This window comes from Gordonia sp. LUNF6, assembly GCF_047041125.1.
Classification (GTDB): Bacteria; Actinomycetota; Actinomycetes; order Mycobacteriales; family Mycobacteriaceae; genus Gordonia; species Gordonia sihwensis.
The window spans coordinates 797229-853438 of the sequence record NZ_CP178181.1 but is presented as its reverse complement, the minus strand read 5'-3'; the positions used below and the strand labels follow the sequence as shown (position 1 = coordinate 853438).

The window sequence follows — 56210 nt, the reverse complement described above, 5'->3', positions numbered from 1 at the left end:
GAATCCGCTGGTGGTGAACCACCACCCGACCTGCGGGAAGGCGAAGTTGGTGATATCCATCGTGAACAGGACGAAGGCCGTCCCCAGATAACCGAGACCGAGAAGCGCGACCACCAGCACCACGTCGATGACGGCGGCGATCAGCCTGGTCACGATCCCCGCGGTCCGCGGCCGCGCGTCGCGCGGCTCAGTCATCGTCGGACTTCCGGCGGAAGACCCGGTTCACGAAGCCCTCCACGGCGTCGTCGGCGCGTTCGCTGCTGGTCCGGACGTCGGAGATCATCTCGGTCGTCACGGTGGAACTGGCGTCGCGCACGATCGACGAGAGATCCACGCCGTTGATCACCCGGTTGCCGACCACGACCAGATCGACGCCCGCGAGGACGGCGTCGAGATCGATGCGCCGGACCGCCTTGTCGAGGTCGACTCCGTCGACCACCGCGTCGATGTCGAGTCTGGCCAGAACCGGGTTGAGATCGAGCCGGTCGAGGATCGGCGTCAGGTCGATGCCGTCGAGCACCTTCTGCAGATCGATGGTGTCGATCACCGCGTTGAGGTCCAGTCGTTCCACGACGGCCTGCAGATTCACTTCGCCGAGCACCCGGTCGAGGTCGACGGCCGCGAGCAGCACCTCGGTCAGGTCGATCTCTTCGGTGAGGAATGCGATCGCCTCGGACAGCACGCCGCGGATCACTGCACGCGGAACATCGAGCACGCGGTTCACGGCACCCGAGACCAGATCGGTTATCACTCGACGATTATGGCTGAATGCGAAACGTCCCGGTGCGGCAATGCAGCCGTACCGGGACGTTTCGTCGTCCGACTCTCAGGTCCGTCCGGACCGGAGTCCGATCAGAGTGCGTCGAAGAGCTCGCGCGCCAGTGCGGCGGTCTCGCTCGGGGTCTTGCCGACCTTGACGCCGGCGGCCTCGAGGGCCTCCTTCTTGGCCTGCGCGGTGCCGGAACTGCCAGAGACGATGGCGCCTGCGTGGCCCATGGTCTTGCCCTCCGGCGCGGTGAAGCCCGCGACGTAGCCGACGACCGGCTTGGTGACGTTGGCCTTGATGTAGTCGGCCGCACGCTCCTCGGCGTCGCCGCCGATCTCGCCGATCATGACGATGAGCTTGGTCTCCGGATCCTTCTCGAAGGCCTCGATCGCGTCGATGTGGGTGGTGCCGATGACCGGGTCTCCGCCGATGCCGATGGCGGTCGAGAAGCCGAGGTCGCGCAGCTCGTACATCATCTGGTAGGTCAGGGTGCCCGACTTCGACACGAGGCCGATCGGGCCCTTGCCGGTGATGTTGTTCGGGGTGATGCCGACCAGCGCCTCGCCCGGCGTGATGATGCCGGGGCAGTTCGGGCCGATGATGCGGGTCTTGGCGCCCTTGTCGACGTTGTACGCCCAGGCGTAGGCCGAATCCTGGACCGGGATGCCCTCGGTGATGACCACGAGCAGCGGGATCTCGGCATCGATGGCCTCGATGATGGCGTCCTTCGAGAAGGCGGGCGGCACGAAGGCGATCGAGGTGTCGGCCCCGGTCTTCTCCATGGCCTCGGCGACCGATGCGAACACCGGCAGTTCGACGGTGTTACCGTCGGCGTCCACGTGCGAGACGGTGGTGCCTGCCTTGCGGGCATTGACACCGCCGACGACGTTGGTGCCGGCCTTCAGCATCAGCGCGGTGTGCTTGGTGCCCTCGCCGCCGGTGATGCCCTGGACGATGACCTTGTTGTTCTTGTTCAGGTAGATCGACATGAGTCTTCTTCGTCTCCTACTGGTTCGCCAGCTCAGCGGCCTTGTCGGCACCCGAGTCCATGGTGTCCGCCAGGGTCACCAGCGGGTGGTTGGCCTCGGCCAGGATCTTGCGACCCTCCTCGACCTTGTTGCCGTCGAGACGGACCACCAGCGGCTTGCTGGCGGCGTCGCCCAGCTTGGCGAGCGCGCCGACGATGCCGTTGGCGACCGCGTCACAGGCGGTGATGCCGCCGAAGACGTTCACGAAGACGCTCTTGACCTGCTCGTCGCCGAGAATGACGTCCAGACCGGCCGCCATCACCTCGGCGGACGCACCGCCGCCGATGTCGAGGAAGTTGGCCGGCTTCACGCCGCCGTGGTTCTCACCGGCGTAGGCGACCACGTCGAGGGTCGACATGACCAGACCCGCACCGTTGCCGATGACGCCGACCTGACCGTCGAGCTTGACGTAGTTGAGGTCGTTCTCCTTGGCCTTGAGCTCGAGCGGATCGGTGGCGTCCTTGTCCGCGAACTCGGCGTGGCCCGGCTGCCGGAACTCGGCGTTGCCGTCCAGCGTCACCTTGCCGTCGAGCGCCAGGATCTGATCGTCCGGCGTGCGCACCAACGGGTTGACCTCGACGAGCAGTGCGTCTTCGGCGACGAAGACCTCCCACAGCTTCTGAATGGTCACGGCGGCCGCGTCGAGGACCTCGGCGGGCAGATGGCCCTTCTCGGCGATCTCGCGCGCGAACGCCAGGTCGACGCCCTTGACCGCGTCGACGGCGATGCGAGCCAGCCGGTCCGGCTTGGTTGCGGCGACCTCTTCGATCTCCATGCCGCCCTCGACCGAGCACATGGCCAGGTAGGTGCGGTTGGCGCGATCGAGCAGGAAGGAGATGTAGTACTCCTCGGCGATGTCACTGGCCTCGGCAACGAGGAGCTTCTTGACAACGTGGCCCTTGATATCGAGCCCGAGGATGTTTTCAGCGTGCGTCTGTGCGTCATCAGGGGTTGCGGCGTACTTGACGCCACCGGCCTTACCGCGGCCGCCGACCTTGACCTGCGCCTTGATCATCACGGGCTTGCCGATTTCCTCGGCGATCGCCCGCGCATCGGCGGCAGTGTCAGTCACCCGACCTGGTGTGGTGGGTACCCCATGCTTGGCGAACAGTTCCTTCGCCTGGTATTCGAAGAGATCCATTCAGCTCACCATCTGAAGTAATGTTTCGCCCGCTCCGGTGTAACGCGGGCCATAGGCGACTCTAAACCCCCGGCGCCGTCGCATTCGAACGCGACCCCAACCTTGTGCCGCATCTCACGCGCTACTGACCAGTAACCCCTTATGCACCGCAATTGTGGCCGCTGAGCAGCCAGAATGAGGACGTCATAGAGAGAGGCGGTGGACTTAGCGCCGACCGTTCGTTACCGTCGTCAGGGTTGGTAACAACTAGGTCACGACATGCGAGCCGCTGCCTCGAGCGGCAGCGCTGAGGATTTGAGGTGAACGACTTGGCAGCACGGAGCCTTCTCGACCGTGACGGCGCAACAGCCGGCCAAGCCGACCCCACTCCTCTCGACACCCCCAGCACTCACGACTTCCCGCTCCCTTCGCGCTCGCTGCGCATCGGCCTCGGCGGGTCCGCGCTGAACCAGGACACCGTCAGCACCACCGAGATCCTTCTCACCGACGGCGCAGCGGTCGACGACACCGCTGCCGACACCACCGCCACTGCGGTGGCCGCGCAGCCCGAGACAGGCAAGCCGAAGCACCGCCTCCGCGCCCCCTCGTCGGCCCTGCGTGCTCGTACCGCCCTATTCGCCATCGCCGCGGGCGCCACCGCGATCGCCGTCACCGGCTCCGGATCCGACGGCCAGGCGAGCCCACTCGCCCAGGCCCCCGCCGACCCCGCGCCGGTCGACGGCTCGAACGTCGTCCCGGTGGCGAACACCTCCGCGAGCGACACCGGCCCCGGAGCCGTTCCGGCCGCCTCGCAGGCCGATATGAGCGATTTCGGCGATCAGCTCTCGCAGGGCGTGAAGATCGCCAAGGAGCAGGCGGCCGCCATCGCCGCGAAGCAGAAGCCCCTCGTGGTCTCCCCGATCCCGATGGGCGTCTACAACCTCACGTCGGCCTTCGCGCCCCGCTGGGGCACCTTCCACGGCGGCATCGACATGGCCGCACCGCTCGGTACGCCCATCCATGCCGCCACCGACGGCGTGGTGATCGACGCCGGACCGGCCTCCGGGTTCGGCAACTGGGTGCGGCTCAAGGCGCCGGACGGCACCATCACCGTCTACGGCCATATGGCCTCCTCCGGTGTGCTGGTCCACAAGGGCCAGCAGGTCACCGCCGGCGACACCATCGCGCTGGTGGGCTCCGAGGGGTTCTCCACCGGACCGCACTGCCACTTCGAGGTGTGGATCAAGGGCCCGAGCGGCGCCTACGTGAAGATCGATCCCGCCATCTGGCTCGCCAAGAAGGGCGTCCGCCTCTCCGCACTCACCGGCTAGTCAGACACCGACGGGTTCGGTTCGCCGAGCCGCACCGGCCCACCGACCTTGCCGAGCAGCACCAGCTCCCCAGGCCGGTCGAGTAGCACCAGCCCCCCCAGGCTTGCCGAGCAGCACCAGCCCCCCAGGCTGGTCGAGTAGCACGCGAACGTAGTGAGCGAGCGTATCGAGACGTCTGCTCTGCCCACCACCCCCGCCCTACAGCTTCTCCCCCGGCAGTCCGCCGACGGTCATCAACGTCACGCGGCCCACTTTCCCGCCGAAGTCGAACGTGATGCGCTCGGTGACACCGCTCCCCTCCTTCGCCACGGCCTTCCCCATCCCGTACTGCGGATGGTTCATCCGGTCGCCGATCTCGTAGTGGACGTTCTTGTTCCGCCCACGGGTCGGGTCGGACGAGTACGACGACCGTCCGCGCAGCCCCGAGCCGAAACCCGACTCGGAACCGTTGGACGATCCTCCGCCGGCTGAACCGAATCCGAAGCTGCCGCCGCGAGAGCCGAACTCTCGCATGCCACGCTTCGGCTCGGTACGCCGCCAGTCGATCAAGTGCTGCGGAACCTCTTGCAGGAACCGCGATTCCGGATTCGACACCGGCTGTCCCCACGATGCGCGCGACATCGCACGGGTCAGATAGAGACGCTGACGGGCTCGAGTGATCCCGACATACGCCAGCCGTCGCTCCTCGCTGAGTTCGGCCGGATCGCCGAGAGCCCTCATATGCGGGAAGTGCCCGTCCTCCCAGCCGGTGACGAAGACGACAGGGAATTCCAGCCCCTTGGCGGTGTGCAGCGTCATCAGGGTGACGACGCCCTCTCCCTCGTCGGGCACCTGGTCGGCATCGGCCACTAGGGCCACCTTCTCCAGGAACGCCGCGAGCGAGCCGGGCTCGGGTTCACCGTCGCCAACGATCTCGCCGGCCGCGTCCGTGTCGGGGTCGGTCGGCTCGTCGGCCCGCTGCGCGGCTTCCATGCTGAAATCTCGGGCGACGGCGATCAGTTCGTTGAGGTTGTCCATCCGTGCGGCGTCCTGCGGGTCGTTGGACGCCTCCAACTCGGCACGGTAGCCACTGCGATCGACGATCGCGTCGACCAGTTCGCCGATGTCGCCGCCCTCCGTGGTCGCGTCGGCGACGGCGTCGTCGACCGATTCGCCGCCGACGGCGCCGAAGGCCATCAGGAAGTCGCTGCGCAGTCCTTCGATGAGGTCGACGAACAGGGTGATCTGCTTGACCGCGCGTGTATTGAGCAATGGGACGCGGTTCTCGGTCGCCTCCACCAGCGCCTGGTAGAAGCTGATGCCGAGATTCTCCGCATGGACGGCGACGCACGCCTCGGCACGATCGCCGATCCCGCGCCGCGGTGTGTTGAGGATCCGGCGCAGGCTGACCGAGTCGTCGGGGTTCGCCACCACGCGCAGGTAAGCGATCACGTCGCGCACTTCCTTGCGCTCGTAGAACTTGGTGCCGCCGACCACCTTGTAGGGGATTCCGTGGCGGACGAAGACCTCCTCCAGCGACCGCGACCCGGTGTTGGTGCGATAGAACACCGCGACGTCGGCGTACGTGTGGCTCGCCGAACCCCCGATCGAGTAATCGACGAGTTCCTCTATCTCCTTCGCGATGAACGCGGCCTCGTCGCGGTCGGAGTCGGCGACGTAACCGACGATCAGGTCGCCGTCGCCCGAATCGGTCCACAACTTCTTCTCACGGCGTCCCGCGTTGCGTGAGATGACGGCGTTGGCCGCCGACAGGATGGTCTGGGTGGAGCGATAGTTCTGTTCGAGCAGAATCGTCTCGGCGTCCGGGTAGTCGCGCTCGAACTCCTCGATGTTGCGGATCGTCGCGCCGCGGAAGGCGTAGATCGACTGGTCGGCGTCGCCGACCACGCACAGCTCCGACGGCTCCAGGCCGCTCGGGGTCGTCTGCTCGCCGACGAGCTCCCGCACCAGCACGTACTGTGCGTGGTTGGTGTCCTGGTACTCGTCGATCAGCACGTGCCGGAAGCGGCGCCGGTAGTACTCGGCGACATTCGGGTGCCGCTGCAGCAACGACACCGTCTCGCCGATCAGATCGTCGAAGTCGAAGGCGTTCGCCGCCGCCAGCCGACGCTGGTACTCGGCGTAGATCTGGGCGACGGTGCCCGCCGCCAGATCACTCTGGCCGTCGGCCGCCGCCTCCGCCGCGGCGTCGTCGGGATCCTTCAGTTCGTTCTTGAAGTTGGAGATCAACGTGCCCACACCGCGCGGGCTGAACTTCTTGGGATCCAGGTCGAGGTCGCGGACCACCATGCCGAGCAGTCTGCGCGAGTCGTCGGCGTCGTAGATGGAGAAGTTCGAATTGCGATCACCGAGCAGGCTCGACTGCGCCCGCAGAATCCGAACGCAGGTGGAGTGGAAGGTCGAGACCCACATGTAGGCAGCGCGCGGTCCGACCAGGTCGATTACCCGCTCGCGCATCTCGGCTGCGGCCTTGTTCGTGAACGTGATCGCGAGGATCTGTCCCGGCGTCACGTTCCGTTCGGCGAGCAGGAAGGCGATGCGCCGGGTCAGCACGGCCGTCTTACCCGATCCCGCTCCCGCGACGATCAGCAGCGGCGACCCGGTGTGCAGCACCGCATCTCGCTGCTGGGGGTTCAGTCCGTCGAGGAGTTCGCGTCCCCGGTCGCTCAGCTGGGTCTCGTCGATGGCGGCAGGTGAAGAGTTCATGGCCTCTTCAGGCTACCTTCGGCCCCCGACAGTCCTCGCCGTCACGCCTGTCCCCCGACCATCGGTCACGGCGCCGCCTCGGCCATCACCGGCGCCCCCACCCTGCCGTCCCCGGTGTGCAGGCGCAGCCCCGGCGTCACCGGCCGGATCCGGAGTTCGGTGCCGTGCCCGTCGAGCTGGACGTAGGCCGCGTGCAGTCCCGACCGCACCGGGACCTCGACGGGGTCGCCTCCTTCGAGACGGAGTTCCACGGTGCCGGCTCGGTCGGCGCAGTAGCTGAAACCGACGGTCCACTGCCAGTCGATCAGCGGGCCGCTCAGCGGCAGCCTGGTGAGGTCGTCGATGCCGGGCTTGGCGCAGCTGCCCCGGCTCGGCTCGAAGGTTCGCACCGGCGACACCGCTCCCGCGACCAGGCGACCCTCCGGATTGAGGACCTTCAACTCATCGGTGACCTTCCCGAAGCCGGGACGCTCGCGCAGGCGGCCGAAGACATGGCTGATCATGTTGTTCGGATAAGCGACCGGCAGCAGCACCTCGAGCGGCACCGGCTGATCGAACATCGTCTTGCCGTCCATCGACGCCAGCGACGCACGCGCGGTGCGCAGATAGTCGCCGGTCGGATCGTCACGCCAGGACTGCCCGAAGGACATCGTGGCCGTGACCGCCGAGACCAGGAAGGCCACACCCGCCACCGCGGCCGCGACCGCCATCCGCCGGTCGGGCTGTGAGGGTCCCGCGGTGTGGGCACCGATCGACGGCGCCGCGGCGATCAGGGCCAACGCGATCGCCAGCACCAGCGCGGTGTCGGGCAGGTACCGCATGGTCTGCGCCAGCTCGAGCGCGGTGTTGCCGCTCGACCGGTTCCACATCACCGGAATCTGGGCCGCCACCGCGTACAGCAGTGCGAAGAACCAGATCAGCGCCACGCCGCGTCTGCGGCGCACGGTGATCGCGATCGCCGCCGCCAGCACCACCCACCCGAGGACGATCATCCACACGCTCGGGAATCCCATCGGCGGCGACGGCGTCCACCGCTCCCACACCCACGGACCGCCGGTGAACGAGGGCACGATCGCGTTGTTGATGCTGCGCCACACCAGATGGGCCGTCTGCCCGATGGAGTGGACGCCGGCCGTGGCCGTCGACGTCGCGAGAAAGACCGCGGCCCACACCACGAACACGCCGCCGAGGATCAGCCACAGCGGACGAGCCCGAAGAAAGGCCTGGCTCAGCGGTGACGATCGGTAGTCGGCCTCATCGTCCCAGCGGGCCGATGAGCGACTGCGGAGCGCGAGAACCGCCGCGACGAAGGCGACGGGCAGGATGAACAGTGACTTCTCGAAGAACAGCAGACCGACCACGAAGGCGGCCACCGCGCCGATCAGCAGACGCCGGCTGCGCACCGGGTCCGGGCGGTCGCGGACCAGCGCTACCGCGTTGCCGACCACGACTGCCATCGCGGCCTGCATCGGCAGGGTGTTCAGACCGGCCGCCCACCAGACGTAGGCACTGACGGTCATCGGAACGAACAGATAGAAGCACAGGGCGGCCAGCGCCCAGCCCCCCGCCCGCGGCGCGAGGATGCGGATCATCCGCCACACCGCCAGTGAGGCGACCGCCTGCAGGACCACCAGCGTCAGCGCGGGCAGCCACCACTGCACGGGGGCCAGTGCCGTGGTGAGCCCGGCGACCAGGAACGCGGCGGGCATGAAGTGGCCGTCGTGGCTGTAACCCAGGAAATCCCACGACAGAATCGGGTACGTGGACGCCCGCCCCATGAGGATGAGGTCGTCCCAGTAGAAGTTTCCCCAGATCACCAGCACCGCGCGCACGACGAGCTGCACCATGATCAGCGCCAGTGCCAGTGCTCCGACTCTTCTCGCGGCGGTCGTTCTCGCGGTGGTCATCGCGGCGGTGGTCATCACTGCATTGTTCACTACGCGCCGCCACGCCTGCGAACCCTGCGTGGCAAAATCGGAAGACGTGAGTGACCAGGATGATCAGCAGACCAATGACGGCGCGGCCCACGGAAACGACGGCGGCGGACGGTTCGCGCTGGATCTGGAAGCGCTGGGGCTGAGCGACGATGTCACCGCCCTGCCCGACGACATCGAGGAACTCCGAGTCGAGATCGACCGCATGGACGCCGTCATCCTCGCCGCCATTCAGCGGCGCAGCGCCGTGTCGAAGAAGATCGGCGCGCACCGCATGGCTACGGGTGGACCGCGCCTGGTGCACAGCCGCGAGATGAAGGTCCTCGACCGCTTCTCCGCGCTGGGGTCCGAGGGACACACCCTCGCGATGCTGCTCCTGAGACTGGGCCGCGGACCGCTGGGGCGTTAGCGACCTCCCTGCCTTCCGGCGGCCTCAGGACGGCCGGCCGCGTTCGGTGCGGTACCAGCGCACCAGTGCGTCGGTCGACGAGTCCGGCAGCGGCGCAGGCGCGGCGTCGTCGCTGATCACGCCGAGCAGATCGACGGCCTGCTTCTTCCCGAGTTCCACACCCCACTGGTCGAAGGGGTTGATCCCCCAGATCATCGCCTTCACGAAGGTCTCGTGCTCGTAGAGTGCGATCAGTTGTCCGAGGACCGAGGGCGTGAGCTTGGGCGCCAGAATCGACGTCGACGGGCGGTTTCCGGGCATCACCTTGTGCGGCACCAGCTTCGGCGGCACCCCCTCGGCGGCGATGTCGTCGGCGGTCTTGCCGAAGGCGAGCACCTGCGTCTGTGCGAAGAAGTTGCTCATCAGGATGTCGTGCATCGAGCGTCCGTCGGCCGCGGGCAGATCGTCGAGCGGTTGCGCGAACCCGATGAAATCGGCCGGGATCAGCCAGGTCCCCTGATGCAGGAGCTGGTAGAAGGCGTGCTGCCCGTTGGTCCCCGGCTCACCCCAGTAGATCGAGCCGGTCGGCGAGGTGACGTGATGTCCGGCGGCGGTGACCGACTTCCCGTTCGACTCCATCGTCAGCTGCTGCAGGTATGCCGGAAACCGAGCCATGTCGTCGGAGTACGGCAGCACGGCCTGCGACTGCGCATCCCAGAAGTTGGAGTACCACAGACCCACCAGCGCGAGGATCGCCGGCGCGTTCCGCTCCAGCGGCGCGGTCCGGAAGTGCTCGTCCATCGCGTGGAAACCGGCGAGGAATTCGCCGAACAGCTCACGGCCGATGGCGATCATCAACGACAGCCCGATCGCCGAGTCGATCGAGTAGCGGCCGCCCACCCAGTTCCAGAATCCGAACATGTTGGCGGTGTCGATACCGAACTTCGCGACCTCGTCGGTGTTGGTGCTGACGGCGACGAAATGCTTGGCGACCGCGTCCGAGTCGGCCCCGTCGACCCCGAGCTCACGCAGCAGCCACCGTTTCGCCGCGGTCGCGTTGGTGATGGTCTCGAGGGTGGTGAAGGTCTTCGACGAGACGACGAACAGCGTGGTCTGGGGGTCGAGTCCCTCGAGCACCGACACCAGATCGGACGGGTCGCTGTTGGAGACGAAGTGCCCGGCGATCCCCGGATGACGGTAGTGGCGGAGCGCCTCGTACGCCATGACCGGACCGAGGTCGCTGCCCCCGATACCGATGTTGACCACGTCGGTGATCGGCTTGCCCGTGTAGCCGGTCCACTCGCCGTTGCGCACCCGGTCGGTGAACTCGCCCATCGCATCGAGGACCGCGTGCACGTCGGCCACCACGTCCTGGCCGTCGACCACGAGTTCGGCGTCGCGCGGGAGCCGCAACGCGATGTGCAGCGCGGCACGGTCTTCCGAGGTGTTCAGATGCGCCCCGGCGAACATGGCATCGCGCTGCTCTTCCACACCGGCCTCACGGGCGAGTGCCGCGAGCAGTTCCACGGTCTCCCGGGTGATCAGGTTCTTGGAGAAGTCGATGTGCAGATCGGCGGCGTCGACCGTCAGATCACGTCCGCGATCAGGATCCATCACGAAGAGTTCACGCAGGTGCAGCGAGTACACATGCTGCTGGTGAGCAGCCAGAGCGTGCCACGAGACAGTCGATGTGATGTCGAAATCGTCCGTCCCGTCGAGCCGTCCACGCAGATTCGTCATCATTGTCCCCACATTATTCGGTCGAACGAGTTCCTGGCGAGGTGTGGCTCAGATCAGCCTCGCCGAGAGCGACTCCGGCAGGTAGCGCAGCGCCCACGAGATCGGCGTCCACGGCCACGCCGGAACCGCCGCGCGGGCGCGTTCGGATTCGATCGCCGCGACCATCGCCTTCACCCCGCGCTCGGTGTCGGTCATCATCGAGGTCTTCACTCCGCGGTTGATGTCCGTCTCGATGTAACCCGGAAGCAGCACCGTCACCGTGATCGGGCTTCCCGCGAGTTCGGCTCTGAGCCCCTGTCCGAGGGCCGAGACTCCTGCCTTCGAGGCCGAGTACGCGGTCTGAGCCTTCGGCAGGCCCCGGACCGCACTCATCGAACTCACCAGGACGAGGTGTCCTGCGTTCTGCCTGCGGAAGATCTCCATCGCCGCTTCGGCTTGCGCGAGCGCACCGACGAGATTGGTCTGAACGGTCTCCATGTTGGCCGCGGCGTGTCCGGTTCCGATCGGAGCACCCTTGCCGAGCCCGGCGTTCACGATCACCCGGTCGACACCGCCGAGGTCCTCCGACAGCGCCTCGAAGGCCACTGGGACCGCATCCGCGTCGGTCACGTCGAGTTGCCTGACTGCCACCCGGCGCGCGGATGATTCGAGTTGCCCGGCAAGCGATTCCAGCCGATCGATCCGTCGCGCCGCGAGTCCCAGACTGCGGCCGCGGGCCGCGAACTCGCGGGCCATCCCCTCTCCGAGACCTGAACTCGCACCGGTGATGATGATCTTCTCGCGAACCATGCAGCCGAATCTACCGGCCGTGACGAGGGTCGGCACCGCGGCGTGATCGGCCGGACGCGCCGTTGCGCGGCGAACCGACGAGATGAGACAATCAACGTCACTCTAGTAACTTCCATCACAATTTCACCTTGCGTAACAGGAGTGAGCCCATGCCTCCCTTCCGCCGCCTCCTTCCCTTCCGCAGCCTCCTCCGCTTCCGCAGCCTCACTGTGTCGGCCGCGACGGCTGCGACGATCACCGCGGCCGTCCTCGTGACGGTTCCGGGAGCCGGAGACGCCGCCGCGGCACCCTGCGGCACCCAGGGCAACGGGTCGAGCCTGCCCTTCTTCGACACCGGATCGCTGGGCTCATCAGGATCGCCGGGCTCATCTGGCTCGCTGGGTTCGTCGGGATCCGGTTCGGGTGCCGCGCAAGGTCCGCAGGGCCCACTCCCGCACTTCGACAACGGAATCACCCGCACCGTCGCGTGGACCACCGGACCCCGCAGCGCGAATCGGACCTTCACCCGCTTCGGCATCTCGGGCACCGATCTGGGCATCGCCTGGGACAACGGCGCGGGCCAGACCCTCCTGGCCTTCGGCGACACATTCGGTGACTGCACAGCACCGGGCAGGCAGTGGCGGCACAACGTTCTGCTCCGCACCACCGACGACGACCTGACGAACGGACTCACCGTGCCGGACGGCGTTCCGGGCGACGTCCACTCCGGCGCTTCGGTGGCCGCGGACGCGCCGGCCTTCGCCCGTCAGATGATCGACGCGATCGGCTGGAGCGGCGTCGAGGTCACCACCATCCCCACATCTGCGATCGCCATCGACGGCAAGCAGTACCTGAACTACATGTCGGTCCGGAAGTGGGGACTCCCCGGCCAGTGGGACACCAATTTCTCCGCGACCGCCGTCTCCTCCGACAATGGACAGACCTGGACCACGCCACCTGCGACCATCCGCGTGAACGCCGGCGTCTCGCTGCCCATCCCGGAGGGATGGCCGTCTGTTCACGCCAACGACAGCAAGTTCCAGCAGGCCGCCTACGTGAAGGGGCACGGCGACGATGACGGCTGGGTGTATCAGTTCGGCACCCCGAACGGCCGGTTCGGTGGCGCCTACCTCGCCCGATTCCGGCCGTCGGACGTCCTCGACCTGAGCCGCTATCACTACTGGACCGGCAGTGGCTGGTCCGACTCCATCGACGACATCCCCGGCGGCTCCGCCGGGAGGGTCCTTCCCGCACCGGTCACCGAACTGTCGGTGGCGTGGAGTCCGTTCCTGAACAAGTACGTGATGCTGCACAGTCCCACCACCGGGGTCCAGATGCGGACCGCCGACCATCCCGAAGGACCGTGGAGCGCACCCAGGCTGCTCGTCCCCGGGACGCTGGGCTTCTACGCTCCGATGATGCTCCCCCAGTCGCCCGCGCTCACCGGCACCGGACCCGACCTCTACTTCCACGGCAGCCGATGGGACGACTACAACGTCGCGTTGGTGCGAACTCGCCTGTCACGGTGATATCGCCCATTTCACTCGGGTCAGCGGCACCCGTGCCGTATCGCGGTACGAGCACCGAACCCGCCTGTTACCAAAGAGAGGCACGGTAAGCACTCCAGCCACAGATGAGGAACCATGCGCCGTCTGAGACTCCGAACGCTCCAGATGCTCACCGCCTGTGTCATCACGGCCGCAGCCGCGGCGGCGGCACTGTCGGTGACCGCACCCGCCGACGCTCGCGCCTGCAGCAACAGCGGCCCGGTGGTCCCGATTCCCGTGATCGGCAAGTTCCTGCCCCGCGGCGGTGCCCCGGCCGGTCCGCAGAAGGCCATGCCCGCCTACGACGACGGGACCACCGCGACCGTCGCGTGGGTCACCGGTCCCCGCAGCCCCAATAGGACCTTCGGACGGTTCGGCGTCTCCGGCACCGATGTCGGAGTCGCCTGGGACAACGGCCGCGGGCAGACGCTCCTCGCTTTCGGCGACACCTTCGGCAACTGCCTCACCGGCGATCAGCAGTGGCGCCACAACGCGCTGTTGCGGTCGTCCGACCGGAACCTGTCCGACGCGCTGCGCCTCGACGGCAGCGGCTACGCCGGCCAGATGTTCGGCGCGCTCGGGTTCGACGGCATCGAGAAGACCACGATTCCGACCGCCGGCATCTCGATCGGCGGCCGACAGTACGTCAACTACATGTCGGTCCGAGCCTGGGGCCCGCCCAGTGTCTGGTACACGAACTACTCGGCGACGGCGGTCTCGAACGACAACGGCCGCACCTGGTCCACCCCGCAGAACACCATCCGCGTCAATGCCGGAGTCACGGTGCCCACCGGAGCGGGCTCGCCGTCGATCCGGGCCGGTGACGCGCACTTCCAGCAGAGCGCCTACGTGAAGGGGCGCGGCGCCGACGCCGGCTGGATCTACCAGTACGGCACCCCGAACGGCCGCTTCGGTTCCGCGTACGTCGCTCGCTTCCGGCCCTCCGACATCCTCGACCTCGGCAGGTATCAGTACTGGACCGGGCGCGTCTGGGCGCCGTCGCCCGACGCCGCGCGACCGGTGGTGCGCGGACCGGTCACTGAACTGTCGGTGGCCTGGAGTCCCTTCCTGAACAAGTACGTGATGCTCGACAGCCCGCGCGGCGTGCTGATGCGCACGGCACCGTCTCCGCAGGGCCCGTGGAGCGGCCCGCGCCGGATCGCTCCGGCGAGCCTGGATCTGTACGCGCCGATGATGCTCCCGAACTCACCCGCCCTGCGCGGCACCGGTCCCGATCTCTACTTCAACGCGAGCCGCTGGGACGACTACAACGTGCTCCTAGTGCGTACGCGGGTGTAGGAGCGGCGGTCGACGGCCCGGAGCGCAGCGGCCACCCGCGTCGATCGCCTACTTCAGCAGCCGCGACATCCGGCGGTCGGCCAGCACCTTGCCGCCCGTCTGACACGTCGGGCAGTACTGGAACGAGCGGTCGGCGAAGGACACCTCACGGACGGTGTCGCCGCACACCGGACAGGGCAGGCCGGTGCGCGCGTGGACCCGAAGCCCGGTGCGCTTCTCCGACTTGAGGCGGGCCACCTCCTGTCCTTCGAGCCGTTCGATCGCATCGTGCAGCACCGAGCGGACGGCCCGGTACAGGTCGTCGATCTGCTTGTCCGAGAGGCTCTTCGACGTGGCGAAGGGCGACAGCCGAGCGGTGTGCAGGATCTCGTCCGAGTAGGCGTTGCCCACGCCGGCGACGACCCGCTGATCGGTCAGCAGGTTCTTGATCCGCGCGCTGCTGCCGGCGAGGATTGCGGCGAACTGGTCGCGGTCCAGCGCCAGAACGTCGGGCCCGAGGCCGGCGATCCGTTCCACTTCTGCGGTGTCGCGGACGATCCAGGCCGCCAGCCGCTTCTGCGTCCCGGCCTCGGTGACGTCGAATCCCTCACCGGGCAGCCCGCAGTGAACGCGCAGCGCGATGGGGCCCTTGCCTCCCGGTTTCGGCGGAGTCTGCGAGAGCGAGTCGCTCCAACGCACCCACCCGGCACGGGACAGGTGGATCACCAGGTCGATCTCGTCGTCGACCGCGGCACCGCCGTCCGCGGGCCCGGGCGCGGTCCGGATCACCAGGTACTTCCCGATACGGTCGACGCTCGACACGATGCGGCCCGTCAGCGCCGTGTACGGCGGATCGGCGGTCTTGAGCACGGCGAGCGAGGCGACGTCGACCCGCCGGATCGGCAGGCCGGCGGCCCGCGAGTCGAGGTACGTCGCGATGGCGGTCACTTCGGGAAGCTCCGGCATGCCCCCAGTGTGCGCCACGGGTCGGACTTTCTCACGTGAGCCGGACCGACCCGACCGGAAATCCGCCGGGTGCTCCAGCCTGCGCCCGTGTGTTCTAGTTAGAGAATGCGCCCGTCCCCTCCCGCGATGTCCGACGCCGAACTCGCCGCCGCTATCGCCGAAGGCGCGGGCGAGATCCTCCTGGGCATCCGCCACCGGGATCTGCTCACCGGCCCCCTGGTCGGCGATGTGGGAGACGCACTGGCGCAAGCATGGATCTCCACCGTCCTGCGCAGGCACCGAGGACGGGACGCCGTGCTCTCGGAGGAGGCCGAGGACGTCGGCGACCGCTCGCGCGCCGGGCGGGTGTGGATCATCGATCCGCTCGACGGCACGAGCGAGTTCGCGATGGGTACATCGGACTGGGCGGTGCACGTTGCGCTCGCGGTGGACGGCACGCCGGCCGCGGCCGCGGTGTCGCTCCCGGCGAAGAACGAGGTGTTCCGCAGCGACGACGTACCGGCCACTCACGGGCCGCTCACGGGCCGACTCGCGGTGTCGCGGTACGGACACTCGTATCATTCCGCGGCGGTCGCCGATCGGCTCGGCATGGACGCGATCCGCATCGGTTCGGCGGGCGCCAAGGCGATGGCCGTGGTCCGCGGCGATGTCGACGCCTACGTGCACTCCGGCGGCCAGTACGAGTGGGACAACTGCGCGCCGGTCGGCGTCGCGCTGGCGGCGGGACTGCATTGCAGCCGGCTCGACGGACGGCCGATCGTCTACAACAACCCGCAGCCGTACATGCCCGACTTCGTCATCTGCCGCACGGAGATCGCCGACGCCGTTCTCGAGGCGGTCGCGACACCCTGGTGAGAGGGCCGCTCAGCGAGCCTTCTGCAACAGGTAGATGTCCATGATCCAGCCGAGCCGTTCACGCGCTCGCGCCCGCTTCTCCTCGATCTCCGCGGTCACGTCCGCCACCCGGCCGCTCACCAGGATCTCGTGTTCGGTGCCCAGGTAGGCGCCCCAGTACACCAGGTCGTCGGGTGCGGCCGTCTCGCGGAAGGCGAGGTCGGAATCGAGCATGACGATCTGATTGGCGTCGGCACCCGCGGGCGTGGCCGAGAGCCGGCGGCCCGTGGTGGTCAGGATCGGTTCGCCGATGCCGTGCGCGACGATCCCGTGCGCGGCGGTCAGCGCCGACGCGCTCGTCACACCGGCGATCACCTCGACCTCGACGGAGACGTCGTCGCGCGCGGCGAGCTGGTCCAGGATGCGGAGTGTGGAGTCGTACAGCGCGGGATCGCCCCACACCAGGAAACCGCCGGTCTCGCCGGGACGCAGATGCTCGGAGACCGCGGCTCGCACCGCGTCGACGCGCGCGGCGTGCCAGCGCCGGACCTCGGCCTCATAATCGTCGGGACGACGATCGCGCGGCGGGTCGGCGATCGCCACCACGCGATGTCCGGGCGCACCGTGCTCGGTCAGGAACTGCTCCCGGAGGGCGGTCAGTTCGCTTGTGCGAGAGCCCTTGTCGAGCAGGAAGAAGACGTCCGTGGCGCCGATAGCGTCCACCGCCTCCAGTGTGATCTGGCGCGGCGACCCCGGTCCGATCCCGATGACGCGCAGCAACACGGCGTTCAGAGCCGCACCTTCTTCAAGCCGTGGATGCGCGCGGTGAGGTCGAGCACCGTTTGACGCGGAACCAGACGCCGCAGTGCGAAGACGATCGGCGCCCGATTGCCGCGGGCGTACAGCGGTCGCGGGTGCTCCGCGAGCGCGGCTTCGACGATCTCCTGCGCCATCGACGCCGCCGAGATCCCCTTCGCCTCATTGCGGCGCGTCGCCGCCGCGAGGGTCTCGTACTCCTCCCGGTACACCGAGTCGGGTTTGATGTGGATGGTGCGCCGCTCGCCGATCCCCGTCGCGATGGTGCCGGGTTCGACGGTGGTGACGCGGATTCCGTACGGCGCCACCTCGCGGCGCAGCGCCATCGCGTAGCCCTTGAGCGCCGACTTGGTGGCCGCGTAGTTGGTGCGGAACGCGACCGGGAAGCTCGAGAGCATCGACCCCACCATCACGATGGTCCCGGTGCGACGATGGCGCATACGCGGCAGCACCGCCTTCGTCAGCGCGACCGGCCCGAAGACGTTGACCTTGAACAGGTGCTCGACGGCGTCCATCGGCGTGTCCTCGAAGGCACCCGCGGCACTCTCTCCCGCGTTGTTGATGAGGATGTCGAGATCGCCGACAGCCTCGGCGCACTCGGTGGCCGACGCGTAGTCCTCGTTGTCGAGGCGCAGGTACGTGACGCCCGGGATCGGGTTGCGCACCGAGTCCGGGTTGCGGCTGGTGCCGTACACCTTGTGTCCGAGCGCCACGAACTGTCGCGCCACGGCCTCCCCGATTCCGCTGCTCGCTCCGGTGACCAGCACAGTCCGCTGCCCGGTGATCGATTTGGTCATGGCACCTACGGTAGCCGGGACAGCGGGCCGCGGGGCGAACGACCGGTCCGGACACCGGCGATGTGGAGTGAGCGTCGCGGGTGCGGAGGAGCAGAGGCGCTCGGCGTCGCAGCCGAGCCGGTGACGTAGACTTCTCCTCGTCGGCGACCGCGTCCCCATCTCGGCCGCCGACCGGGCCGGCGGCGAACCGATGACGCTCACCGCGGTCCCCGCTCTCGTAGCTCAGGGGATAGAGCACCGCTCTCCTAAAGCGGGTGTCGTAGGTTCGAATCCTACCGGGAGCACGCAGTGTCCAGAGTGCTGTGTCTAGAGTCGTGAGCGAAGCACCCGCAGTGCTGTTCAGCTCAGGAGGATCTCTCAGTGATGACGTCGCGAATCCGCGCACTCACCCTCGGACTGGCCGTCGCGGTCACCGCCGCGCTGTCGGTTCCGGCCCCCGCTCACGCCGACACGCGCGACGACGCACGGCAGGCGATCAACCAACTCTCGGTCACCATGGAGGACTCCCTCGGTGAGCAGCAGGGCGATCTGGTCCGGACCGGCGACGGTTACCGGCAGCTGTACGAGAACGGCGTTATCGTGTGGACCGCGGAGTCGGGCGCGCAGAACGTCTTCTCCGACCCCGAACGCACAATGCGTGAGGACGGTCATGAGCCGTTGAACGGCGTCGTGATGGTGAAGCCGTTCGTCGGCGCCACGTACGTCGACGTTCCGGCATCTGCCGTCCACCCCGTCGCCGAAGCAGACGACTCCACCGACGGCATCTCCGCCTGGTGGTGGATGCTCCTGCTGCTGATCCCGCTCGTCGGCCTGATGCTGGCGTGGCTGCGCGGCCTGAACTCCTACAACTACAAGACCTACACCCCGGCGACCGGACCGGGATTCCCTCCGGTCACCGACGAGCGCGCGGACCGGCTGCGGGCCTTGGCGGACGGCCGGGAGACGAGCGCCGCGGACGCGATCGCGAGGGCCGAGGCGGCCGCCGCAGCGGCGAAGGCCGCCGAGGTGCCCGTGCGGCCGGGCGCGCGAGTCCCTTCCCAGGGCGGAGAGGTGCCGCTGCCGATCGGGGCGTCGCGCCCGCTGCCGAACGATCCGATGCAAGCACCCGACGGGTACCCGATCAAGGCGATCGTCGAAGCGGGCCTGTACTACCGGCCGGGCGACGCCGAGTATGCGTCAGTGACACCCGACCTCTGGTTCGCCACTGCCCCGACCGCAGATAAAGGCGGCTTCGCGCCGGCTGGGGACTGACACCGTCGATCCGGGCCGCGCCCCCGAGGACGCACCACCACACGGCGGCTCTCCACACGGCGGCGGAACCGCCGATTTGTGCCACCGGCCGGCACTGCGGCACAGGAACTGTCCGACGATCACACGAAGTGCGGCACGACCCCGCTTCATAGTCGGCACATCGCGTTATGTTTCACGCGCTGACATCCGTCGGCGCGCCCGCCTGTCGGGCACACCTCGCCGTCTACCCGATCAGGTCGCCGAGGTTCCTCCCACCCGATCGGCCACATCACCAGAGAGCCCCGAAACATGCGCAAACTCCCACTCGTCACGGCGGTGGCCGCCGCTGCCGCCGCCGGAATCCTCGTCCCCTCCGGCGCTGCCGAGGCCGCACCATCGGCCGACACCCAGGTGACCTTCGTCGTGGCCGGCCAGGGCGGCGATCTGTCGATCACCGCGGGGCCGCTCGGCGCCATCGTCCCGAACGCGAACGGCACCCTGGCGACCGGGGGCCTCCCGACGGCCTCGGTGACCGACAATCGCAATGGCTCTCCCCGCTCCTGGGAGACCACGGCATCCTCCACCGACTTCACCGGTCAGGGCGTCACGATTCCCGCCTCCGACGTGAAGTACGAGGCGAACGCGATCATCGGCAAGGTCGGCGGCGGCGACGTCACCGGGCAGGGAGAGAAGAGCCTCGGATCCCCCGCTACCGTCGTCACCCGGACCGGCCTCACCTGGCCGCTCGAGATCATCACCTGGAGTCCGGCTCTGACGGTCGACTTCCCCACCGGCGGTCTGCCGATTGGGAGCTATTCCGGCACCGTGACCGTCTCCGTCGCCTGACCCCGACAGGCTAGAACCTCGTGGCCGGGACACGCACCGCGCGTGTCCCGGCCACCGCACTCGAAAGCCCAGCATGCGCCCCACCTCCTCCCTCCGTGCACTTCTCGCGACGCTGACAGCGGCCCTCCTGACCGGTGTCGTCCTCCTCACCGGTCCCGCCGTCGCCGGTGCCGCGCCCGGATCGTCGACGGCACCGGCCGACCGCGGAACGCCGGACGGTTCCATCGGTATCCGACTGCTCGACGTCCCCGCGAAGTCGAAGGACGATCCTCGGGCGCAGCTCTACATCATCGACAACCTGAACCCCGGCACCACGATCACACGCCATGTCCAGGTGACGAACGGCACCGACACCGCGATGAAGATCGCCGTCTACCCGGGACCGGCCGGCATCGTCGACGGCAGCTTCGTCCCGGGCGAGCCGGGGACGAAGAACCTCCTGACGTCGTGGACGAGCGTCGACAAGCCGAATCTGAACCTCGCGCCGGGACAGAAGGCCAGAGTCGCGGTGACGATCGCCGTACCCAAGGACGCGCCGGAGATGGAGCAGTACGGCGTCATTTGGGCGTCCACGGTGCCGAACCAGAACAAGGAGACCGGCATCGGCCTCGCATCCCGTGTCGGCGTCCGCATGTACCTCTCCACCGGACCCGGCAACGGCCCGCCGTCGGACTTCGCGATCGAGAAGCTCGAGGGACGTCGCGGTGCGGACAACGGCGCCGAAGTGACCGCCCACGTCACGAATACCGGAGGGCGCGCCGTCGACGTCACCGGCACCCTGAAGCTGAGTGAGGGACCCGGAGGGCTCTCCGCCAAGGCGGTCTCGTCGAAGGGCATGACCATCGCTCCGGGTGAGTCGGCCGACGTCGTGTTCGCAGTCCCGAACAGCGCACAGCTCCCGGACGGCCCGTGGAAGGCCGAGGTGCAGTTGGAGAGCGGGGTGCACACGCACGACTCGACCGCATCGATCAGCTTCGACCAGTCGGATCAGACCGAAGGATCGTCGAACACCGCGCTGATCGTCACGATCGTCGTCATCGCCGCCGCAGCACTGGCGGGCATCGCCGCGTGGCTGCTCCGACGACGCCGGGGATCGTCGTCCGGGCCGGGAGAGTCCGTGTGAACAGCGCACTGAGGGCCGCGCTCGGCACCGTCGCCCTCGCGACTGCCGGAGTGTTGGCTGTCGGCGTCTGCCCCGCCTCGGCCACACCCTCTGAATCGACCACGTCGACGACGTCGCCGGCCGATTCCGCGGATGCGCAGTTCTCCGAGTCGCCGGCTCCGGACACGACGGCCGTGGTTCCGACCGCGGAGCCGACTGTCACGCCTACCGCGGAGACCACTGAGCCCATCACCGAGACCACCCCCGAGGCCGCCACCAGCCGTCCCCCGTCGTCGGTGTCCCCGGCGACCTCGACGACTTCCTCGAACCCGTCCACCGAGGACGTGAAACACGGACGCGCCGCCGTCGCGCCGTCGGCGGCATCGGATCTGTCGGTCTCGGCGGGCTCCTACGGGACCATCGTGCCGTACGCCACCAGCGCCACCGGCATCCTGCCCGCCGTCACGGTGAGTACGTGGCAGGGACAGGGCTGGTCCGCGAGCGCGTCTTCGACGGACTTCACCTGCCCGAACGGCGCAGTGATTCCTAAATCGCAGGTCACCTACAGTGCGACGGCGCCCGCCGGCGTCGCGGGCACCGCGACCGGCCCGCAGACGCTCGCGTCGCCGAAGACCGTGTTCACCAGCGGCGGATCTGGGCTGAACGGTGTTCTCAACACCGGCACCTGGACTCCGGCGCTCACCGTCGCCTACCCGAACGGCGCCTCGATGTGCACCTACACGGGAACGATCACCGTGTCGGCGTACTGATCGGTCGGCTCCGCTCTGCCGGGCTCAGCCGAACAATTCGTTGAACTTGACGAGCGACTTCTCGATGTCGCCCTTGACCGCCATCGCCGCGGCCTTGCCCGCCGGTCCGATCAGCGGCAGACCGCCGAGGTCGATGAGGAACGTGACCCGGGAGCCGTCGCCCTCCGGCTTCACGAGCAGGTTGATCTTGGCCTTCACTCCGCCCTTGCCGTTACCCTTGAGCACGACCTCGCCGGGCCGGTCGAGCTTCTCGATCTCCCACGCGAACCGCACGCGCGCCCCCTTGACGGAGACCACCGACGAGACCGCGGTGCCCTTCTTGAGGTCGTCGGGGGCGGGCAGCGGGCTGCGCCAGCCGTCGTGGAGGACCAGCCAGTCGTCGTACCGGGCGAGATCGGCGGCACACTTGAAGGCGTCTTCCGGGGAGAGCGCGACATGAATGGAGTCACTGGTCTTTGCCATGAGTACAGAGACTAACCGCCACCGCGCGTCACAGGTAGATCCGGACCACGCCGGGACGGCACCCGAGCCGACGATCCTCGCGGCGGCGCGGTCGCTCCTGAACCGTGTCCTGGTGGGGCACGGCGTGTCGGTGCGAATCACCGAAGTGGAGGCCTACAACGGGCCCGACGACCCCGCTTCGCACGCGTTCACCCGGACGCCGCGGTCGGAGATCATGTACGGTCCGCCGAACCGCCTGTACGTGTATCAGATCCACACCCACCACTGCGCGAACGTGGTCACCAGTCCGGAGGGGCAGGGCTCGGCGGTGCTGATCCGAGCCGGCGCGGTGATCGACGGAGTGCAGGCGGCCCGCGACCGCCGCGGAGGCGTCGCCGATCATCTCCTCGCACGCGGCCCGGGCAATCTCACCCGCGCACTCGGAATCACCAAAGCCGACCTCGACACCGATCTGCTCGATCCGGTCGGCGTGCACCTGCTGCCCGCCGACCCGGCGTCGGATCCGACCGCCGGCGGGCACGTGATCGCCGGGCCGCGCGTGGGCGTCCGGCTCGCCGCCGACCGACCGTGGCGGTTCTGGATCGACGGCGAGCCGTCGGTGTCGGCGTACCGGCGGCATCCACGGGCCTGACCGACCCCCGGGAGTTGCCTACTGGGCCGGGCCTTCGCCCTTCGGCGGTTCGGCCTGTTCGGCCTGGGGCTGCTCGGCCGGGGCGTGCTCGGCTCTGCGGTCCTCGGGCTTCGACTGCTCGGCACCGACCGCCTTGCGCGCGGCGTCCTGAGCCTTGTCGACCTGCGAGGCGTACTTGTTGCCGGTGGCCTTGTCGATGAGGTCGCCGCCCTTCTCGATGAGATCGGGGTTCGACTTCAGCGCGTCCTTGGCCTTGTCCACGAGTCCTTTGAGATCCATGTGCCGATGGTACGTCGACTCAGTCGGGCGCGCGTCACACCGGCGGTCCAGTCACACCAGCGGTTCAGCGGTGCGCGACCGCCGATTCAGCACGCCGTCGAGCACGCGTGTGGAGACCTCCACCGCGACGATGCCCACGACCGCACACACTCCCGCGACCGCCATCATCGGACCGTTCGACGAGTCGAGGTGGAACCACCGCTGGCTCAGCGGAAGCATGAAGATCAGCACGTACATCCCGACCGAGACCGCGAGCAGCAGGATCTTCCACCAGTTGTAGGGACGCGCGACCACCACGAGCACGTACACCGCGACCGCGATCATGGTCGCGAGCGCGGCCGTGGCAGCCTGCGTCTGGACCGCGCCGACGGTCTGCGTGGCGTTGGCGACGGCGGCGATCCCGTCGGAGGGCCGGGTCGCCGCGTTCGCGACGTACCCGCCCAGGGCCGCGGAGTAGTCGCGGTTCACCAGCAGGAAGCAGACGAATGTGGACAGGCCCACGATGATGCCGTTCGGCACCGCCTGCGTCAGCACCCGGCGGACGAAGCCCGGCTGAGCGCGCTCGTTGTTCGGCGCCAGCGAGAGGATGAAGGCAGGCACCCCGATGGTGAACCAGGCCGAGATGGTGACATGGATCGGCTGGAACGGGTAGCTGATCGACGCCCAGCCCATCACCTTGGCGAGCAGCCCCGCGCCGCCGATGAGCAGCGCCAGCAGCACCGCGTACACCGTCTTGGTGAGGAACAGGTTCGACACACGCTCGATGTTGCCGATCACTCGGCGGCCCTCGCCGACCACGTAGGGCAGCGTCGCGAACTTGTTGTCCAGCAGGACGATCTGCGCCACCGAACGCGCGGCCGACGAACCCGAACCCATCGCGACGCCGATGTCGGAGTCCTTGAGCGCGAGCACGTCGTTGACGCCGTCGCCGGTCATCGCGACGGTGTGGTCCTTGGACTGCAGGGCCTTGACCATCGCGCGTTTCTGGTCCGGGCGCACCCGGCCGAAGGCATCGTGGTCGGCGATCACACCGGCCAGTTCGGCGTCGTCGGTCGGCAACTCGCGAGCGTCGACGGCGGTCTCGGGCGAGCCGAGTCCCAGCGACTCCCCGACGGCGCCCACCGATCGGGCGTTGTCGCCGGAGATGATCTTGACCGCGACATTCTGCGACTCGAAGTACTCGATGGTGTCGCGGGCGTCGGGTCGCACACGCTGCTCCAACACCACCAGGGCGGTGGGCACGAGCGTTCCGGGCACCGCCGTGTCGGCCGTCGGCTCGGTATCGACCGGAACATCGGTGGTCGCGACCAGCAGCACCCGCAATCCGGTCGATCCGAGGTCGGACGCCAGCCGGGCCGTGTCGCTGTCGGGGTCGAGCAATACGTCGGGTGCGCCGATCAGCCAGTTCCCCACCGAGACGCCGGACGCGTCGATGAACGACATGCCCGAGAACTTGTTGGCCGAACTGAACGGCAGCACCGCGGAGGTCGACCACTCGGGAGCGTCCGGGAACGCCTCCTGGATCGCCGCGATGCTGGCGTTGGGCCGCGGATCGTGCGCGGCGATCGCCGCGAGGGCCGCTTCCACATCCCCCTGCTTCACCGCGCCCGGACCCGAGCCGGGTGCCACGATCCGCACCTCCGACAGCCGCATGCCGTTCTCGGTCAGCGTGCCGGTCTTGTCGGTGCACACCACATCGACGCGCGCCAGACCTTCGATGGCCGGGAGTTCGTTCACCAGGCACTGCCGCTGCCCCAGGCGGACCACACCGACCGCGAAGGCGATCGACGTCATCAGCACGAGGCCTTCGGGCACCATCGGAACCAGCGCGGCGACCATGCCCAGCAGTGCGGTGCGCAGCCCGTTCTGGCTGATGAACAGCTGGTTGATGATCGTCAGGATGCCCGCCGGGATCAGCAGCCAGGTGATCACCCGGAGGATCTGATCGATTCCCGAACGCAGCTCCGACGACACGAGCGAGAACTTCGAGGCCTCCGCGGCGAGCTTGTTGGCGTACGAATCAGCGCCGACCTTGGTGGCGCGATACGCACCCGAGCCGGCCACCACGAAGCTGCCGGACATGATCTCGTCGCCGAGAGACTTATCGACGGCGTCCGCCTCGCCGGTGAGCAGCGACTCGTCCATGTCGAGCGACTCCGACTCGATGGTCTCGCCGTCGACGATCACCTGATCGCCGGGACCGAGTTCGATGACGTCGCCCAGCACCACCTGATCCGAGGGGATCTCGGCGGCGATTCCGTTGCGCCGGACCACCGGTCTGGTCTGTCCGACGATCGCCAGCCGGTCGAGGGTGCGCTTGGCGCGGACCTCCTGAATGATGCCGATGCCGCTGTTGGCGACGATCAGCAGCCCGAACAGTCCGTTGATGAACGAGCCGGTGGCGGCGACGATCAGGAACAGCACCCCGAGGATTGCGTTGATCCTGGTGAACACGTTGGCCCGGACGATGTCGGCGACCGAGCGGCCCGACTTGTCGGAGGTGACGTTGACCTGCCCCGCCGCGACGCGTGCGGCCACCTGCTCGTCGGTGAGCCCCGGATCGCGCTCGGTGGTCGTCGATGTGGTCATGCGGATCGCTCCCACCAGGTCGGATCGGAAAAGGCTGTGCCGCTGCGGCTGTGCGCGACCAGCGTGGCGCCGGGCCGCGGCACGCAGATGTCGACGCCCACCCGGTCCGCCTCGGTCGTGAGTCTGCCGACGGGGTCGGCCCACGAGTGCCGCGCGAGATTGAACGTACCCCAGTGGATCGGGACGAAGAGCGCGTCGCGCTCGTCGCCGTTCAGCAGTCGATGGACCACGAGTGCCTCTTCCGGGTCGACGTGGACGTCCGGCCACACGGGATCGTAGGCGCCGACGGCCACGAGGCTGAGATCGAACGGGCCGAGCGCCGCGCCGGTGTCGGCGTAGCTCTCCGTGAATCCGGTGTCGCCCGAGAAGAAGAAGCGGTGCTGCGGTCCCACGGCCGCCCAGCTGACCCACTGGGTCAGGTTGCGGGAGAGTCCACGGCCCGAGAAGTGCCGGGCGGGCACCGCGTGGAAGCTGATCGTGGTGCCGCGGACCGTCAGATCCACCTGTTCGAACCAGTCGGCCTGCCGAATGCGCGCGGCATCGACGCCCCATGAGATCAGATGCGCCGCGACACCGATCGGCACGACGAAGATCGCGTTCGGCTGTGTCAGCGCGATGGTCAGCACCGTCGGGGTGTCCAGATGGTCGTAGTGATCGTGGCTGATCAGCACGACGTCGAGCGGGGGCAGCTCGCCGGCCGTCAGGGGCGCCCGGTGCATGCGCCGGGGACCGATGCTCTGCGAGGGCGAGCAACGGTCGGACAGCACCGGATCGGTGACGATCCGCACGCCGTCGAGTTCGACGGCCATGCTCGCATGGCCCAGCCAGGTGGCCGACAGCGCACCGGGTTCGCCGGAGAACTCGGGACGCAGAACCGGGACGCGGTGGCCGGGCCTCCCCCGACGCCGCATCATGTCGATCATCACCGACATGTCCGGGCCCTGGACCTGAGCGGCGGCCTCGCGGTTGGCGAAGACTCCGTCCGTCGCGAACCGCGAAGCCGCGGTCATCGGTGCGATCTGTTCGCGGCTCGCGCCCACCGCGTGCACGGGCGGCAAGATCCGTGCCGTCCGCGCGAGTCTCGCCTGTACTGCCGAAGCGCTTTCGGCGACGGTGTTTCCCAGTGTCCTCACGCTTGTCTAGCGTAATCGTTGTCGAAACCGCCGGAGTTCTACACAAGGAGTGCCGCGCCATGCCGCCCACGCGAAGCCCGTACGTCACCGATCCCGCGGACTACTGGGGCGGGATCGACGACGCGGTGCGCCGCGCCGGACTCGACTCCCCTGTGCTCGCACTCGATCTCGGGGCACTCGAACACAACATCGCCGATCTGCGCGCCCGCGCCGGGGGCGTCCCGATCCGGGTGGCCAGCAAGTCGCTGCGTGTGCGCTCGGTCATCGACGACGTCCTCGGGCGCGACGGATTCGCCGGCGTCCTGGCCTACGACGTCGCCGAAGCGCACTGGCTGGCCACCGAATCCGGGATCACCGACGTACTCCTCGGGTACCCGACGGTCAGACGGGGCGCCCTGGAACGGCTGCTGGCCGACGAGACGGCGTGCAAGCGGGTGACCCTGCTCATCGACGACCCGGCTCAACTCGACATCGTCGACGACGTCGCCGCCGCAGGGCGGCGACCGGAGGTCCGGATCGCGATCGACCTCGACGCCTCCCTGCGCGCCGCCGCCGGCCACGTCCACGTCGGGGTCCGCCGCTCCCCCGTTCACACCGTGGAGCAGGCACGCTCCCTGGCGCGCACGGTCGTCGCGCGCGACGGGTTCCGTCTGGTGGGCGCGATGTCGTACGAAGCGCAGGTCGCGGGGGTCGGAAACGAGGTCGCGGGCAAGCTCCTGACCAACACCGCGGTGCAGACCATGCAGGCGGTGTCGATGCTGGAACTGCGGCGCCGCCGCGGAAAGGCGATCGCGGCGCTGCGCGAGGTGGCCGACCTGGAGTTCGTCAACGCCGGCGGCACCGGATCGCTGGAGGAGACGGCCAAGGACCGGGCGATCACCGACATCGCCGCGGGCAGCGGCTTCTTCGGCGGACATCTCTTCGACACGTACAGGCACTTCCGTCCGGCGCCCGCGCTGTCCTTCGGACTCGACGTTCTGCGCCGTCCCGACGACGAAATCGTGACATGTGCCGGGGGTGGATGGATCGCCTCCGGCCCCCCGGGACCCGACCGTCTCCCCAAGCCGGTCTGGCCCGCCGGCCTGCAGTTCATCGGCACCGAGGCCGCGGGCGAGGTGCAGACTCCGCTGCGCGGTTCGGCCGCACGGTCGCTGACGGTCGGCGATAGGGTGTGGTTCCGGCACACCAAGTCGGGTGAAGTGTGCGAGAGGTCGGAGTCGGTGGCCCTCATCGAACGAGACTCCGCCGGGCGTGCGGACGTCGTCGAGGTGGTTCCGACCTACCGTGGAGAAGGGAAGTGTTTCTTGTGAGCCGAGCGGCATCGGGTACGTGGACGAACTGGGGCGGGACCGCGCACTGCGCCCCCAGCAGGCTCGTCGTCCCGCAGAGCGTCGACGAACTGGCCGCCGCCGTCCGGGCCGCGGCCGAACGCGGTGAGACGGTGAAGCCGGTCGGCGCAGGCCACAGTTTCTCGGAGATCGCCGTCGCACCGGGCATCCAGATCGGCATGTCGGGATTCCAGGGCGTTCGCGCCGTCGACGCCGACCGCAAACGCATCACCCTCGGAGCCGGCACCCATCTGCACCAGATTCCGGCGATGCTCGAGCCGCTGGGTCTGGCGATGACCAATCTCGGCGACATCGACCGGCAGACGGTCTCCGGCGCCACGTCCACCGGCACACACGGCACGGGCGGGGCGTTCGGAGGCACCTCGACGCAGATCCGCGGCGTCACGCTGGTCGACGGAACCGGGCAGGTCCGCACCGTCGGCGAGGACGACCCCGACCTGAAGGCCGCAGCTCTCGGCCTCGGCGCACTCGGCGTGCTGACCGATGTCACGCTCCAGCTGGTGGACGCCTTCGCGATCGAAGCGGTGGAGGCACCCGCCGACGCGGACGAGACCATCGACGGCTTCCTCGATCGAGTCGCCTCCGTGGATCACTACGAGTTCTACTGGTTCCCGCACACCACCCGCACCCTCACCAAGACCAACACCCGGCTGCCCGCGGGCACCCCCGCGAACGGACCGTCCAAGATACGCCGCTACATCGACGACGAACTGCTCTCGAACGGGATGTTCCGGGTGCTGTGCACGCTCAGCGCCACCCAACCGCGCGTGGTCCCCGCGATCAATCAGGTGTCGGGGCGGGCGCTGTCGGCGCGCACATACACCGACCGCTCCGACAAGATCTTCATCTCCGCACGCAACGTTCGGTTCCGCGAGATGGAGTACGCGATCCCCCTCGAAGCGGTACCGGAGGCGCTGCGCGAACTGCGTGCCACCATCAACCGGCGCAGGCACAAGGTGAGCTTCCCGGTCGAGGTGCGCGCGGCCGCGGCCGACGACCTGATGCTCTCGACGGCGAGCGGCCGTGCATCGGGTTACATCGCGGTACACCGCTATCACCGCGACGACGTGCGCGACTCCGAGGCCTACTTCCGCGACGTCGAGGACATCATGGTCGCGCACGGCGGCCGGCCGCACTGGGGCAAGATGCACACCCGCGACGCGGAGTACCTCCGCAGTGTGTATCCCGAGTTCGACGACTTCCTCGCCGTCCGGAATCACTTCGATCCGAACCGCACCTTCGCGAACCCCTATCTGCGGCAGACCCTCGGCGACTGATCAGCGCCCCTGAAACTCAGCGTCCCCGAAAAACCGGGGCACGCTTCTCCGCCCGCGCGGCACGGGCCTCCTGAACGTCCTCGCTGAGCCACGCCGCGCGCATGGCGGCCGCTCGTTCCTCGGGCGCGTCGTCTCGCGCTCCGTCTCCGGTGAGCACGAGCTTGTAGTGCCGCAGGGTGAGCGGCGCGTACTCGGCGATCTCGGCGGCCCACTTCTGGGCGACGGCCAGATCACCGAACCTGTTGGCGAAGCCGAGCGTGAGGGCACGGTCCGACGAGAGCGGCTCGCAGCCGAGCAGCATCCCGCGCGCCTGGCCCGCACCCACCAGCGACACGAGCCTCCTGATGGTCCACTCGTCGACGGCGACGCCGATCTTTGCCGCCGGAATCCCCGCGAACGCCACATCGGCCATCACCCGGAGATCGGCCGCCATCGCCAGCTGCAATCCGGCTCCGAGCGCGGCGCCGTTCAGTGCGGCGATGACGGGGACGGGAGTCGATTCGATCTGCTCGATGAGTGCGACGAGCCGGTCCAGGAACGACTGGTCGTAGACGGGACCGGAGAGGTCGGCGCCAGCACTGAAGACATTGCCCCGACCGGTGAGCACGATGGCGCGGGCGCCGCCGTCGACCGCGGCCGTGAACGCCTCCGAGAGGCCCTGGACCATGTCCTGATCGAGGGCGTTCCGCTTCTCCTCGCGGGCGAGTTCGATGGTCGTCACGGATCCCACGGTGCTGCTCACAATCATGCGGGCATGCTATCCACCGCGCTTCAGCGGTGCCCTCCGGGCCCGACTTGATACTGAACCATTGACAATTTGTTGTGTTTTCCCAACACTGTGTTCTGTGAGTCCGATCAGGCGGGGACCCAAGCTCCCCATCTACAACCGCATCGCCGTTCTGCGCGCGGAGCGGAAGATGTCACGGGCGCAGTTGGCCGAACTGGTCGACATCAATGTTCAGTCGGTCGGCGCGCTGGAACGTGGCGACAACTATCCGAGCCTCGACCTGGCGTTCCGGATCTGCGACGTCTTCGGCCTGCCGGTCGAAGCGGTCTTCAGCCGGACCGAGTTCACCGCCATGTCGACGGAACTGTACGGGGGACCCGACCATGCATGACCCGAACTACGTGTTTCCAGACTCCGCCATCCCCGAATGGGTGCGGCGGTACAGCCGGTCGGCGGCGCGACGCCACGACACCTTCGTCCGAACCACCGGCACGTGGCTGCCCGGCCTTCGCAACCGCCGCGGCCGACGATTGCTGTCGTCGGTCCTGCTGATCCTGCTCTGCGTGGTGGTGATCTCCTCGATCGCATCGTTCTGGGCGCCGCTGTGGTCGGCCGTGCCCTTCGCCATCGGCCTGGTGACCTCCCTCGTGGTGCTGATGATGCTGCGAGTGGTCACCGAATCCATCGCGGGCGCACCCGCCGACACCCTCGACGAGTTGCAGCTGACTCAGCGCAACGCCGCCCGCGCGCTCAGCTACAACCTGCTCCTGCCGCCGATGATGGTCGTCTACGCCATCCTCATCGTCCTCGGCTACCGCGACTACGTCTCCGGTGAGACCGTCATGTCGATCGCGTGGCTGCTGATCGCGTCCGTGTACGCGCTCTCCTGCGTTCCGGACGTCCTCATGTCCTGGTGGATGCAGGACCCCGAACCCGAACACTCCAGCGACGAGATCTAGGAGATCCCCGTGCCACAAGCACTGAACATCAATCACCTCGCCAAGTCGTACGGCTCCGTGCGGGCGCTCGACGATGTCACCTTCTCCGTGGCGCCGGGCGAGATCTTCGGATTCGTCGGCAGCAACGGGGCAGGCAAGTCGACCACGATGCGCATCGTGCTCGGCGTGCTGGCCGCCGATTCCGGCGACGTGCGGCTCGGCGACGCGCCCATCGACTTCGACGGCCGCAAGCGGATCGGGTACATGCCCGAGGAGCGCGGTCTCTACCCGAAGATGAAGGTCGGCGATCAGCTCGCCTACCTCGCACGGCTGCACGGATTGTCGAAGTCCGAGGCCGCCGACGCGACCGAGAAGTGGACTCGCAGGCTGGGCATCCACGGTCGGCTCGGCGACCAGGTCAACGACCTCTCGCTCGGCAACCAACAGCGCGTGCAGCTGGCCGCCGCACTGGTGCACGACCCCGATTTGCTGGTGCTCGACGAGCCCTTCTCCGGGCTCGATCCGGTGGCCGTCGACGTGATGAGCGAAGTCCTCACCGACAAGGCCGCGCAGGGCATCCCGGTCATCTTCTCCTCGCACCAGCTCGACCTGGTGGAGCGTCTCTGCGACCGAGTCGGCGTCATCTCCGGCGGGGTGATGAAGGCACTCGGCACCGTCGACGACCTCCGTGCCCGCGACGGCCTTCGCTTGGAGGTGCGCGGCCCACGGTCGGAGACCCGCTGGGCCGACGGCCTGCCGGGCGTCACCGATGTGGAGTACCGCGACGCTTCGGCCGTGCTGCACATCGACCACGGAACCGACGACCAGCAGATTCTCACCGCCGCGATGGCCGCCGGCCCAGTGCACCGGTTCGCCACCACCGCCCCTTCCCTGACCGAGCTGTTCCGAGAGTTGGTGTGACGAAATGAATTCCACGTTGAACAACATCAAGCTCGTCGCCGGGCGCGAGATCAACACCCGCGCGCGCGAGAAGTCGTTCATCATCTCGACCGGCGTGATGATGGCGGTGATCATCATCGGCGCCATCGTCTGGTCCGCACTGTCCGGCGGCGACAGCGTCGACAAGGTCGGGATCGTCGGCGCAGACGCCGGACTGTCGGCGACCATCGAGTCCGGCGGAGACGCCGCCGGACAGCGGATCGAGACCGAAGTGCTGCCGAACGCCGACGCGGCGCGGTCGGCCGTCGGCGACGGGGATCTGGCCGCGGCTCTCATCGTCACCGGACCCGGTGCCTACACCGCCGTCAGCAAGAACGGCATGGATCCGACGATCGAGGGCGTCCTGCGCGGTGCCGTCGCCCAGCGAGATCTGTCGGAGGCGCTGTCCGCCCGCGGCGTCGACGCCGCCTCGCTGCCGCAGCCTCGTTTCACGCTGGACCGGACGCAGGCCGAGAAGCCCGACGAGGCGCAGCGTGTGACCGTCGCCCTGATCGGATCGATCCTGCTGATCATGACGATCATGATGGGCGGGCTGATGGTGGCAGTGGGCGTGGTGGAGGAGAAGTCGTCGCGCATCGTCGAACTGCTGCTGTCGGCCGTGCGTCCGCTCCAGCTGCTCTGGGGCAAGATCCTCGGTATCGGCGCCATCTCTCTGGCACAGGTGGTGCTGATCGGAGCGACCGCGCTCATCGCGGGCCGCGCCACCGGGCTCCTCACCCTGACCGGCACCGCGACCACCGTCTTCGCCGCCGTGATCGCGTGGTTCCTGCTCGGATTCCTCTTCTTCGCCGCGCTCTATGCGGCCACCGGCGCGATGGTGAGCCGGCAGGAGGAATTGAACTCCAGTTCGGCACCGCTGACGATCCTCGTGCTCGCCGCACTGTACTCCGGCACCTTCGGCATCCAGGCACTCGATTCCACGCTGATTCAGACGCTCAGTTGGATCCCGCCGTTCAGCGCAGTGCTGATGCCCATCCGCATCGCGACCGGAGACACCGATCCGGGGCAGGTGATCGGCACCTTCGCCATCATGGTCGCCGCCTGCCTGCTCGCCGTCTGGGTCGCATCGCGGATCTACACGCGGTCGATCCTGCGCACCGGCAGTCGCATCAAATGGGGTGAGGTGGCCGCGATGGTGTCGGGCCGGAAGTGAGCCGAGGCTGCGCGCCCGGCTTGAGCAGCAGAGGTTGCCAGAGGTTTTGTCAGAGGGCGGCGGTAGAGTTCGAACATAGAAACACACCAGAAGTGTTCTCGGGCACTGTGCAGGTGGAGGGGTGGGTTCGATGGGCGCGTCAGAAGTGCTGCTGCCGGACGACCCGGCCGCCCTCGCCCGCCTGTTGGAGGCTGCGGCGACCAAGTTCGCGTCCCTGCCGCTGTCCGCGGTGGCCGAAGACACCCTGCTGGAAACCGTCGAGACCCTCGAGCGCACGCATCGTCGTCTCGACGGTGTCGACGCGGCAGTGTTGGTGGAGGTCTCCGACCGGGCCGTGTATCGCAAAGCCGGGTACCTGTCGGTGCATCAGTATCTGGCGCAGGGGTTGCGGCTCGGTGACGGTGCCGCCCGATCCCGACGCGTCAGCGCCGCCGGCATCGGACGATTCACCGACCTACAAGGCCAAACCCGCCCACCGGTACTGCCGGCGACCGCGGTCGCGGTGGGTGAGGGTGCGATCGGTGCCGACCACGTCCGGGAGATCGACGCCGTCATGGACAAGATCCCCACCGCCATCGACGCCGACACCCGAGCACGCGCCGAGGCACAGCTGGCCTGGGTCGCCCGCGAGTTGAGTCCGGCCGGTGTCCGCACCGCCGGCATCCGACTGCTCGCACACCTGGACCCGGACGGAACCGTCACCGACGAACGCGACCGCAAACGCCTGCGCGGCTTCACGATCCTGCCCCAGGATCTGCGGCTGATGAGCAAAGTCCGCGGCTACCTCACCCCGGCCCTGCGGGCGGAAATGGAAGCCGCACTGCCGTCGTGGGCCGCACCGGGAATGAACAACCCCGACGACCCCGACTCCCCATCCGGGACCGTCGAATCGGCCGACCCGGCCGCCCTCGCCGCCGCCGTCGAACGCGATACCCGCACACCCGGGCAGCGCACCCACGACGGTCTGCAAGCCCTGCTGCGCGCCTCCCACACTGGTGCTGGGGGTGGTCGGCGGTCGGGTGATCTGGTCATCACCGTCACCGACCACGAATTGGCCGAGCACGCCGGGATCGCGTTGACCGCGACCGGGACCCGGCTGCCGGTGACGGAGTTGATCGAAGTCGCCGCCACCGCGACCCCGCACCTGGCCGTCTTCTCCGCCCACACCGGACAAGCCCTCTACCTCGGACGGGGACGCCGGCTCGCGTCGCGGGCACAGCGGTTGATGCTCTTCGCCCGCGACCGCGGCTGCACCGCCCCCGGCTGCGCAGCCCCGTTCACCCGCACCCAAGCCCATCACTTCCCCGACTGGGCCGACGGCGGACCCACCGACATCGACCACCTCGGCGCCGCATGCGGACGCCACAACCGCTCCGTCGGACCCCGCCCCGGCCAATGGCAGACCACCATCCTGATCGACGGACCCCACGCCGGCAGAGTCGCCTGGCGACCCAGCGGCAACACCAGCCGCGGCGGGACAAGACCGCCCGGATGGCGGATCAACCAGATCCACCACGCCGAACTACTCCCGGACCACGAACCCCAACCGCCGCCCGAACCCAGCGAATCCCGGATCGAGAACTACCTCGACACACTCCTGGCCGCCTGACCGGACACACCGCTGGCGCCGGCGCCGGATCGTGGGGACGATGGACAGCATGGCTGCATCGAACGACTTCGGTCCCGACGACTTCGACCGCTTCGCCCGCGAAGCCGGAGAAGGCTTGCGGAAGCTGCTCCGTCAAGCCCTCGACAATCCTCGGACCACGCTCACCTGGGCCGACATCGCGGCCTCTGCCACTCGCCCGCGCACGTCGCCGGAGCCTGAACAGGATGCCGGGATCATCGACGCGGAGCCGGGCGTATGGGCCATCGTGCGCGACGACGGCGGCCCGCGCGTGGAGCGGGTCTTCGCCACCGAACTCGAAGCACTGCGCGCCAACCAGCAGAACACCGATCCCGCGCGATCAGTTCAGTTCCTCGAGTTCGGGGCCGACCTCACGGCCAACTGAGCCGGCTGTCAGATCGTGACGACTCCTCGACCGGTCGCTCCGCCGGCGAGAATGCGGTCGAGTGCCTGCGGCAACTCGTCGAGCCCCACCTCGTAGGTCAGCAGATCCAGATGCTGCGGGCGCAGGTCGGTCTCGAGTCGCTGCCACAGGGCACGCCGGGCGGTGATGCCGAGCTGGACCGAGTCGATGCCGGCCAGGGTCACCCCGCGCAGAATGAAGGGCATCACCGTGGTCGGCAGGTCCGCCCCGCCGGTCAGACCGCTCGCGGCGACAGTACCGCCGTAACGGACAGTACTGAGAACGTAGGCGAGCGTCCTTCCGCCCACACAGTCCACGGCCGACGACCACCGCTGTTTGTCGAGCGGACGGATCTTCGCCTCGGGGTCCTCCGGGAGCCGGCCGATCACCGACGACGCCCCCAACCGGGTGAGCAGGTCCACAGCATCGGGTTTGCCCGACGATGCGACGACCTCGAAACCGAACTTCGAGAGCAGATCCACACTCACCGAACCGACACCGCCGCTGGCGCCGGTGACCAGGATCGGCCCGTCGGAGGGACGATAGCCGCCGTCCAAGATCGCTTTCACACTCATCGCCGCGGTGAATCCCGCAGTGCCGATCGCGGCGGCCTCCCGAGTCGAGAGAGATTCGAGACGAACCACCTGGTCGGCAGGGACCCGCGCGTACTCGGCGTAGCCCCCGTGACGGGCGGTACCGATGTCGTGGCCGTGAGCGACCACGGGGTCGCCCGGCGCGAACTCCGGTGAGGTCGATTCACTCACCGCTCCGGCGATGTCGATGCCCGGAACGATCGGGTACTCGCGGACCACGCCTCCGCGTGGCGTGACGGCCAAAGCGTCCTTGTAGTTGATGCTCGAGTGCTCGACCTTGATGGTCACTTCGCCCGGAGGGAGGAAGGTGTCGTCGACCGTCTCCGCGGCCAGGCTGATGCCGTCAGCGCTCTCGCGTGCCACCATCGCGGTGAATGTCATCTTCGCTCCTTGGGTGTGGGGGGTAGGGGTTTCGACTCGCTTCGCTCGCTCAACCAGCGGGACTACGAAGCTCGCTCAACCAGCGGAACTACGAGACTCGCCCAACCAGCGGTAACTATAAGAACGCTCAAACCTGCGGGACTACGAGGCTCGCTCGACTCTGCGGGACTACGAGACTCGCTCAAACCAGCGGACCGCTCCGGCCTGCCTCGCCGACCGGTCCGTCCGGGGACGACGAAGGCCGCGTCGCAGGGAAGCGACGCGGCCTTGTCTGTCATGTCCGAGGTCAGACGCCGAGCAGATCGATCACGAAGATCAGGGTCTTGCCCGAGAGCCGGTGTCCGGCGCCCGCCGGACCGTAGGCCAGCTCCGGCGGAACCACCAGTCGGCGTCGACCGCCGACCTTCATTCCGGGAATGCCCTCCTGCCAACCGGGGATCAACGCGTCGAGGGGGAATCGGGCGGACTGCCCGCGGTCCCACGACGAGTCGAACTCCTCGCCGGAGTCGAACTCCACGCCGACGTAGTGCACGTCGACGGTGCCGCCGTGCTGCGCTTCGGGACCGTCACCGATCACCAGGTCGGTGATCTCCAGCGACGTCGGGGCCGGGCCCTCCGGAAAGTCGACTTCGGGCTTGCTCATGGTCAGCGGTCCCCCATCTGGACGTAATCACGTTCGGTGTAACCGGTGTACAGCTGACGCGGACGGCCGATCTTGGTGGTCGGATCGTTGTGCATCTCACGCCAGTGAGCGATCCAGCCGGGCAGCCGGCCGAGAGCGAACAGCACGGTGAACATGCGGGTCGGGAAGCCCATCGCCCGGTAGATGACGCCGGTGTAGAAGTCCACGTTCGGGTAGAGCTTGCGCTCGACGAAGTAGTCGTCGTGCAGCGCGACCTCTTCCAGGCCCTTCGCGATGTCGAGCAGCTCGTCCTCCACACCCAGCGAGGTGAGGATCTGATCGGCGGTCTTCTTCACGATCGCCGCACGCGGGTCGTAGTTCTTGTACACGCGGTGACCGAAGCCCATGAGCTTCACGCCGTCTTCCTTGTTCTTCACCTTGGTCATGAAGGCCTTGGTGTCGCCGCCGGAAGCGCGGATCTCGTCGAGCATCTCCAGCACCGCCTGGTTGGCGCCGCCGTGCAGCGGGCCCCAGAGCGCGTTGATGCCGCCCGAGATGGAGGTGAAGAGGTTGGCCTGCGACGAGCCCACCAGACGCACCGTCGACGTCGAGCAGTTCTGCTCGTGGTCGGCGTGCAGGATGAACAGCATGTCGAGGGCCTTGGCGACCTCGGGATCGACCTCGTAGGGCTCGGCCGGGAAGCCGAAGGTCATCCGGAGGAAGTTCTCGACCAGGCTCAGCGAGTTGTCCGGGTACAGGAACGGCTGCCCCTGGGACTTCTTGTACGCGTAGGCCGCGATGGTCGGCAGCTTGGCGAGGAGCCGGATCGTGGCCAGCTCCACCTGCTCGGGATCCTTCGGATCGAGCGAGTCCTGGTAGTAGGCGCTCAGCGCGTTGACCGCACTCGAGACCACCGGCATCGGGTGCGCGTTGCGCGGGAAGCCGTCGAAGAACCGCTTGAGGTCCTCGTGCAGGAGGGTGTGCCGCTGGATCTTGGTGGCGAACTCCTCCAACTGCGCGGCAGTCGGCAGCTCACCGTAGATCAGCAGGTAGCTCACCTCGATGAAGGTGGACTTCTCCGCCAGCTGCTCGATCGGGATACCGCGGTACCGCAGGATGCCCGCATCACCGTCGATATAGGTGATCGCGGACTTCGTCGACGCGGTGTTGACGAAGCCCCCGTCGAAGGTCGTCAACCCGGTCTGGGCGAGGAACGGGCCCAGAGCGACGGAATCGCTGCCCTCGGTGGCCTTGAGGATCGGCAGGTCGATCTCGCCACCCGGGTAGGTGAACTTTCCTGTCGCCTGTTCGGTCACGTCATTGTCAACGGACACACAAACCCCTTTGACTCGCGGGTGAGCAGTTGCTGGGTAACAACCTAGTCGTGGTTCGACTGAGACGCCGCATGAGGGTCACCTCGGCGCCCGCGACGCTTGTCGCGTGCTCAGCTTACTCACATGTCGGTACCGTGTTGGAATGCGAGAGCTCCGAGCGGGAAGCGACGCCGTCCTCCTGGACTTCAGCACCGGCCGGGCCCCCGAAGCCGAAGCCGCACACACCGCGCGTGCCCTTCGCGAGGCCCTCGACGAGGGTCGCCTGATGCCGTGCGACATCGTGCCCGGCGCACACACGATCCTCGTGGAGACCCGACCCGGTTCCGGCTTGGACGAGTTGTCGGTACTGCGGGTGGTCCACGACGCACGGCGGTCCTTCACTCCCCCGGACGAGCACTCCCCGACTCCTTCACCGCCGGATCTGGTGATCCCGGTTGTGTACGACGGCGACGATCTCGCCGACGCCGCAGCACTCGCCGGAATGACCGAGAAACAGCTGATCGCAACGCATTCGAGAGTGCTGTGGACCGTGCAGTTCATGGGGTTCGCGCCCGGGTTCGGCTATCTCGTACCCGGCCCCGAGACCAGCGCTCGGGACGCCGACGCCCTCGCTCGAATCACTCGCCGCGGCCAATCGCGGACCGCCGTGCCGACGGGATCGGTCGCCGTCGCCGCCGGCTACAGCGCCGTCTACCCGCGCAGCAGTCCGGGCGGCTGGTTCCTGCTCGGCCGCACCGATCTGCCGATGTGGGACAGCGAGGCCCGTCCGCCGTCACTGCTGACCGCGGGAATGACGGTCCGCTTCGAGCCGACCGAGGCGCCATCGTGACACATCCCACTCCGGCCACTCCGGCACAGCAACCTCAGGCGCGCCTGAGCATCGAGGCTCCGGGCCCGCTCGCCACCGTTCAGGACTTCGGTCGCCCCGGCCTCGCGCATCTCGGCGTACCACGATCCGGCGCCGCCGACCTCCCGTCCCTCGCGCAGGCGAACAGACTCGTCGGGAACCCCGAGGACGCCGCGGCAATCGAGGTGACGCTCGGCGGATGGGCGGCGCGGGCGACGGGCCGGATGCTGATCGCGGTCACCGGCCCGGCGGTCAGCCTCACCGTCGACGGCATCGAAGTCGGCAGCCACAGCGTCGTCGCGGTCCACGACGGCGGCATGATCCGCATCCACACCCCGTCTCGCGGCTGCCGGAACTATCTCGCGGTGCGCGGCGGGTTCGATGTACCGGCGGAACTCGGTTCCCGATCCACCGACACCCTCTCCGGACTGGGCCCGGCCCCCCTGCGCGCCGGCGACGTGCTGACCGTCGGAACTTGCGAGGACGACTGGCCCGCAACCTCGCTCGCACCCGTCGGCAGCATCGCGGACATCGTCGAACTGGTCGCCGCCCCCGGACCGCGCGACGACCGGCTCGTCGACGTCGGAGTTCTCGGGACCGGACGCTGGCGGGTGGCGCCGGCGAGCAACCGCGTCGGAGTCCGCCTAGACCGAGCCCACTCCGCCCCGCCGCTCGAACACCGCTCCGACCTGCCGGAGATGCGCAGCGAGGGCGTCCCGCTCGGCGGTGTGCAGATCCCGCCGAGCGGCCAGCCGGTGATCTTCCTCGCCGACCACCCGGTGACCGGCGGATACCCGGTGGTGGCCGTCCTGAACCCGGAGTCGGTCTGGCGGGCAGCGCAGCTGACGGCGGGCGACGAGGTTCGGTTCGTCCTGCGATGAGTCCCGCACCCCGGGCCACTGACTGTCGAGATCGTTGGCTGTCGAGATCGTTGACTAGCAGTATCGTTGACTAGCGGTGAGACGGATATTAACGTTTGTCTCATGACCCAGGTGGCAGCCCCGTCCGGCAGTGAGCGATTCGACGACAACGGCCGCGTCCCGGGCGCTCGATCCTCATCCGACATTCCGGCTCCGGGACCCGGCTCGGTCACCTGGCGCTACTTCGGAAGCTGGCGGGGGATGCTGATGGGCCTGTGGTCGGGCTCGATGCAGAACATGCACCCCAAGCTCGCCGCCGGAGTCTGGGATCACTCCGACTTCTTCGGCGAGCGCTGGGAACGCCTCATGCGCTCGCTCTACCCGATCAGCGGCGTCGTCTTCGACCAGACCCCGGAGACGGGCCGCGGCGTGCGCGACTACCACCTCACAATCAAAGGCACCATGGACAACGGCGAGCGCTATCACGCACTCGATCCCGACGTCTTCTACTGGGCGCACGCGACGTTCTGGTACGGGAACATCCGGTGCGCGGAGGCCTTCGGCCCACCGATCTCCGAGGCGGACAAGCGAGCGTTGTTCGAGGAGTCTCGTGGCTGGTACGCCCAGTACGGCGTCAGCATGCGTCCGTGCCCCGACACCTACGAGGAATTCCTCGAGTACTGGGACCACATGTGCCGGCATGTGCTCCGCGACCATGCCGCAGTGCGCACCGTCTTGGACATCTCGCAGCTGCCGCCTCCGCCCTGGATGCGCGCGTGGATGCCTATGTGGTTGTGGCGCAAGCAGATCCGAGTCATTGGGCGGTTCTTCATGTGGATCACCACCGGTCTGTACGACGAACCGGTCCGCGAGATGATGGAGTTGACGTGGACCCCCACCGACGAGCGCCGGTTCCGGCTCTTCGGGAAGGCGGTGAACGCGGTGATGGGGCTGCTGCCGCCGCGCTACGAGAGTCATCCCCGCCGCCGGGACGCCGTCGACCGACTGTCGGGCCGTGTCGCGGCCGACGCGCCGCTGCTGGAGAGCCCGCTTCGCAACCTTCCGCCGGAATCAGAACGGGGCAATCCCATCCACTACTGTCCGGTGCACGCCTCGCGCAGGGCCAACTTGCCGTGGCAGAGCAACGACGCGGCCCCGCGTCGGTAGTCGTCGCCTCCCGCTCACCGGGCCAGCGCGGCGATGATCGAGTTCCTGCGATCGCTCGACTGAACGTCCCCGGACATCACAGCTGACCCGTCGATACCCGGTACCGATAGAACACCGGCGCGGCCAGCGTCGCGACGACCGTGAAGATCACCACCAGCACACCGCCTCCGGCGAAGGTCGCAGCGGTCCCGGCCGCGGCTGCCGCGGCGCCGTGGGTCACGTCTGCGATGCGCGGGCCGCCCGCGACCACCACGATGAAGACGCCCTGCAGCCGGCCGCGGACGTCGTCGCTGGCCGCCGACTGCAGCATCGTCTGGCGGAAGGCCGCCGACGCCATGTCCGCGGCACCGCCGATCATCAGGGCCAGCACCACGATCGGGAGGACGGGAAGCATGGAGCCGTGGGCGAACACCAACACCCCGCCCGCCACCGCGATCGAGACACCCCAGATCAGCACGCACACCACCACCGCGCGTCCCTGCCGCTGCACCCGCGACACCCAGCCAGACAGGACGCCGCCGACCACCGCGCCGAGCGGGATGGCGATGAACAGCAGCGCGAAGGCCACGCCGCCGTCGGACGGTCCACCGAAGCTCTCATGTGCGATCTGCGGGAACAGCGCGCGCGGCATCCCGAAGATCATGGCGATCAGGTCGATGACGAACGACATCAGGAGCACCGGGTGGCCCTTCAGGTACACCAGGCCGTCGACCACCGACCGGAAGCCGGCGGTGGGCCGCGCGGGCGGCGTACCGCCGTCGCCCGCGTCGGGGACGCCGTGCTCCGGCGGCAGCGGGGGCAGGCTCACCACCGCCCACAGGGTCGCGAACAGACAGACGGCGTCGACGAAGTACAGGGTCGAGAAGCCCAGAACCGGGATCAGCGCACCGCCGACCAGGGGTCCGGCGATGGCACCGGCCTGCATCACGGTCATGTTCAGCGAGTTCGCGGCGGGCAGTCGTTCGAGCGGCAGGATACGAGGCAGAACAGCTGTGCGCGTGGGCTGATTGACAGCGAAGAAGGCCTGCTGGAGCGCGAAGATCACCAGCAGGAGCCAGACATTGCCGACTCCGGCCGCCGCCTGTGCCCAGAAGGCCGCGGAGGTGACGATCAGGCCGACAGTGGTGACCATCAGGATGCGGCGCCTGTCGAAGGTGTCGGCGAGCGCCCCGCCCCACAACCCGAAGACCACCAGGGGGACGAGGCCGAAGACACCGCTGAGTCCGACGTACGCCGAGCTTCCGGTGATCGCGTACAACTGTGCGGGCACGGCGACGATGGTCAGTTGCGCACCGACTACCGTGATGATGTTGGCGGTCCAGAGCCGGCGGAAGTAGACGTTCTGCAGCGGCCGGGTATCGGCCAGGATTCCACGCGCCATCAGGGCTGGAGCCGCTCCAACCGCCAGCCGTCGGCGGTCCGGACGGCGCAGGCCCGGTTGTGCAACCGGTTGGCGCGCCCCTGCCAGAACTCGACGACGTCCGGCTCCAGGCGGTATCCGCCCCAGCCCGGCGGAACCGGTACCGGCTCCCCCTCGTCCGCACCGCCGAATCGTTCCGCGACCGCCGCCGCGGCCTCCTCCAGTTCCGCACGGGAGCCGATCGGCTGCGACTGCGCCGATGCGAACGCCGACAGCTGCGATCCGCGCGGCCGCGATTCCCAGTAGCGGCGGGTCTCCTCCGAGTCCACCTTCACCACGCGGCCGCGGAAGTGGACCTGGCGCTCCAGCGCGATCCACGGAAACGTCGCCGACGCGTGGGGATTGGCAGCGATGGCCCGTCCCTTCTGCGAGTCGTAGCCGGTGAAGAAGACGATGCCCGCTTCGCTGACTCCCTTGCACAGCACGGTGCGCGTCGCCGGACGGCCCTGCGCATCGACGGTTCCCAGCACCATGGCGTTGGGTTCGGGGATGCGCGCGGCGATGGCTTCGGCCAGCCATGTCTCGAAGAGCGATAGCCAGGGCGGGTCCCCGGTCAGCCATGACGGATCGAGGTTCGCTCGCACTCCGTCGGCACCCGCCGCCCCGTCACCCGGACCGTCCGCACCCGACCCGTATCCGACTCGCATACTCGGCAGGTCTACCAGCTTCTTCACGCCCTGCATGCTACTTCCGATCACACCACCAGCCGATCCGGCAGTCCGTCGCCGCCCGGCACCGGCGCCGGCGCGTCGACTCCGGACACCGCCCGGTAGGCCCGACCGACCAGTTCGATCCCACGCACGAGCGTCTGGGCATCGAGCGTGTACGGGATCCTGATGTGGCCGTCGAAGCCGCCGAGCGGGCCGAACGAGCCGCCGGGGATCAGTCGGACGCCGAGTTCGGCCGCCGCCGCGGCCGTCGCGGTCGCCACCGGGCGGGGCAGCGCCACCCACAGGCAGAGACCGCCCACACCGCGCACCGGCACCGCGCCGGGCAGGTGCCGGCCGATCGCCCGCAACGCGGCCGCGCGTTGGGCGCGGAGCACCGCCCGGCGTGCGGGAAGGAAGGCGTCGAGATTCGCGAGTGCGTACTGAGCCGCGAACTGCTCCACCACCGCTCCCCCGAGATCGGATTCGTAGCGAGCCAGCGCGTAGGCGTCCGGACTGCCGTCGACGCGGATCCAGCCGACGCGCAGACCCGGCCAGACGGTCTTGCTGGCCGAACCGAGTGTGATGATCTGCGACCTGTGCCTCGGTCCCCGTGCGGAGGGAGCGAAGGCCGCCACCGGCGGCGGCGCACTCACGTCGAGCCCCAACTCCACCATCGTCTCGTCGACGATCACCGGCACCCGGTGACGCGCGGAGATCTCGGCGAGGCGCAGGCGCCCGGCCTCGTCGAGCAGCAGTCCGGTGGGATTGTGGAAATCGGGAATGACGAAGATCAGGCGCGGTTGCTGCAGCCGGACCACCGATTCGAGCTGGTCGAGGTCCCAGCCATAGGTGGGATGCAGTCCCACCGTGACCGGCCGGGCACGATGCCGGGCGAGGGCCAGGATGGTCCCGTGATGAGTCGGCTGCTCGAGCAGGACGCGATCACCCGGCGCGACGTGGACGTCGAGCACCAGGCGCAACGCGTGCTGAGCGCCGGAGGTGACGAGGATCTGATCAGGCGTGGTCGGCAGACCGCGCGCGGTGTACCTCTCGGCGATCGTCTCCGCGAGTGCACGCAGGCCGTTGGGATACAGCCCGGTTCCGGCGAGGTAGCCCGGCGCGCATTCGAGTGCATGGCGGAATCCGTCGTGAACGATCTGTTCGGGAGCGGTCGGCGCGGCGATGTTGAGCTTGATCATGTCGGCTTCGGCCCCGAGATCGATCGGCTCCGGCGGCACCTGCACCGGCAGGGTGAGCACACTGCGCGCCCCCTGCCGCGACTGCAGATGGCCGCCGTCGCGCAGCGCCGCGTAGGCCGCCGCCACCGTCGTGCGCGAGACGTTCAGCGCCTGCGCGAGGGTGCGTTCACTCGGCAGCGCGGTGCCGACCGGAACACGTCCGTCGAGCACCAGCATCCGCAGCGCGTCCGCAAGCGCCTGATAGCCGGGCCGCGGACCGTCCGGGCGCCAGGCCCCGAGATGTCGTGCCAGTGCGGCCGCACCGATTGCGCCGGTAGGAGTGATCACAAGTCCAGTATTCCGCAACTGGCTATGGATTCAATGGCCAGTTTCGGCCACGGTGGTCTCATGTTCAAGAGACTCCTCGCACTCGCCGTCGGCCTCGTGCTCTACGGCGCTTCGATGGCGATGATCCTGCACGCCGGACTCGGCAACATCCCCTGGGACGTCCTGCATCAGGGAATCGCCGACCAGGTGGGCCTCTCGATCGGCACGGTGTCGATCATCGTCGGTGCGGTGGTCCTGCTCGCATGGCTTCCGCTCCGACAACGGCCCGGCGTGGGCACCGTGGCGAACGTGGTGGTCCTCGGCCTGACCTTCGACGCGGTCTCCCCCTACCTGCCCGACCGGCCCGGGCTCGCGGTCGCGGTCCCCATGATGCTGGGCGGCATCGTCCTCAACGGCTTCGCCACCGCGCTGTACATCGGCGCACGGCTCGGCCCCGGGCCGCGCGACGGCCTGATGACCGGGATCGTTGCGCGGACGGGATGGTCGGTGCGCGTGGTCCGAACCGTCCTGGAAGTCGCAGTGGTGGCGGTCGGGTTCGCTCTCGGCGGCACCCTCGGGGTCGGCACCGTGCTCTACGCGGTGGCAGTCGGTCCGCTCATCCAACTGTTCGCCCGGCTGATGCGCGTCGATCGCGCGGTGGCCGGCGAGACCCGCGTCACGGACGCGGCCCACACCTCTGCCGCAGGTCTGCCCAATTCTTCAGAACCCGCTATTGCCCCAGATCCCGCCGCTCCCAGAGCGCCGCGGCGGCGACCACGAAGGCCGCTGCGGCGAGCGCCGGGATCACGAGCGGCAGCGCCTGGACCGATTGCAGCGGAATCTGGGGAACGTGCGTGAACGGCGACACGTCGCGCACCCACTGCGGCAGGCCGAGCATCCCGCCGAAGGGGCCCAGCAGCCACGAGGCGATGAGGATCGGCCAGCCGACCACGGCGAGCCGTCCCCGGGCGCCGTACAGCAGCACGGCCAGCGACATGGTCGCCGCGGCCGCCGGGACCGAAGCCGCCGCCATCGGGAATGCGACCTCCGCCGTGCTCCCCCATCCCGCGCCGGAGAGTCCGGCGCCGAGGAGGACCGATGCCGGCGCCGCCGCCATCACGATCACCACGGTGACACCGATGACACCCGCCTGGGTCCAGAAGTAGCGTCGCCGGGACACCGGGGTGGCGAGCAGCACCTCGAGGCGACCGCTCACTTCCTCCGACCGCCATTTGGTGAGCAGCGAGACGCCCGCACCCACCGCCGCTACCGCGAGGAACCCGGTCATCGTCGACAGGAAGACCTGTTTCAGTGTGCCCGCCGCTCCGGACGACTCGAGGAAGTCGGTGATCGCCTTGTTGGTACCCGCGAACTGATCCACCTGATCGGTGATGACGCCGACCGTGACGCCGTACACCGCGACGCCGCCGATCCAGGCCGCCGCCGTCGAACGGCTCTGCCGCCACGCGAGAGCCAGCGGCGACCGCAAGTGCGGTCCGGCCGCCGGGCCGGGTCTGGCGGCGAGCAGCCCCGCCCCCAGGTCGCGGCGCCTGCGGACCACCGGAGCCAGCGCGAGACCTGCGACGAACGCCGCGACGGAGGCCAGCGCCGGCCAGAAACTGTTGCCGTCGAAGGGCTCGATCGCCTCGGCCCAGCCGACCGGGTTCGTCCATCTCAACCAGGCCGCGGCGGGCACCGTGTCGGCGACGCCGCGCAGGACGTATCCGGCGAGCACCACGCCGGACGCGGCGAGATTCGCCGAATGGGCCGAGGGGAACACCTCGGCGGCGACCAGCGCCAGGCCGGCGGCGGCCAGACCGGTCGAGGCGTATTGCGCGAACACCGCGAGCAGCGACACCGGGTCCGCGCCGTCGACGGTGAGCAGGCTCGCCGCCATCGCCGCGGACACGACGAGCACGAAACCGACGACGACGCTCACCGCGGCGACGGCGGGAGCCACCGGTCCGACCGACCCGGCCAGGACCAACTCGGTGCGTCCCTCTTCCTCCTCCTTGCGGGTCAGCCGAACCACCGCCATCGCGGCACAGACGCCGAGCGCGGCGATCATGAACAGTCCCGCCCGCCACGACGCCAGCGCCGCCAGAGAGTCGTCTCCGGGAACACTTCCCAAGAGGAACCGGAACGCCGCATTGGTCCCCGCGACCGTCCGCAGGCTCTGCTGCTGAGCGGGATCGCCGGCGAGATTCTGGATCATCGCGGCGGTCGACAGATTGATGGCCGCGAACAGCACCACTGTCACCGGGATGATCAGCCGCTCACGGCGCACGTCCATGCGCGCCAGCAGCGGCCAGCGCGTAGTCGGCGAAGTCATGCCCGCTCCCGGCTGCCGCGGACCGCGTCCTGATCGTCCTGATCGCGGTAGTTCTGCAGGAACAACTCCTCCAGGCTCGGCGGTTCGATCGCCAGCCGGGCGACCCCCGCGGCCGACAGCGCCGCGGTGACGGCGGGGAGGGCATCGTCGTCGACGGTGAAGGTCACGTCCCCGGAAGCCGTCGTGTCGAGATCGTGCACCCCCGGCACCGCGGACAGGTCGCTCGGACCGGGGAGGGTGGCCGTGACCCGCAACCGGCGCAGATGTCGCAGATCCTCGAGCCGGCCCGCCTGCACGGTCTTTCCCGCCCGGATGATCGTGACGGTGTTGCAGAGCTCCTCCACCTCGGAGAGCAGGTGCGACGACATCAGGACGGCCGCCCCGCGTGCGGCGCGCTCGGCAGCGCAGCGCATGAACTCGCGCGCCATCAGCGGGTCGAGCCCGGACGTCGGCTCGTCGAACACCAGCAGATCGGTGTCGGCCGCGAAGGCCGCGACGAGCGCCACTTTCTGCCGGTTCCCTTTGGAGTACGACCGCGCCTTCTTCGTCGGATCGAGTTCGAACCGCTCGATCAGTTCGTCGCGCGCGGGCGTGGCTGCCGGGTCCAGACCCCGCAGCCGCAGCAGGAGGTCGATCGACTCACCACCGCTGAGCTGCGGCCACAGCGTGACGTCGCCGGGCACATAGGCCAGCCGGCGGTGCACGGACACCGCATCGCGATGCGGGTCGGCACCGAAAAGCCGGACCTGCCCGCCGTCGTGGCGGAGCATGCCGAGCAGGATGCGGATGGTAGTAGATTTACCCGCGCCGTTCGGCCCCAGGAATCCGGCGATCTCGCCGGTCTCGACACTGAGGTCGAGCCCGTCGAGCGCGGTGAACCTGCCGAAGTTCTTCCGCAGACCTCGTACATCGATCACCTTCGACGTGTCCATTTCCTCACCTTCGACGAAACAGCGAAACGGTGTCCAGAGTCATCCTGCTCTTGCACGGCGCCCGCTGCTGCGCAATGCCGTGCTGGGCTGTCTTAGAATCGTCGTCATGACCGATACCGCGATCACGCTGCCCGCCGAACTCCTTCCCGCAGACGGCCGTTTCGGCTGCGGCCCGTCCAAGGTCCGCCCCGAGCAGCTGCAATCGCTGGTCGACACCGGCGCTTCGGTCTTCGGCACCAGCCACCGTCAGGCACCGGTCAAGAACGTCGTCGGCGCGGTCCGCGAGGGTCTGGCACAGCTGTTCTCGCTGCCGGAGGGCTACGAAGTCGTCCTCTCCAACGGCGGCACCACCGCGTTCTGGGACGCCGCGGCATTCGGCCTGATCCGCGAGCGCGCCCTCAATCTCACTTACGGCGAGTTCTCCTCCAAGTTCGCCACTGTGTCCAAGAAGGCCCCGTTCCTTCAGGATCCGAAGGTCGTCTCGACCGATCCCGGAACCGCACCCGACCCGGCTGCGCTGACCGCCGGCGACGTCGAAGGCGTCGACCTCATCGGCTGGGCGCAGAACGAGACCTCCACCGGCGTCGCGGTTCCCGTGGTCCGCCCGGCCGCCGCAGGCGATGCGCTGATCGCCATCGACGCCACCTCGGGTGCGGGCGGGCTGCCGGTCGACATCGCGCAGACCGACGTCTACTACTTCGCGCCGCAGAAGAGCTTCGCCTCCGACGGCGGGCTCTGGATCGCGATCATGAGCCCGGCCGCACTGGCTCGCATCGAGGAGATCAAGGAGTCGGGCCGCTGGTGCCCCGAGTTCCTGTCTCTGCCGACGGCGGTCGACAACAGCTCCAAGAACCAGACCTACAACACGCCCGCGCTCGGTTCGCTGTTGCTGCTGAAGAACCAGATCGAGTGGATGAACGACAACGGCGGTCTGGACTTCTGCACCGGCCGCACCGCCGACTCCAGCTCGCGGCTCTACAGCTGGGCCGAGGCCAGCGAGTTCGCGACTCCGTTCGCCGACGAGGCGCACCGCAGCCAGGTGGTCGGCACCATCGACTTCGCGGACTCGGTGGACGCCGCGGCCGTCGCCAAGACGCTGCGTGCCAACGGGGTCGTCGACACCGAGCCCTACCGCAAGCTCGGCCGCAACCAGCTGCGCATCGGCATGTTCCCGGCGATCGACCCCGAGGACGTCACCAAGTTGACCCAGTGCATCGACTACATCGTCGAGCGCCTCTGACCCGGATCGAAGATCTGATCTTCACAGAAGGGCCGCGTGTCCTCTCGCGCTCCGGCACAGAAATTCACTAGTGTTGAGTGCGGTATCCGCGTACCTGGTGACCGGAGGAGGAGTCGATGCGTGAACTGCACGCCGATCGCGCCGACTCAGACGGTGCGTTCATCGTCGTGATGGACCTCGACTCCGGCGAAGAGTTTCAGATCCCGATCGACAGCACGTTGCGCGCGCTCGTCCACCCGCCGGAATCGGTTGAGGCGGATGTCCCCGCCCAGTGCGAGTGCGCGTCGACCGACGCCGCCCGGCCCGAGTCGACCCCCTCCGGGCCCGCTCAGTCGGTGGCCGACCAGCCGACCGATGCGCAGGCGACGTTGTCGCTGACGCCCCGGGAGATCCAGGCTCGTGTCCGGTCCGGTGCCAGCGTCGAAGAACTCGCCGCCGCCACCGGGGTCGGAGTCGAGAAGATCAATCGGTTCGCGCATCCGGTGATCCTGGAACGGAGCCGGGCCGCGGAACTCGCGCGCGCCTCGCATCCGATGGGGGTGGACGGTCCCGTCGCAGGCACACTCGGCGAAATGGTGGCCGAATGCCTTGTGCTGCGCGGACATTCACCACAGAACGCCGAATGGGACGCGTGGCGCACGGAGTCGGGTCAGTGGGTGGTCCAGGTGTCGCCGGAACCGGGCTCGGACCTCTTCGCACACTGGCGCTTCGTGCCCGGATCGCACGGCGGGACCACCGACCCGATGGACGATCTGGCCGTCGAGCTGACCGAACCGGAACTGGCGCGCAGCAGCCGCAGGCCCACAGTGCAGGCGGTACCGAAGCCTCCGGCCCACGAGGTGGCGCCCGACGGGCACGAATACGTCACGGTGGATGCCGACGACCTCACCGGACGGCAGAGTCACCGACGGGACCCGTTCGGAGAGGTCCTCGATCTGCGGTACGACGACGAGCGTCGAGTGGAGGCATCGACGCCGCAGGAGGAGAGGGAGTCGACGGCACCGCGGCACCGCGGCAAGCGTGCGACACCCACCGTGCCGGCGTGGGAGGACGTACTGCTCGGCGTCCGAAGCCACCCGAACGACTGATGCGACTTGGAGACTCGGTGCTGCCGAACATATCTGCCCTCTGGTTAATCGCCTGCCCCGATCCGGCGGCGGAGTTGGCCGGCGGCGTGTACATCGATCCGGAGAAGACGGCGGACTTCATCGAGAAGGCCTTCGCCGACACCGAGATCACGCCCATCGGAACCTCCGATCTCGCGGCTGCCGTCGACGGCGCCGACAACCGGGTGTTCGCCGCGCACTTCGGCCGCCTGGCGGTGCTCGCGGGCGCCAGCCTTCGCACCACCGACCCCGACGAGCTGACCTCCTATCTCGAGGATCTCGGTGTCGGCCAGACCTGGGCTCTCGTCTCGCTCGACCCCGACACCGACACCGGATGTGTGGCCCGCTGGCAGGACGGTGAACTGCAGCGCGCCTTCGTCGGCACGCCGACGGTGATCCGCACCGACGTGGGGCTGCCGTATCCGTTCGAAGGGCCGTTCTGGGCGGGTGACCACCCGCAGGCCGCCGCCGAACACGATCCGCTCGCGCTGCCCTTCCATCCCGGCGAACTCGCGGACGCCGCGCACGGCGCCTGGTTCGGCTTCAGTTTCCACGGCGACACATCGTCGGCCGTCGACCCCGCGCGCATCCCCGTCACCGTCTACCGCGTCGGGCCCGACGACGGATTCGACAACGTGATCGAATCATCGGTGCCCCTCCGCGCGGACGCCCCGACCGAGCCGCATCACGCGCACGCCGCTCCGGAGGGGTCGACCGAGGAGACCGAGCCGATCCAGCGGATTCCCGCGCCGGTCGCGACCCCGGAGCCGCAGTCGGAGCAGCAGCCGGACTCCCCGCCCGCGCGCACTCCCGGACCGATCTCCCGCTATTTCGGCTTCCGCGGTCGTCTGTGACGGCCGTCGACGCCGGTTGAGCGAATACCGGCCCTCCCAGGCTGGTTGAGCGAGCGCAGCCCCCGCCGCTGGTTGAGCGAGCGCCGCCCCCGCCGCTGGTTGAGCGAGCGAAGCGAGTCGAAACCGGCTCGCGTTTGGTTTCGACTCGCTGCGCTCGCTCAACCAGCCTGGGATGGAACCGACACGCGTTTGGTGCGTTTGGTTTCGACTCGCTACGCTCGCTCAACCAGCGGGCGGGAGGGAACAGGCACACGTCGGCTTCGACTCGCTACGCTCGCTCAACCAGCCTGGGAGGGTTTCGACTCGCTAGGCTCGCTCAACCGGCGGGCGGGAACACCATCGGCACAGATCAGCGGGCGCGCTCGTAGAAGGCCACCGCCGCCGCGGTCGCGACGTTCAGCGAATCGGTGCCCCGGCTCATCGGGATCCGCGCGCGGACGTCGCAGCGTCGCATCGTGTGTTCGGCCAGGCCGGGGCCCTCGGCCCCGACCAGGAAGGCCACCCTGTCGTCGGTGACCGCCTCGGCGAGGGGGACGCTGCCCTCGCCGGGAGTCAGTGCCACCGTGGTGAATCCGGCCGACCGCAGCAGGTCCAGGTCGGCCGGCCACGCCTGCGAGCGAGCGAAGGGCACGAGAAGCGCATGCCCCATCGACACGCGCACGCACCGTCGGTACAGGGGGTCGGCGCACCCGGTCCCGAAGATCACCCCGTCCACGCCGAGGCCCGCGGCGTTGCGGAAGATGCTGCCGATGTTCTCGTGATCGTTGACGCCCTCCAGGACGGCGACGGTGCGCGCGTTCTCGATCACCTCGGGCACCGAGAGTTCGACGGGCCGCCGGGCTGCGGCGAGGACGCCGCGATTGAGGTGGAAGCCGATCACCTCGGCCATCACCTCGGCGCTCGCACGGTAGAACGGCACCCCGGCCAGCGCCGGGTTTTCGAGGTCCGAGGCCAGTTCGTCGAGCCGGCGGTCGACGCCGAAGAAGGCATGCGGTGAAAACCTCGAGGCGATCATCCGCTGCGCCACCAGCACTCCCTCCGCGATCACAAGCCCCTTCCCCACCCGGCCGCCGGGCAGCGCGGGTACATCCGGGCGGCGGTCCACCGAGTTGAGGTCCCGGAAGTCGTCGATCCGCGGATCGGACGGGTCGACGATGTCGATGACGTCCACGGCGAGGTGGTCGGTCGGCCGGACTGCGTCTGTCGAGGTCACCAGTCAACGGTGCCACATCGTGGCCGGTCAGCGGTGCTCTGCACCGGCGTCGGTGAGCTTTGGCACACTGGACGGGTGAACAATTCGTCGTCTGACGCTGCCGATCCGCTCTCGCTCGAACGCCCCAGGGGCACCGACTGGCCGGAGATCCTCGAGATCGACGCCCGTGCGTTCGCCCTGCCGAAGCCGCTGCCCGCCGACGAGATGATCGAGTTCCGCAACCGGGCGGGTGAGGGCGACACCGTCATCATCCGCGACACCGGCTCCGACGGACGTCCGATCGTCGCCGTCTCGTTGTACTTCCCCGTGCCGCTCACCGTCCCCGGCGGCGAGTCGGCCACCACGGCCGGACTGTCGTGGGTCTCGGTGTCGGCCACCCATCGGCGCCGCGGTCTGCTGCGGCGGATGATCACCGAGCAGTACCGGACCTGGCGCGAACGCGAGTTCCCCCTCGCCACGCTCACCGCGTCGGAGGGCGGCATCTACGAACGCTTCGGTTTCGGGCCCGCGATCTTCTCTCATCGCGTCCGCGTGACTCCCGCGTCCGCGCAGTTCCGCACTCCCCCGCCGGCCGATTCCCGGGTCCGCTACGGCAACAGCGAGCAGGTGGTCCGGCACGTCCCCGAGGTCCATCGCCGCTGGGCCGCAGGGCGCAACGGCGCGATCACCCGCCCGGAGACCTGGTGGCCGTCGATCATCGCCGACCGTGCCTTCCGCCGGAACTCGCAGACCAGCGGCCTGCACTATCTACTGCACGCCGACGGCTATGCGGCCTACCGGATCGATGCCCGCGACAAGACCGCGATCGTCGAGGACTTCGTCGCCGCCACGCCGGAGGCACACACCGACCTGTGGCGCGTCCTGTCGAGCCTGGACCTGGTCTCGGCCGTGACGGCGTCCATCCCGGTCGACGACCCGCTGCCGCACAAGCTGGTGAACGCGCGAGCCCTCGAGGTGCAGGGACGGGCGGACGAGCTGTGGGTGTCGATCCTCGACGTCGTCGCCGCCCTGGAACTGCGCACCTACGGCGCAGACGGCGACCTGGTCCTGGACGTGACCGACGGTTTCGGCGACCGTGCGGGACGCTACCGGCTGACGGTCGCCGATGCCCGTGCGACGGTGACGCGCACCGACGACGCCCCGCAGGCCGGCATCGACATCGCCACGCTCTCGAGCGTCTACCTCGGGGGTGTCGGCGTCCGCGAGATGGCCGCCGCCGGACGGATCGACGCGGATCCGGAGGTCGTAGCGCAGCTGGCGGCGATGTTCGCCGTCGACGAGGCGCCCTTCGCGGGCACGTTCTTCTGACGCGTCAGCCCGAGATCAGATCGGAGATCGGCCCTCTCGCGAAGTAGAGCAGGAACAGGACCGCCACCACGTACAGCAGCGGATGCATCCGGCGCCACTGTCCCCGCGCCGCTCCGAGCACCACCCAGCTGATGAAGCCGACGCCGATGCCGTTGGCGATCGAGTAGGTGAACGGCATGGTGACGATGGTCAGAAAGGCCGGGAGCGCGAGCTCGAACCGGGTGAAATCGATGTCCCTGATCTGGCCCATCATCATCGCGCCGACGACCACCAGCACGGGTGCGACAGCTTCCATCGGCACCACGCTGTACAGCGGGGTGAAGAACATCGCCGCCAGGAAGAGCACACCGGTCACGATGTTCGCGAATCCCGTGCGCGCGCCCTCGGCGATGCCCGCCGACGACTCGACCAGCACGGTGTTCGACGACGCGGACGACGCGCCGCCGACGATGGCGCCCGTACCCTCGATCATCAGCGCCCGTCCGATGCCCGGGAGATTGCCGTCCTTGTCCGCGAGACCGCCCTCCTTGCCGAGACCGGTCATCGTGCCCATAGCGTCGAAGAAGTTCGACAGCAGCAGGGTGAACAGGAAGACGCAGGCGATCAGAACGCTGACATCGTCGAACTGTCCGGTGAACGCGCCGAACAGGTCCACATCGCCCACGAGGGACAGGTCCGGCAGTCCGCCGATGCCGCTCGGGAGTTTGGGAACGTTCATCGCCCAGCCCCCGTGGCCTTCGGACGCCGGGCCGAGATGCATCACGGCCTCGACGATAATCGAGACCACGGTCATCACGATGATCCCGAGCAGCAGTCCGCCGGGCACCTTCCGAACCACCAGGACCGCCATCAGCAGGACGCCGACGACGAAGACGACCGTCGGCACGGTGCCGATCGACCCGTCGTGCCCCAGCTGGACCGGCGGGGCGCCGGCAGCCTCCGGCCGGGTCACGAAGCCGGCGTTGATGAAACCGATGAAGGCGATGAACGCGCCGATGCCCGCAGCGATCGCCGATTTGAGTTCGGCCGGCACGGCGTTGAAGACGGCGGTCCGGACACCGGTGAGGCCGAGCAGCACGATGATGACACCGTCGATCACCACCAGGCCCATCGCCGCCGGCCAACTCATCTGCGGCGCGATCGTCACCGCCAGCAGGCTGCTGATCCCGATGCCGGCCGCCAGGCCGAACGGATAGTTGGCGACCAGGCCGAAGACGATGGACATCACACCCGCGGCCAGTGCCACCACGGCGGCCACCTGAAGCATCGGGAGCACGTTGCCGAGGGAGTCGGCGTTGATCGGTTTCCCGGGGACACCGCCGATGATGATCGGCGTCAGGACGACGATGTACGCCATCGTGAAGAACGTGACCAGTCCGCCGCGCACTTCCCGGGCCACCGTCGAACCGCGCTCGCGGATCTTGAAGTACCGATCCAGCACGGACTGCGACGTCTTCGCCGTGTCGGTGCCGTTCGCCTCCTGCGGTTCGTTGTCGGCCGGATCGGTCATCGGCGGGCCTCTCAGTGTCGGGCATTCAATGGACCGGATAATTGTTGCGCATGCGCCGCGCGCGAACCACCACGGGCGGGAAAGCTAGTCTGAACCCATGTCAGACGAGTCCGAGATCCCGCAACTCCCGGCCAGGCTCAGGGCACCCGAACCGGTCATCGTGGCCGGGATGCTGATCTGGACGGTGGCCACGTTGGTGGTGTGGCTCGGCGGTGTTGGTCCCGACAGCGCGCTGCCGGTGTGCCTGGTCGGGCTCGGCGTCGGTGTGCTCGGCACCGGCGTGGTACTCCTCCAGAAGGCCGCCGTGCGGCGCGGTTCCCGCGGCGCTCAGGAAGGGCTCGACGTGCGCTGATCCCTGGCGTTCTTCACCTGCTGATCGTGCTGGGCCTGTTGGGCCACCGAATTCGTCACCCGCTTGGTTCCCACCCGCAGCAGGGCGGGTCGCCGGACCAGTTGCGCATGGGCCACGAGACAGACGAGCAGCCATATCAGTCCGAACAACCAGCCGAAGACGACGTCGGAGGTCCAGTGGACGCCGAGGTACACCCGGCTGAGACCGATCACCGCGATCAGCGCGGGAATCCACAGCAGGATCAGCGGTCGCGCCCGCACGCGCGGATACAGCCGGTACAGGATGACGGCGGAGAGCCCGTACACGACGGTGCTGAGCATCGCGTGCCCAGAGGGGAACGACGCTCCCCCGACGTCGATGAGCCGGTCGGTGACCGGTGGTCTGGGTCTGGCGAACAAGAGCTTGAGCAGCACCATCAGCACGTAGCCGCTCAGGCTGCCGACCACGATGAGTGCCGAGAGGTCGATGCGGTTGCCCACCCACGCGAGC

General features: G+C 68.6%; 53 protein-coding genes and 1 tRNA gene (2 of these 54 cut by a window edge). 28 read left to right on the top strand and 26 right to left on the bottom strand.

Annotated features, from left to right (window positions below):
• The 4 genes from ACK8HH_RS04070 to sucC all read right to left on the bottom strand — a co-directional run.
• A protein-coding gene (locus ACK8HH_RS04070; protein ID WP_006894656.1) for an RDD family protein crosses the window boundary here: on the bottom strand, positions 1 to 195 show its beginning. Its footprint begins 246 nt before the window's first position; 195 of the gene's 441 nt are visible here — the first part of the coding sequence; the start codon lies at positions 193 to 195; its stop codon lies beyond the left edge, outside the window.
• On the bottom strand, positions 188 to 751 hold the full coding sequence (locus ACK8HH_RS04065) for a hypothetical protein (protein WP_006894655.1): 564 nt from the start codon (positions 749 to 751) through the stop codon (positions 188 to 190). The genes ACK8HH_RS04070 and ACK8HH_RS04065 overlap by 8 nt, the downstream gene beginning before the upstream one ends.
• A gap of 101 nt (positions 752 to 852) precedes the next feature.
• Complete coding sequence (gene sucD / locus ACK8HH_RS04060) at positions 853 to 1755, bottom strand: succinate--CoA ligase subunit alpha (protein WP_006894654.1); 903 nt, start codon at positions 1753 to 1755, stop codon at positions 853 to 855.
• 16 nt (positions 1756 to 1771) lie between these two features.
• Entirely contained in the window at positions 1772 to 2935 is a 1164-nt protein-coding gene (gene sucC / locus ACK8HH_RS04055) for an ADP-forming succinate--CoA ligase subunit beta (protein ID WP_006894653.1), read from the bottom strand.
• A 299-nt stretch (positions 2936 to 3234) separates the two neighbouring features.
• Between sucC and ACK8HH_RS04050 the strand changes: the two genes are divergently transcribed.
• On the top strand, positions 3235 to 4245 hold the full coding sequence (locus tag ACK8HH_RS04050; protein ID WP_006894652.1) for a M23 family metallopeptidase: 1011 nt from the start codon (positions 3235 to 3237) through the stop codon (positions 4243 to 4245).
• A 198-nt stretch (positions 4246 to 4443) separates the two neighbouring features.
• Here ACK8HH_RS04050 and ACK8HH_RS04045 read toward each other — a convergent pair whose 3' ends face one another.
• Positions 4444 to 6951 carry a UvrD-helicase domain-containing protein gene (locus tag ACK8HH_RS04045; RefSeq protein ID WP_062367658.1) on the bottom strand — a complete coding sequence of 836 codons (2508 nt, stop codon included), beginning with the start codon at positions 6949 to 6951 and terminating at the stop codon, positions 4444 to 4446.
• A 65-nt stretch (positions 6952 to 7016) separates the two neighbouring features.
• Positions 7017 to 8873: a DUF3488 domain-containing protein gene (locus ACK8HH_RS04040; protein WP_412475562.1), complete on the bottom strand. Its 1857-nt coding sequence runs from the start codon at positions 8871 to 8873 to the stop codon at positions 7017 to 7019.
• Positions 8874 to 9006: 133 nt separating this feature from the next.
• On the opposite strand from ACK8HH_RS04040, the gene ACK8HH_RS04035 reads away from it, so the two are divergent.
• The gene (locus ACK8HH_RS04035) at positions 9007 to 9294 is read left to right on the top strand and encodes a chorismate mutase (RefSeq protein ID WP_231650238.1); all 288 of its coding nucleotides are present in this window, start codon (positions 9007 to 9009) and stop codon (positions 9292 to 9294) included.
• Positions 9295 to 9318: 24 nt separating this feature from the next.
• On the opposite strand, the gene pgi is transcribed toward ACK8HH_RS04035, so the two are convergent.
• The gene (pgi, locus tag ACK8HH_RS04030; protein WP_412475561.1) at positions 9319 to 11016 is read right to left on the bottom strand and encodes a glucose-6-phosphate isomerase; all 1698 of its coding nucleotides are present in this window, start codon (positions 11014 to 11016) and stop codon (positions 9319 to 9321) included.
• A 45-nt stretch (positions 11017 to 11061) separates the two neighbouring features.
• Positions 11062 to 11802: an SDR family oxidoreductase gene (locus tag ACK8HH_RS04025; protein WP_346074684.1), complete on the bottom strand. Its 741-nt coding sequence runs from the start codon at positions 11800 to 11802 to the stop codon at positions 11062 to 11064.
• Between the two features lie 149 nt (positions 11803 to 11951).
• Here ACK8HH_RS04025 and ACK8HH_RS04020 point away from each other — a divergent pair, with 149 nt between their 5' ends.
• Positions 11952 to 13310 carry a DUF4185 domain-containing protein gene (locus ACK8HH_RS04020; RefSeq protein WP_412475560.1) on the top strand — a complete coding sequence of 453 codons (1359 nt, stop codon included), beginning with the start codon at positions 11952 to 11954 and terminating at the stop codon, positions 13308 to 13310.
• Positions 13311 to 13424: 114 nt separating this feature from the next.
• Entirely contained in the window at positions 13425 to 14627 is a 1203-nt protein-coding gene (locus ACK8HH_RS04015; RefSeq protein WP_062367661.1) for a DUF4185 domain-containing protein, read from the top strand.
• Positions 14628 to 14675: 48 nt separating this feature from the next.
• Here ACK8HH_RS04015 and ACK8HH_RS04010 read toward each other — a convergent pair whose 3' ends face one another.
• A complete protein-coding gene (locus ACK8HH_RS04010) occupies positions 14676 to 15572 on the bottom strand; it encodes an Fpg/Nei family DNA glycosylase (protein WP_346074687.1) in 897 nt (298 codons plus the stop codon).
• A 105-nt stretch (positions 15573 to 15677) separates the two neighbouring features.
• Here ACK8HH_RS04010 and ACK8HH_RS04005 point away from each other — a divergent pair, with 105 nt between their 5' ends.
• The gene (locus ACK8HH_RS04005; protein ID WP_412475559.1) at positions 15678 to 16427 is read left to right on the top strand and encodes a 3'(2'),5'-bisphosphate nucleotidase CysQ; all 750 of its coding nucleotides are present in this window, start codon (positions 15678 to 15680) and stop codon (positions 16425 to 16427) included.
• A gap of 9 nt (positions 16428 to 16436) precedes the next feature.
• On the opposite strand, the gene cobF is transcribed toward ACK8HH_RS04005, so the two are convergent.
• Both cobF and ACK8HH_RS03995 read right to left on the bottom strand, forming a co-directional pair.
• The gene (gene cobF / locus ACK8HH_RS04000) at positions 16437 to 17189 is read right to left on the bottom strand and encodes a precorrin-6A synthase (deacetylating) (protein WP_062367664.1); all 753 of its coding nucleotides are present in this window, start codon (positions 17187 to 17189) and stop codon (positions 16437 to 16439) included.
• A 5-nt stretch (positions 17190 to 17194) separates the two neighbouring features.
• Positions 17195 to 18019, bottom strand: coding sequence for an SDR family oxidoreductase (locus ACK8HH_RS03995; protein ID WP_006894638.1), 825 nt, complete (start codon positions 18017 to 18019; stop codon positions 17195 to 17197).
• Between the two features lie 211 nt (positions 18020 to 18230).
• Between ACK8HH_RS03995 and ACK8HH_RS03990 the strand changes: the two genes are divergently transcribed.
• The 5 genes from ACK8HH_RS03990 to ACK8HH_RS03970 all read left to right on the top strand — a co-directional run bounded on the left by ACK8HH_RS03990 (position 18231) and on the right by ACK8HH_RS03970 (position 21967).
• A tRNA-Arg gene (locus ACK8HH_RS03990) sits at positions 18231 to 18303 on the top strand.
• A gap of 79 nt (positions 18304 to 18382) precedes the next feature.
• Complete coding sequence (locus ACK8HH_RS03985) at positions 18383 to 19270, top strand: hypothetical protein (RefSeq protein ID WP_062367666.1); 888 nt, start codon at positions 18383 to 18385, stop codon at positions 19268 to 19270.
• A 288-nt stretch (positions 19271 to 19558) separates the two neighbouring features.
• Entirely contained in the window at positions 19559 to 20095 is a 537-nt protein-coding gene (locus ACK8HH_RS03980; protein ID WP_045539179.1) for a hypothetical protein, read from the top strand.
• Between the two features lie 73 nt (positions 20096 to 20168).
• Positions 20169 to 21218, top strand: a complete 1050-nt coding sequence (locus tag ACK8HH_RS03975; RefSeq protein ID WP_082781319.1) for a hypothetical protein — start codon at positions 20169 to 20171, stop codon at positions 21216 to 21218.
• Positions 21215 to 21967 (top strand): hypothetical protein, encoded by a 753-nt coding sequence (locus ACK8HH_RS03970; protein WP_006894631.1) that lies wholly within the window; start codon positions 21215 to 21217, stop codon positions 21965 to 21967. Before ACK8HH_RS03975 ends, ACK8HH_RS03970 begins: the two co-directional genes overlap by 4 nt.
• Positions 21968 to 21991: 24 nt before the next feature.
• Here ACK8HH_RS03970 and ACK8HH_RS03965 read toward each other — a convergent pair whose 3' ends face one another.
• Positions 21992 to 22429, bottom strand: coding sequence for an SRPBCC family protein (locus ACK8HH_RS03965; RefSeq protein ID WP_006894629.1), 438 nt, complete (start codon positions 22427 to 22429; stop codon positions 21992 to 21994).
• On the opposite strand from ACK8HH_RS03965, the gene ACK8HH_RS03960 reads away from it, so the two are divergent.
• Entirely contained in the window at positions 22407 to 23060 is a 654-nt protein-coding gene (locus ACK8HH_RS03960) for a DNA-3-methyladenine glycosylase (protein WP_412475558.1), read from the top strand. The two genes, ACK8HH_RS03965 and ACK8HH_RS03960, sit on opposite strands and share 23 nt — an antisense overlap.
• 18 nt (positions 23061 to 23078) lie before the next feature.
• On the opposite strand, the gene ACK8HH_RS03955 is transcribed toward ACK8HH_RS03960, so the two are convergent.
• Genes ACK8HH_RS03955 through ACK8HH_RS03945 form a run of 3 tightly spaced genes read right to left on the bottom strand, consistent with a single transcriptional unit; the run spans position 23079 to position 26977 of the window.
• Complete coding sequence (locus ACK8HH_RS03955) at positions 23079 to 23339, bottom strand: antitoxin (RefSeq protein ID WP_039866711.1); 261 nt, start codon at positions 23337 to 23339, stop codon at positions 23079 to 23081.
• 51 nt (positions 23340 to 23390) lie between these two features.
• Positions 23391 to 25928, bottom strand: coding sequence for an HAD-IC family P-type ATPase (locus ACK8HH_RS03950; RefSeq protein ID WP_006894625.1), 2538 nt, complete (start codon positions 25926 to 25928; stop codon positions 23391 to 23393).
• Entirely contained in the window at positions 25925 to 26977 is a 1053-nt protein-coding gene (locus ACK8HH_RS03945; protein WP_006894624.1) for an MBL fold metallo-hydrolase, read from the bottom strand. Before ACK8HH_RS03945 ends, ACK8HH_RS03950 begins: the two co-directional genes overlap by 4 nt.
• A 143-nt stretch (positions 26978 to 27120) precedes the next feature.
• Here ACK8HH_RS03945 and ACK8HH_RS03940 point away from each other — a divergent pair, with 143 nt between their 5' ends.
• Complete coding sequence (locus tag ACK8HH_RS03940; protein ID WP_412475557.1) at positions 27121 to 28371, top strand: alanine racemase; 1251 nt, start codon at positions 27121 to 27123, stop codon at positions 28369 to 28371.
• Positions 28368 to 29687, top strand: coding sequence for a D-arabinono-1,4-lactone oxidase (locus ACK8HH_RS03935; RefSeq protein ID WP_412475556.1), 1320 nt, complete (start codon positions 28368 to 28370; stop codon positions 29685 to 29687). The genes ACK8HH_RS03940 and ACK8HH_RS03935 overlap by 4 nt, the downstream gene beginning before the upstream one ends.
• A gap of 16 nt (positions 29688 to 29703) precedes the next feature.
• Here the strand turns inward: ACK8HH_RS03935 and ACK8HH_RS03930 are convergent, their stop codons facing one another.
• On the bottom strand, positions 29704 to 30435 hold the full coding sequence (locus tag ACK8HH_RS03930; RefSeq protein ID WP_045539190.1) for an enoyl-CoA hydratase: 732 nt from the start codon (positions 30433 to 30435) through the stop codon (positions 29704 to 29706).
• A gap of 97 nt (positions 30436 to 30532) precedes the next feature.
• On the opposite strand from ACK8HH_RS03930, the gene ACK8HH_RS03925 reads away from it, so the two are divergent.
• From ACK8HH_RS03925 to ACK8HH_RS03900, 6 genes are all read left to right on the top strand, one after another.
• Positions 30533 to 30805 (top strand): helix-turn-helix transcriptional regulator, encoded by a 273-nt coding sequence (locus ACK8HH_RS03925; protein WP_006894618.1) that lies wholly within the window; start codon positions 30533 to 30535, stop codon positions 30803 to 30805.
• The gene (locus ACK8HH_RS03920; RefSeq protein WP_006894616.1) at positions 30798 to 31373 is read left to right on the top strand and encodes a hypothetical protein; all 576 of its coding nucleotides are present in this window, start codon (positions 30798 to 30800) and stop codon (positions 31371 to 31373) included. The genes ACK8HH_RS03925 and ACK8HH_RS03920 overlap by 8 nt, the downstream gene beginning before the upstream one ends.
• A 9-nt stretch (positions 31374 to 31382) precedes the next feature.
• Positions 31383 to 32273 (top strand): ABC transporter ATP-binding protein, encoded by an 891-nt coding sequence (locus tag ACK8HH_RS03915; RefSeq protein ID WP_006894615.1) that lies wholly within the window; start codon positions 31383 to 31385, stop codon positions 32271 to 32273.
• A 4-nt stretch (positions 32274 to 32277) separates the two neighbouring features.
• Entirely contained in the window at positions 32278 to 33465 is a 1188-nt protein-coding gene (locus ACK8HH_RS03910) for an ABC transporter permease (RefSeq protein ID WP_045539191.1), read from the top strand.
• Positions 33466 to 33595: 130 nt separating this feature from the next.
• Positions 33596 to 35074, top strand: a complete 1479-nt coding sequence (locus ACK8HH_RS03905; RefSeq protein WP_412475555.1) for a DUF222 domain-containing protein — start codon at positions 33596 to 33598, stop codon at positions 35072 to 35074.
• A gap of 49 nt (positions 35075 to 35123) precedes the next feature.
• A complete protein-coding gene (locus tag ACK8HH_RS03900; RefSeq protein ID WP_045540153.1) occupies positions 35124 to 35477 on the top strand; it encodes a hypothetical protein in 354 nt (117 codons plus the stop codon).
• Between the two features lie 8 nt (positions 35478 to 35485).
• On the opposite strand, the gene ACK8HH_RS03895 is transcribed toward ACK8HH_RS03900, so the two are convergent.
• The 3 genes from ACK8HH_RS03895 to ACK8HH_RS03885 all read right to left on the bottom strand — a co-directional run bounded on the left by ACK8HH_RS03895 (position 35486) and on the right by ACK8HH_RS03885 (position 38425).
• Positions 35486 to 36469, bottom strand: a complete 984-nt coding sequence (locus tag ACK8HH_RS03895; RefSeq protein ID WP_045540150.1) for an oxidoreductase — start codon at positions 36467 to 36469, stop codon at positions 35486 to 35488.
• Positions 36470 to 36755: 286 nt separating this feature from the next.
• The gene (locus ACK8HH_RS03890) at positions 36756 to 37112 is read right to left on the bottom strand and encodes an FKBP-type peptidyl-prolyl cis-trans isomerase (RefSeq protein ID WP_006894604.1); all 357 of its coding nucleotides are present in this window, start codon (positions 37110 to 37112) and stop codon (positions 36756 to 36758) included.
• 2 nt (positions 37113 to 37114) lie between these two features.
• A complete protein-coding gene (locus ACK8HH_RS03885) occupies positions 37115 to 38425 on the bottom strand; it encodes a citrate synthase (protein WP_006894603.1) in 1311 nt (436 codons plus the stop codon).
• Between the two features lie 142 nt (positions 38426 to 38567).
• Here ACK8HH_RS03885 and ACK8HH_RS03880 point away from each other — a divergent pair, with 142 nt between their 5' ends.
• The 3 genes from ACK8HH_RS03880 to ACK8HH_RS03870 all read left to right on the top strand — a co-directional run bounded on the left by ACK8HH_RS03880 (position 38568) and on the right by ACK8HH_RS03870 (position 41299).
• Complete coding sequence (locus ACK8HH_RS03880) at positions 38568 to 39254, top strand: 5-oxoprolinase subunit B family protein (protein ID WP_045540147.1); 687 nt, start codon at positions 38568 to 38570, stop codon at positions 39252 to 39254.
• Complete coding sequence (locus tag ACK8HH_RS03875; RefSeq protein WP_045540145.1) at positions 39251 to 40153, top strand: biotin-dependent carboxyltransferase family protein; 903 nt, start codon at positions 39251 to 39253, stop codon at positions 40151 to 40153. Before ACK8HH_RS03880 ends, ACK8HH_RS03875 begins: the two co-directional genes overlap by 4 nt.
• A 102-nt stretch (positions 40154 to 40255) precedes the next feature.
• Positions 40256 to 41299 (top strand): oxygenase MpaB family protein, encoded by a 1044-nt coding sequence (locus ACK8HH_RS03870; RefSeq protein ID WP_045540144.1) that lies wholly within the window; start codon positions 40256 to 40258, stop codon positions 41297 to 41299.
• Between the two features lie 76 nt (positions 41300 to 41375).
• Here the strand turns inward: ACK8HH_RS03870 and ACK8HH_RS03865 are convergent, their stop codons facing one another.
• Genes ACK8HH_RS03865 through ACK8HH_RS03855 form a run of 3 tightly spaced genes read right to left on the bottom strand, consistent with a single transcriptional unit; the run spans position 41376 to position 44895 of the window.
• On the bottom strand, positions 41376 to 42680 hold the full coding sequence (locus ACK8HH_RS03865; RefSeq protein ID WP_062367381.1) for an MFS transporter: 1305 nt from the start codon (positions 42678 to 42680) through the stop codon (positions 41376 to 41378).
• Positions 42680 to 43402 (bottom strand): pyridoxamine 5'-phosphate oxidase, encoded by a 723-nt coding sequence (gene pdxH / locus ACK8HH_RS03860; RefSeq protein WP_006894598.1) that lies wholly within the window; start codon positions 43400 to 43402, stop codon positions 42680 to 42682. Before pdxH ends, ACK8HH_RS03865 begins: the two co-directional genes overlap by 1 nt.
• Before the next feature lie 11 nt (positions 43403 to 43413).
• A complete protein-coding gene (locus tag ACK8HH_RS03855; RefSeq protein ID WP_412475554.1) occupies positions 43414 to 44895 on the bottom strand; it encodes a PLP-dependent aminotransferase family protein in 1482 nt (493 codons plus the stop codon).
• A 60-nt stretch (positions 44896 to 44955) separates the two neighbouring features.
• On the opposite strand from ACK8HH_RS03855, the gene ACK8HH_RS03850 reads away from it, so the two are divergent.
• The gene (locus tag ACK8HH_RS03850; protein ID WP_231875717.1) at positions 44956 to 45732 is read left to right on the top strand and encodes a YczE/YyaS/YitT family protein; all 777 of its coding nucleotides are present in this window, start codon (positions 44956 to 44958) and stop codon (positions 45730 to 45732) included.
• A gap of 1470 nt (positions 45733 to 47202) precedes the next feature.
• Here ACK8HH_RS03850 and ACK8HH_RS03845 read toward each other — a convergent pair.
• Complete coding sequence (locus ACK8HH_RS03845; RefSeq protein WP_039866706.1) at positions 47203 to 48138, bottom strand: ABC transporter ATP-binding protein; 936 nt, start codon at positions 48136 to 48138, stop codon at positions 47203 to 47205.
• Between the two features lie 106 nt (positions 48139 to 48244).
• Between ACK8HH_RS03845 and serC the strand changes: the two genes are divergently transcribed.
• From serC to ACK8HH_RS03830, 3 genes are all read left to right on the top strand, one after another.
• The gene (gene serC / locus ACK8HH_RS03840; RefSeq protein WP_006894593.1) at positions 48245 to 49378 is read left to right on the top strand and encodes a phosphoserine transaminase; all 1134 of its coding nucleotides are present in this window, start codon (positions 48245 to 48247) and stop codon (positions 49376 to 49378) included.
• 116 nt (positions 49379 to 49494) lie between these two features.
• A complete protein-coding gene (gene sepH, locus ACK8HH_RS03835; protein ID WP_006894592.1) occupies positions 49495 to 50466 on the top strand; it encodes a septation protein SepH in 972 nt (323 codons plus the stop codon).
• Positions 50466 to 51338: a DUF6928 family protein gene (locus ACK8HH_RS03830; RefSeq protein ID WP_233500107.1), complete on the top strand. Its 873-nt coding sequence runs from the start codon at positions 50466 to 50468 to the stop codon at positions 51336 to 51338. Before sepH ends, ACK8HH_RS03830 begins: the two co-directional genes overlap by 1 nt.
• 349 nt (positions 51339 to 51687) lie before the next feature.
• On the opposite strand, the gene ACK8HH_RS03825 is transcribed toward ACK8HH_RS03830, so the two are convergent.
• Positions 51688 to 52551 (bottom strand): TrmH family RNA methyltransferase, encoded by an 864-nt coding sequence (locus tag ACK8HH_RS03825; RefSeq protein ID WP_278126300.1) that lies wholly within the window; start codon positions 52549 to 52551, stop codon positions 51688 to 51690.
• Positions 52552 to 52626: 75 nt separating this feature from the next.
• On the opposite strand from ACK8HH_RS03825, the gene ACK8HH_RS03820 reads away from it, so the two are divergent.
• Positions 52627 to 53859 carry a GNAT family N-acetyltransferase gene (locus ACK8HH_RS03820; RefSeq protein WP_006894587.1) on the top strand — a complete coding sequence of 411 codons (1233 nt, stop codon included), beginning with the start codon at positions 52627 to 52629 and terminating at the stop codon, positions 53857 to 53859.
• A 4-nt stretch (positions 53860 to 53863) separates the two neighbouring features.
• On the opposite strand, the gene ACK8HH_RS03815 is transcribed toward ACK8HH_RS03820, so the two are convergent.
• Positions 53864 to 55369, bottom strand: a complete 1506-nt coding sequence (locus ACK8HH_RS03815; protein WP_006894586.1) for an NCS2 family permease — start codon at positions 55367 to 55369, stop codon at positions 53864 to 53866.
• Positions 55370 to 55466: 97 nt separating this feature from the next.
• Between ACK8HH_RS03815 and ACK8HH_RS03810 the strand changes: the two genes are divergently transcribed.
• Entirely contained in the window at positions 55467 to 55721 is a 255-nt protein-coding gene (locus ACK8HH_RS03810) for a DUF2530 domain-containing protein (RefSeq protein WP_006894584.1), read from the top strand.
• On the opposite strand, the gene ACK8HH_RS03805 is transcribed toward ACK8HH_RS03810, so the two are convergent.
• Positions 55697 to 56210 carry the 3' portion of a phosphatase PAP2 family protein gene (locus ACK8HH_RS03805; RefSeq protein WP_006894582.1) on the bottom strand. 140 nt of this gene lie beyond the right edge of the window, so the window shows 514 of its 654 coding nt (coding positions 141-654); its start codon lies off the right edge, out of view; its stop codon occupies positions 55697 to 55699. The genes ACK8HH_RS03810 and ACK8HH_RS03805 overlap by 25 nt on opposite strands.

Bases quoted from the DNA above. Each gene is read 5' to 3' on its own strand.
- ACK8HH_RS03955 (WP_039866711.1), bottom strand. From the start codon at position 23,339: ATGGATCTCAAAGGACTCGTGGACAAGGCCAAGGACGCGCTGAAGTCG.
- ACK8HH_RS03880 (WP_045540147.1), top strand. From the start codon at position 38,568: ATGCGAGAGCTCCGAGCGGGAAGCGACGCCGTCCTCCTGGACTTCAGC.
- ACK8HH_RS03905 (WP_412475555.1), top strand. From the start codon at position 33,596: ATGGGCGCGTCAGAAGTGCTGCTGCCGGACGACCCGGCCGCCCTCGCC.
- ACK8HH_RS03920 (WP_006894616.1), top strand. From the start codon at position 30,798: ATGCATGACCCGAACTACGTGTTTCCAGACTCCGCCATCCCCGAATGG.
- sucC (WP_006894653.1), bottom strand. From the start codon at position 2,935: ATGGATCTCTTCGAATACCAGGCGAAGGAACTGTTCGCCAAGCATGGG.
- ACK8HH_RS04010 (WP_346074687.1), bottom strand. From the start codon at position 15,572: ATGCCGGAGCTTCCCGAAGTGACCGCCATCGCGACGTACCTCGACTCG.
- sepH (WP_006894592.1), top strand. From the start codon at position 49,495: ATGCGTGAACTGCACGCCGATCGCGCCGACTCAGACGGTGCGTTCATC.
- ACK8HH_RS03815 (WP_006894586.1), bottom strand. From the start codon at position 55,369: ATGACCGATCCGGCCGACAACGAACCGCAGGAGGCGAACGGCACCGAC.
- ACK8HH_RS04005 (WP_412475559.1), top strand. From the start codon at position 15,678: ATGCGCCCGTCCCCTCCCGCGATGTCCGACGCCGAACTCGCCGCCGCT.
- ACK8HH_RS03960 (WP_412475558.1), top strand. From the start codon at position 22,407: ATGGAGTCACTGGTCTTTGCCATGAGTACAGAGACTAACCGCCACCGC.
- pgi (WP_412475561.1), bottom strand. From the start codon at position 11,016: ATGATGACGAATCTGCGTGGACGGCTCGACGGGACGGACGATTTCGAC.
- ACK8HH_RS03980 (WP_045539179.1), top strand. From the start codon at position 19,559: ATGCGCAAACTCCCACTCGTCACGGCGGTGGCCGCCGCTGCCGCCGCC.
- ACK8HH_RS03975 (WP_082781319.1), top strand. From the start codon at position 20,169: ATGCGCCCCACCTCCTCCCTCCGTGCACTTCTCGCGACGCTGACAGCG.
- ACK8HH_RS03940 (WP_412475557.1), top strand. From the start codon at position 27,121: ATGCCGCCCACGCGAAGCCCGTACGTCACCGATCCCGCGGACTACTGG.
- ACK8HH_RS04020 (WP_412475560.1), top strand. From the start codon at position 11,952: ATGCCTCCCTTCCGCCGCCTCCTTCCCTTCCGCAGCCTCCTCCGCTTC.
- ACK8HH_RS03810 (WP_006894584.1), top strand. From the start codon at position 55,467: ATGTCAGACGAGTCCGAGATCCCGCAACTCCCGGCCAGGCTCAGGGCA.
- ACK8HH_RS03965 (WP_006894629.1), bottom strand. From the start codon at position 22,429: ATGGCAAAGACCAGTGACTCCATTCATGTCGCGCTCTCCCCGGAAGAC.
- ACK8HH_RS04045 (WP_062367658.1), bottom strand. From the start codon at position 6,951: ATGAACTCTTCACCTGCCGCCATCGACGAGACCCAGCTGAGCGACCGG.
- ACK8HH_RS03870 (WP_045540144.1), top strand. From the start codon at position 40,256: ATGACCCAGGTGGCAGCCCCGTCCGGCAGTGAGCGATTCGACGACAAC.
- ACK8HH_RS04025 (WP_346074684.1), bottom strand. From the start codon at position 11,802: ATGGTTCGCGAGAAGATCATCATCACCGGTGCGAGTTCAGGTCTCGGA.
- ACK8HH_RS03950 (WP_006894625.1), bottom strand. From the start codon at position 25,928: ATGACCACATCGACGACCACCGAGCGCGATCCGGGGCTCACCGACGAG.
- serC (WP_006894593.1), top strand. From the start codon at position 48,245: ATGACCGATACCGCGATCACGCTGCCCGCCGAACTCCTTCCCGCAGAC.
- ACK8HH_RS03900 (WP_045540153.1), top strand. From the start codon at position 35,124: ATGGCTGCATCGAACGACTTCGGTCCCGACGACTTCGACCGCTTCGCC.
- ACK8HH_RS04015 (WP_062367661.1), top strand. From the start codon at position 13,425: ATGCGCCGTCTGAGACTCCGAACGCTCCAGATGCTCACCGCCTGTGTC.
- ACK8HH_RS03850 (WP_231875717.1), top strand. From the start codon at position 44,956: ATGTTCAAGAGACTCCTCGCACTCGCCGTCGGCCTCGTGCTCTACGGC.
- ACK8HH_RS03895 (WP_045540150.1), bottom strand. From the start codon at position 36,469: ATGACATTCACCGCGATGGTGGCACGCGAGAGCGCTGACGGCATCAGC.
- ACK8HH_RS03845 (WP_039866706.1), bottom strand. From the start codon at position 48,138: ATGGACACGTCGAAGGTGATCGATGTACGAGGTCTGCGGAAGAACTTC.
- ACK8HH_RS03865 (WP_062367381.1), bottom strand. From the start codon at position 42,680: ATGGCGCGTGGAATCCTGGCCGATACCCGGCCGCTGCAGAACGTCTAC.
- ACK8HH_RS03985 (WP_062367666.1), top strand. From the start codon at position 18,383: ATGACGTCGCGAATCCGCGCACTCACCCTCGGACTGGCCGTCGCGGTC.
- pdxH (WP_006894598.1), bottom strand. From the start codon at position 43,402: ATGCAGGGCGTGAAGAAGCTGGTAGACCTGCCGAGTATGCGAGTCGGA.
- ACK8HH_RS03930 (WP_045539190.1), bottom strand. From the start codon at position 30,435: ATGATTGTGAGCAGCACCGTGGGATCCGTGACGACCATCGAACTCGCC.
- ACK8HH_RS03995 (WP_006894638.1), bottom strand. From the start codon at position 18,019: ATGACCAAATCGATCACCGGGCAGCGGACTGTGCTGGTCACCGGAGCG.
- ACK8HH_RS03910 (WP_045539191.1), top strand. From the start codon at position 32,278: ATGAATTCCACGTTGAACAACATCAAGCTCGTCGCCGGGCGCGAGATC.
- ACK8HH_RS04040 (WP_412475562.1), bottom strand. From the start codon at position 8,873: ATGACCACCGCCGCGATGACCACCGCGAGAACGACCGCCGCGAGAAGA.
- ACK8HH_RS03830 (WP_233500107.1), top strand. From the start codon at position 50,466: ATGCGACTTGGAGACTCGGTGCTGCCGAACATATCTGCCCTCTGGTTA.
- sucD (WP_006894654.1), bottom strand. From the start codon at position 1,755: ATGTCGATCTACCTGAACAAGAACAACAAGGTCATCGTCCAGGGCATC.
- ACK8HH_RS03890 (WP_006894604.1), bottom strand. From the start codon at position 37,112: ATGAGCAAGCCCGAAGTCGACTTTCCGGAGGGCCCGGCCCCGACGTCG.